We start from the raw sequence: 42,503 nt of genomic DNA on the forward strand, positions 1-42,503 counted from the left end.
GTGGATCAACCAGCGCCTCTCCCAAGCCGGGCTGTCCGCCCAGCGCGACGCCGTCGACCTGATTGCCGCCAGGGTGGAGGGCAACCTGCTGGCCGCCGCCCAGGAAATCGAAAAGCTCAAGCTGCTCGCCGACGGCAACCAGATCACCGTCGAGACGGTGCAGGCGGCAGTGGCCGACAGCGCCCGCTTCGACGTGTTCGGGCTGGTCGATGCCATCCTCAACGGCGAGGCCGGGCATGCCTTGCGCATGCTCGAAGGGCTGCGTGGCGAGGGTGTCGAACCCCCGGTAATCCTCTGGGCCCTGGCCCGTGAGCTGCGCTTGCTGGCGGGGCTTGCGCAGCAGTTCAGCCAGGGCGTGCCGCTGGACAAGGCGTTCAGCCAAGCCCGCCCACCGGTATGGGACAAGCGTCGCCCATTGGTCAGCAAAGCCCTGCAACGCCTGTCGGCGCAGCGCTGGGCCATGCTGCTGCAGGATGCCCAGCGTATCGACGCGCAGATCAAGGGCCAGGCCGAAGGCTCGCCCTGGACCAGCCTGGCGCGGCTGTCGCTGCTGATGGCCGGGCAGCGGCTGGCCTTGCCCGCAGAATGACCTCGCCTTTGTAGGAGCCGGCTTGCCGGCGATGAGGCCGCATCAGGAGGTCGATGCACCGGCTGCGCCGGTGATCGCCGGCAAGCCGGCTCCTACAGGTCGTGCGCACCCACCATAAATACAATCAATTGGCCGCTGTGAGCTCACAGGCTTACAGTGCCGCCCGAAATCCACCCCCACCGGGAACCTCCCATGAGCAAAAAAGCAAAGCCGAACGGCCCCAACAAAGCCAAGTCCATCGTCGCCCAACCCCTGTTCCGCTGCCGCCAGGAACGGGCCGAAAAAGGCAAAGGCAGCTACCGCCGCGAAGCCTTCCAATCGAGAGATTGGGAGGCTTCTTCCTTTATGGCGGCATGAAAGGCATGAAAAGCGCAGGCATGGTATGGTCGGCACCTGACCTGCAATTCTGGATCTGTGCATGCCCTCTCGTCTCACTCTGCGCTGGCAACCTCGCCAGCTGATCGCCGCCACCAGCTTCATCCTCCTCGTCGCCTGCGCGGAAAAACCCACCGCCGCCGACGCTCTGCCGCTGGCTCCCGCCCAGCCCGCCCCAGTGGTTACCCTGCCCGGCAGCACAGCCGACGTCAGCACCGAAATCCAACCGCTGCAAACCTTTGCCCAATGGCAGGCAGGCTTCCGTCAACAGGCCCTGCAAGCCGGTATCGACGCCAACCTGTTCGACCGCGCCTTCCTCGGCGTCACCCCGGACATGGACGTGATCAAGGCCGACCGCAGCCAACCCGAATTCGCCCGCCCGGTCTGGGAATACCTGGACGGCGCGCTGTCGCCGCTGCGGGTGCGCAACGGCAAGAAACTGCTCGAGCAAAACGCCGAACTGCTGACCCGCATCGAACAGCGCTACGGCGTCGATCGCCAGGTGCTGGTGGCGGTGTGGGGCATGGAGAGCAACTTCGGCCAGTTCCAGGGCAACAAGTCGGTGATCCGCTCGCTGGCCACCCTGGCCTACGAAGGCCGTCGCCCGCAGTTCGCCCAGGACCAGCTGATTGCCGCCCTGCAGATCCTGCAAAACGGCGATATCCAGCCCGATGCCATGCGCGGCTCCTGGGCCGGGGCCATGGGCCAGACCCAGTTCATCCCCACCACCTACCTCACTCACGCCGTGGACTTCGACGGCGACGGCCGCCGCGATATCTGGGGCAGCACTCCGGATGCCCTGGCCTCCACTGCCCACTACCTGCAAAGCTCGGGCTACAAGCGCGGCCAGCCCTGGGGCTTCGAGGTGCAAGTGCCGGCGGGCTTCGACTGGTGGCTGGCCGACGGCAGCCAGCGCAAGAGCGTCAGCGAATGGCTGCAACTGGGCGTGACGCTGCCCACCGGCACGCAACTGCCGGCCAACAGCAGCCAGCTGTCCGCTGCCCTGCTGCTGCCGGCTGGAGCCCGCGGCCCGGCGTTTTTGGTGCTGGACAACTTCCGCGCCATCCTCAAGTACAACAACTCGTCGTCCTACGCCCTGGCGGTCAACCTGCTGGGTGACCGGTTCTCCAACTGGGGCTTCATCGCTGGCAGCTGGCCGAAGGACGACCTGCCGCTCAGCCGCAGCGAGCGTATCGAGTTGCAGACCCTGCTCAATGCCAATGGGCATGAGGCGGGCAACCCTGACGGCATTATCGGTGCCAACACCCGCAAAGCCATCCGCAATGCGCAGCAGGCGCAGGGCTGGCCGGCCGATGGCTACCCGACGCACAAGCTGCTCGACAGCCTGCGCCGCTGAAAACGCATCAACTGTAGGAGCGGCCTTGTGTCGCGAACGGGGCGCGTAGCGGCCCCAAAATATCTGCATCATGCAAAATTGCCGGGGCTGCTTCGCAGCCCTTTCGCGACACAAGGCCGCTCCTACAGGGGATCGGCCCTCAGGCCTTGAACAAATCCTGCTGCAACACCAGCTCCTGCCGATCGGCATTCAACGTTACCTGCGCTCCCAACGGCAGGCACACATTAGGGTCGCAATGCCCGCTGCGCCACCCGGCCACTACCGGCACCCCTAGCGGGACGAAGATGTCCTGCAACAGCGGCGTCATGGCAGCCACCGTCACCCCGGCAAAATCCCCCACCAGCACACCCTTGACCCCTTCCAGCTTGCCGGCAAGACGCAGTTGCGTGAGCAATCGGTCGATGCGGTACAGCGGCTCGTTGACGTCCTCGATGAACAGGATGCAGCCCTGGGTATCGATCTCGGCCAGGGTACCCTGGGTCGCCCCGAGCATGGACAGGTTGCCGCCCATCAGCCGGCCACTGGCCACGCCAGGCAGCACGGTGGTCAGCGGATAGGCCGCCGGGTGAGCGATGCGCGCGCCCGCCCCGACCTGCCCGCCCAGCTGCTCCAGCAGCGAGCTGATGGTCGGCTCCAGCTTGCCACCAAGCAGGTCGGCGTTGAGCATACCGCCGTGGAAGGTCACCAGCCCGGTATGCCGGTTGATCGCCGTGTGCAGGGCGGTGATGTCGCTGTACCCCACCAACGGCTTGGGGTTGCGGCGGATCAGGTCGAAATCCAGGCCATCGAGCAGGCGCATGCTGCCGTAGCCACCGCGCATGCACAGGATGGCGTCGTTTGCGGGGTCGGCGAAAGCGTCGTGCAGGTCCTGCAGGCGCTGCTGGTCGCTACCGGCCAGGTAGCCCTGGGCCTGGGTCACTCCCGGGTAGAGCCGGCACTGGTAGCCGCGCCGCTCGAACCACCCTTGCGCCTTGCCGGTATCCAGCCGGGCCGGGCCTGCCGGGGCGACGATGGCAAAACGGGCGTTGTTCGGCAGCGCACTCAGCAGCGGCGTGTCGCGGGTTTCTGGGCAATTCATCGGGCAACTCCTTGCAAGTTCAGGCGCGACAGCCTGGCCTACGGCATCGCACCTGCCCACGGGGAAACACTCCCCCACAAACAAAAATGCCGATGCCGCCTCTCAGCGCGCATCGGCATGTTCATCTCAAGCCCCTGTCAGAGCTTGATCTTGGCCTCGTGCGCTTGCTGGTCAGCGTGGTACGACGAACGCACCAGCGGGCCCGAGGCGACGTTCTTGAAGCCCATCTTGTAGCCTTCCTCGGCGAACCAGGCGAAGGTGTCCGGGTGCACGAAGCGCTGCACCGGCAGGTGGCTGCGCGACGGCTGCAGATACTGGCCGAGGGTGAGCATGTCGATATCGTGCTCGCGCATGCGGTGCATGACCTCGATCACCTCTTCATCGGTTTCGCCCAGGCCCAGCATCAGGCCGGACTTGGTCGGTACATGCGGGACCATCTGCTTGAATTTCTGCAGCAGGTCCAGCGACCAGTCGTAGTCCGAACCCGGGCGCGCGGCCTTGTACAGGCGCGGTACGGTTTCGAGGTTGTGGTTGAACACGTCCGGCGGGGTCTGCGCGGTGATTTCTAGGGCCACGTCCATACGGCCGCGGTAGTCCGGCACCAGGGTTTCCAGCTGCACGCCCGGCGACAGCGCGCGGATTTCGCGGATGCAGTCGGCAAAGTGCTGGGCGCCGCCGTCACGCAGGTCGTCGCGGTCCACCGAGGTGATCACCACGTACTTAAGACGCAGGTCGGCGATGGCCACAGCGAGGTTTTTCGGCTCGTCCAGGTCCAGCGGCTTCGGCCGGCCGTGGCCGACGTCGCAGAACGGGCAGCGACGGGTGCAGATATCACCCATGATCATGAAGGTGGCGGTACCACCGGAGAAGCACTCGCCCAGGTTCGGGCAGGAGGCCTCTTCGCACACGCTGTGCAGCTTGTGCTTGCGCAGCAGTTGCTTGATGCGGTCGACTTCCGGCGAAACCGGAATGCGCACGCGGATCCAGTCGGGTTTTTTCGGCAGGTCTTCGGTGGGGATGATCTTCACCGGGATGCGCGCGACCTTTTCGGCGCCGCGCAGCTTCACGCCGGCTTCCACTTTCTTCGGGGCCGGACGCGGGGTGACGTCTTGCGTCGGGATCAGGTTCGGCACGGCTTCTTGCACAGTTGTCATATTCAGTCGATTCCGCCCGTGAGGGTCGTCTGCTCAGCATAGTCGAGGTGCTTGACCAGCTGTCCGCGCAGCCTTGTCCTGACCTCGTCGAGTTCGATCGGGCCTGCCAGGTCACGCAGCTGGGTCATGGCCAGCCCCGCATACCCACAGGGGTTGATTCGGCGGAATGGCGCAAGGTCCATGTCCACGTTCAGGGCAAGGCCGTGGAACGAACGGCCGTTGCGAATTCGAAGGCCAAGTGACGCGATCTTCGCGCCATCGACATAGACACCCGGCGCATCGGCCTTGGCTGCAGCCTGCACGTCGTAACTGGCCAGCAACTCGATCAGCGTACGCTCGATGCGGCTGACCAGTTCGCGCACGCCAAAGCCCAGGCGGCGCACATCCAGCAGCAGGTAGGCGACCAGTTGGCCGGGGCCGTGGTAGGTGACCTGGCCGCCGCGGTCGGTCTGCACCACCGGGATGTCGCCGGGCACCAGCAGGTGCTCGGCCTTGCCGGCCTGGCCCTGGGTGAACACCGCCGGGTGTTCCACCAGCCAGACCTCGTCTTGCGTGTCCGGGCCGCGTTGCTCGGTAAAGCGGCGCATGGCCTCCAGCACCGGTTCATAGGGCTGCAGGCCAAGTTCGCGAATACCGAGGCAAGCGCTCATCACAGCACCATTTTCACGATGCCGGTGGCACGCAGGGCGCTGTTGATGTCGTGCAACTGGTTCTCGCTTTCGGCGACGATATGCAGTTGAACGGTGGTGTACTTGCCTTCCTTGCTCTGGCGCTCGGCCAGCGTCGACAGGTCGACCTTGGCGTGCTTGCTGAGGATCTCGATCACGGTGTCGCGGAAACCGACAACGGTATCGCCGATCACCTTGATCGGGTAGTCCTCGCAGGGAAATTCGATCTTGTGCGACTTGACGTCTTCTTCGCTCATGGCGGTAACGGCCTCGTAAGCCGTGGCAGCAGCAATGCCCCCGCCTGGTTCACGGGGGCATGCAGGTCACGTATCAGTTGAACAAACCATAGAAGAACAGGCGGATGCTGTCCCACATACGGCGGAAGATTCCACCTTCCTCGACGCCGTCGAGGGCGATCAGGTCGGCGCTGTGGACCACTTTCTCGTCCAGTTTGACTTCCACTTTACCGATCACGTCACCTTTGGCGATGGGTGCGGTCAGTTGCGGGTTCATGGTCATCGAAGCCACCAGACGTTTAAGCTGGCCTTTAGGCAGGGTCATGGTCAGGTCGTTGGCCAGGCCCGCTTTAACCTGCGAGGTGGCGCCCTTCCAGACCGGAGCCTGGGTCAGCTCGGTGCCCTTCTGGTAGAAGGTCTGGGTTTCGAAGAAGCGGAAGCCGTAGGTCAGCAGTTTTTGCGTTTCGGCGGCACGGGCCTGTTCGCTGTTGGTGCCGAAGACCACCGCCACCAGGCGCTGGCCGTCACGGACGGCCGAGGCCACCATGCAGTAGCCGGCTTCTTCAGTGTGGCCGGTTTTCAGACCGTCGACGGTCTTGTCACGCCACAGCAGCAGGTTGCGGTTAGGCTGCTTGATGTTGTTCCAGAAGAACTCTTTCTGCGAGTAGATCGCGTAGTGAGCCGGGTCTTCGTTGATGATCGCGCGCGCCAGCAGGGCCATGTCGTGGGCCGAGGAGTAGTGCTCCGGGTTCGGCAGGCCGGTCGGGTTCATGAAGTGGCTGTTGCTCATGCCCAGGTCGGCGGCGGTCTTGTTCATCATGTCGGCGAAGGCGTCTTCGCTGCCGGCGATGTGCTCGGACAGGGCGACCGAGGCATCGTTGCCGGACTGGATGATGATGCCGTGCAGCAGGTCGCTGACGGTGACCTGGCTGCCGACCTTGATGAACATGCGCGAACCGCCGGTACGCCAGGCGTTTTCGCTGACGGTCACCGGGTCGTTCTCGCCGATCTGGCCACGACGGATGTCCAGGGTGGCGATGTAGGCAGTCATCAGCTTGGTCAGGCTGGCTGGCGGCAGGCGCTCGTCACCGTTGTTCTCGACCAGCACGTTGCCGCTGGACGCGTCCATCAGTACATAGGACTTGGCGGCCAGTTGAGGTGGTGCCGGCATCATCTGCTCTGCTGCGAAGGCAGCAGGCGTGATCATCAGCAGAACGGGCAGGCAAAGTCGTTTGGCAAGGTTGGTGATGTTCATCCGTCTCTCGTAAATCGCTAATGGTCTGATGTTCCGTGGGCCACTTCGTGTGCCCGACGCCCCGTCAGTCTGGTTATACGGCCAATGGCCTGGCCCATTTAAGGTGCGGCGTAATGCCGCTATGGGCAAAAGCGGGCATTGTACATGGCAAAGCCCGGTAATTCATGAACAAACCGACAGGTCGGCGTGCTCTGCTTCGCGGGTAAGCCCGCTCCCGCAGCGATCGAAAACCCTGTAGGAGCGGGCTTGCCCGCGAAGAATGCAACGCGGTCAGTCAGTGACAACCTTGGCCTGCCCCAGGTTCGCCAGGCGAATGCTGTCCTGGGCCTGCTGGATCTCGCCCTGGCTGTTGATCGGCCCCAGGCGCACGCGGTGCAGGGTCTGCTGGTTACGCACGATGGAGCTGATGAACACCGGCGCACTGACCATGGTGCTGAGCTTGGAGCGCAGCAGTTCGGCGGCGTCCGGGTTGGCGAAGGCGCCCACCTGCAGGAAGCTGCCACCGGCGCTGGCCGGCACGTTGTTGCCCGACACCTGCACCGGTACCACTGGCGCTGCGTGCTGCTGGGCCGGCGGGGTCCATTGCTCGACCCGGCCGGTGCTGGCGGCAACCGGCTGGGCCTGGGCCACTTGCGGCTCCTTGAGCATCAGCGGCTGCTGCTGGCCACGATCGGCCCACCACTGCTGCGGGTCGATGCCCTCGACGCGCACGTGGGCGGTGCCGATCTCGGCGTAACCGAGCTTTTTCGCCGCAGCGTACGACAGGTCGATGATGCGGTCGGAATAGAACGGGCCACGGTCGTTGACCCGCAGGATCACGCTGCGCCCGTTGGCCAGGTTGGTCACCCGCACGTAGGCCGGCAGCGGCAGGGTCTTGTGCGCCGCGCTCATGCCGTACAAGTCGTAGAGCTCGCCGTTGGCGGTGTTCTGGCCGTGGAACTTGGTGCCGTACCACGACGCGGTGCCCTCGGCGCGGTAGTTGCGCGAGTCCTGCATCGGGTAGTAGGTCTTGCCCAGCACCGTGTACGGGTTGGCCTTGTAGTTGCCGGTGTGCACGGTCGGGGTGGCGTCGGGGATCTTGTTGACGTCGACATCCCACCAGGGCGCGCCATCCTTGTGGGCGCGGTTGATGTCCAGGCCCGGCTGCGAACGCACCGCGTTGCCGGTGCTTTGCGAGGTCGGGCGGCTGGACGAGCAACTGGCCAGCACCAGGCCGACGGCCACGCAGGTCAGCAGTTTGAAGCTATTGGCTGTGAAGAACTCGCGCATTTATTTGACGCCCCGTGCCTGAACCAGCTGTTCCGATAGCTGATGCACCGCCATGGCATACATCACGCTGCGATTGTAGCGAGTGATCGCGTAGAAATTCTTCAAGCCCATCCAGTACTCGGGGCCGTTTTCGCCTTCCAGGCGGAAGGCGGTGACCGGCAGATCATCGCGCAGCGCATCATGACTCGACCAGCCCAGCGCCCGCAACTCTGCCACGGTCTTGACCGGCTCGATACCCGTGGTCAGGCCCTCGTCGGCACGCTCGCCACGCACCATGGCGCGGCTGACCACCGGCTCCCCGGCCACCCAGCCGTGGCGCTTGAAGTAGCTGGCGACACTGCCGATGGCATCGTCCGGGTTGTTCCAGATATTGATGTGGCCGTCGCCGTCGAAGTCCACCGCGTAATTACGGAAGCTGCTCGGCATGAACTGCGGCAGGCCCATGGCGCCGGCGTAGGAGCCCTTGAGCGTCAGCGGGTCGAGCTGCTCTTCACGGGCCAGCAAAAGGAACTCGCGCAGCTCCTTGCGGAAGAACTCGGCCCGTGGCGGGTAGTCGAAGCCCAGGGTCGACAGGGCATCGATCACCCGGTAGTTGCCGGTATTGCGCCCAAAGAAAGTCTCGACGCCGATGATCGCGACGATGTACTGCGCCGGTACGCCGTATTCCTGCTCGGCGCGGGCCAGAACGGCCTCGTGCTGGCGCCAGAAGTCCACGCCGCGGGCGATGCGCGCGTCGGTGATGAACATCGGGCGGTATTCTTTCCAGGGTTTGACCCGTTCGGCCGGCCGCGAAATGGCATCCAGTATCGCCTGCTTGCGCTGCACCTCGCGGAACACGCCCATCAGCTGCTCACCGGCAAAGCCGTAGTCACGGGTCATCTCGCCGACGAACTCGGCCACCTGGGGCGAGCCGTCGTAATCACCGGCCGTGGCCTGCTGGACAGCGCCGAACAGGCTTACCGCGCCGAGCCACGGCGCACAACGGGCAGCCCAGTTACGCACTGCTTGCATGAAATTCTTCACCTTTTTCAAACCTGTGCGATCCATTTGCGGTGCGTGTGGATCGACATCAAAACGCCAAACGCTGACAGCAGCGTCACCAACGAAGTTCCGCCATAGCTGATGAAGGGCAGCGGCACGCCCACCACGGGCAGAAGGCCGCTGACCATCCCGATATTGACGAACACATAAACAAAGAAAGTCATGGTCAGGCTGCCCGCCAGCAGTTTGCCGAACAGGGTCTGTGCCTGGGCGGTGATCATCAGGCCGCGGCCGATCAGCAGCAGGTAGATGATCAGAAGCAGGCAGATGCCCACCAGGCCGAACTCCTCACCCAGCACGGCGATGATGAAGTCGGTGTGGCTTTCGGGCAAAAAGTCCAGGTGCGACTGGGTGCCCAACAGCCAGCCCTTGCCGAACACCCCGCCCGAGCCGATCGCCGCCTTGGACTGGATGATGTTCCAGCCGGTGCCCAGCGGGTCGCTTTCCGGGTCGAGGAAGGTCAGTACCCGTTGCTTTTGGTAGTCGTGCATGACGAAGAACCACATCGCCACCGCCACCGGCACCGCGGCGGCGATTACGCTGATGATCCAGCGCCAGCGCAGGCCGCCCATGAACAGCACGAAGGCGCCGGAGGCGAGAATCAGCAGTGCGGTGCCCAGGTCAGGCTGGCGCACGATGAGAATGAACGGCACGCCGATCAGCACCAGGCTGATGGCCACGTGCTTGAGGTGCGGCGGCAAGGTGCGCTTGGACAGGTACCAGGCGATGGTCGCCGGCATGATGATCTTCATGAACTCCGAGGGCTGGAAGCGGATCACCCCGGGGATGTTGATCCAGCGCGTGGCGCCCATGGCGTTGTGGCCCATCACGTCCACCACCACCAGCAGCAACACCCCGGCCAGGTAGGCCAGCGGCACCCAGCGGGCCATGAAGCGCGGCTCCAGCTGGGCGATGATGAACATCGACACCAGGCCGATGCCGAACGAGCTGGCCTGCTTCATCAGCAGGTCCCAGTTCTTGCCGCTGGCCGAATACAGCACGAACAGGCTGCCGGCGGCGAGGGTCAGCAGAATGAGCAGCAAGGGGCCGTCGACATGGATGCGCTGCAGGAAGCTGGCGCGCCTGCGCATCACGTCCTCGCTGGAGAGCATGCGATCGAAATTGTTCTTCACGGGGCCGTTTCCTGAGCGACTGTGGCGGTGCCGGGCTCTGCCTTGAGCAGGCCGTTCTCGTCGAGCAGCCAGGCATCCATGACCTGACGCATCACGGGGGCAGCGACACGGCCACCCGCCTCGCCGTTTTCGATCATCACCGAGATCACGATCCTGGGGGCCTCGGCAGGCGCAAAGCCGACGAACAGGGCATGGTCGCGGTGACGCTCCTGGACCTTGTTGCGGTCGTACTTCTCGCCCTGCTTGATGGCGACCACCTGGGCGGTACCGCTCTTGCCGGCAATGCGGTACTGCGCGCCGGCGGCGGCGGCCCGCGCGGTACCGCGGGCGTTGTGCATCACCTGTTCCATGCCATGGGTGACCTTGTTCCAGTCGGACGGGTCACGCAGCACGATGTCATCGATGGGGTTTTCGTCCACCGGGGGCTGGCCCTCGATGGTCTTGGCCAGGTGCGGGCGCATCCATTTGCCTTTGCTGGCGATCAACGCGGTGGCCTGGGCCATTTGCAACGGGGTGGCCTGCATGTAGCCCTGGCCGATACCGAGAATCAGCGTTTCGCCCGGGAACCAGGCCTGGCGGCGCGTGGCGCGCTTCCATTCGCGGGTCGGCATCAGGCCTGCGGACTCCTCGAACATGTCCAGCGCCACTTTTTGCCCCAGGCCGAAGCGGTTCATGTAGCTCGACAGCCGGTCGATGCCCATCTTGTGCGCCAGGTCGTAGAAGTAGGTGTCGTTGGAGCGCATGATCGCCAGGTCCAGGTCGACCCAGCCGTCACCGCTGCGGTTCCAGTTACGGTACTTGTGGTCGTAGTTGGGCAACTGATAGTAGCCGGGGTCGAACACCCGGCTGCTGGCATTGACCACGCCGCTGTCCAGGCCGGCAATGGCCACCGCCGGCTTGATGGTCGAGCCTGGTGGATAGAGGCCGCGCAGCACGCGGTTGAACAGCGGGCGGTCGATCGAGTCGCGCAGCTCGGCATAGGCCTTGAAACCGATGCCGGTGACGAACAGGTTGGGGTCGAAGCTTGGCTGGCTGACCATCGCCAGCACCTCGCCGGTGCGCGGGTCCAGCGCCACGATGGCGCCACGCCGCCCGCCCAGGGCCTGTTCGGCAGCCTCCTGCAGCTTGATGTCGAGGCTCAGCACAATGTCTTTGCCAGGCTTGGGGTCGGTGCGCTTGAGCACCCGCAATACCCGCCCGCGGGCGTTGGTCTCGACCTCTTCGTAGCCCACCTGGCCGTGCAGGTCGTCCTCGTAGAAGCGCTCGATGCCGGTCTTGCCGATATGGTGGGTGCCGCTGTAGTTCACCGGGTCCAGTGTCTTCAGCTCTTTTTCGTTGATACGCCCCACGTAACCCACCGAGTGGGCGAAGTGCGCACCCTGCGGGTAGTGGCGCACCAACTGCGCCGCCACCTCGACACCCGGCAGGCGGAACTGGTTCACCGCAATGCGGGCGATCTGCTCTTCGTTGAGCTCGAACAGGATCGGCACCGGCTCGAACGGCCGGCGCCCCTGCTTCATGCGTTTTTCGAACAGCGCGCGGTCGTCGGGGGTCAGTTCCAGCACCTCGACGATCACATCCAGCACTTCCTGCCACTTGCCGGGGTTGCCGGCGCGCTCGCGGGTCATCACCAGGCTGAAGCTGGGCCGGTTGTCGGCGACGATCACCCCGTTGCGGTCAAAGATCAGCCCGCGGGTCGGCGGAATCGGCTGCACATGCACCCGGTTGTTCTCCGACAGCGTCGAGTGATAGTCGTACTGGATGACCTGGAGGAAATACAGCCGCGCAATCAGCACGCAGATCAGCAGCATGATCGCCACCGCGCCCACGACGACGCGGTTACGCACCAGGCGGGCGTCTTTCTCGTGGTCCTTGAGGGGGATCTGCTGCGGCATCGGCGGGCTTACAGGTTCATTTGTGGTAGGGGTGCCCGGACAACACGGTCCAGGCGCGGTAGATCTGCTCGCCGATCAGTATCCGTACCAACGGGTGCGGCAAGGTCAGCGGCGACAGCGACCAGCGCTGTTCGCTGCGCGCACAGACCTCCGGTGCCAGCCCTTCCGGGCCGCCCACCATCAGGTTGACCGTACGCGCGTCCAGGCGCCAACGGTCCAGCTCGCCCGCCAGTTGCTCGGTGCTCCAGGGCTTGCCATGGACCTCGAGGGTGACGATGCGTTCCCCGGGCTGCACCTTGCTCAGCATCGCCTCGCCCTCCTGACGGATCAGGCGGGCGACATCGGCATTCTTGCCACGGGTGTTCAGCGGGATTTCCACCAGCTCCAGCGCAAGCTCAGGGGGCAGGCGCTTGGCATATTCATGCCAGCCTTCCTCGACCCACTTGGGCATGCGCGAGCCGACCGCGATCAGGCGCAGGCGCACGGCGCTTCCTTATTCCCGGTCTTTGAGCTTGTCGGTGAAGTAGTCGCTGGCGTTTTCCGGGCTGTGGTGCTTGGCATCGGCGGCACGGCTCTGCTCGGCACCCAGCCACAGGCGCTCCAGGTCGTAGAACTGGCGGGCTGCGGCGGTCATCATGTGCACGATGACGTCGTTCAGGTCCAGCAGCACCCAGTCGCTGTCGCCCTTGCCTTCTTCGCCCAGGGGCTGTGCGCCCTTGGCCTTGACGGCTTCACGGACCTTTTCCAGCATCGCGTTGATCTGGCGGTTGGAGGTACCGGTGGCAATGATCATGTAGTCGGTCAGGCTGTGCTTGTCGCGCACGTCGATGACCTGGATGTCCTGGGCCTTGACGTCTTCCAGCGCGGCCTTGGCCAGCTCGACCAGTTCTTCGCCATTGATTTTCTGCTTGGTCATATAAAACTCGTTCAACTCATTGATTGAGGCGCCAGCCGGCGCCGTCAGTTGGACGCACGGTACAGGCCGTGCGCCTCGATGTAGGCCAGTACTGCGTCCGGCACCAGATACCGAACCGACTTGCCACTGGCCAGCAGCTGTCGGATCTGCGTGGCGGACACCGCAAGCGGGGTCTGCCAGACGAACGAAATGTGCCCCGCCGGGCCGGACATGGCGGTGGGATCGCTCTGTGAACGGGCTGCCAGCAAATTGCGCAGCTCGTCAGGGGGTTCTACGTCGGCATCCGGGCGTTGCAGCACCAGGATGTGACAGTGTTGCAGCAATTCTTCCCAGCGGTGCCAGCTGGGCAAACCGCAAAAGGCATCCCAACCCAGCACCAGGTACAGCTGGTCGTGGGGGTTCAGCTCGCCGCGCACCGACTCCAGCGTGTCGATGGTGTACGACGGTTTGTCGCGGGCAAGCTCGCGGGCGTCGACGCTCAGGCAAGCCACCCCTTCGACCGCGCTGCGCACCATGGCCAGCCGGTCCTCGGGCGCCACCTGCGGGGTGTCGCGGTGCGGCGGGCGGGCGTTGGGCAGCAGGCGCAGTTCGTCCAGGCGCATGAACTCGGCCACTTCCAGCGCGCTGCGCAGGTGGCCGATATGCACCGGGTCGAAGGTTCCGCCAAGAATGCCGATGCGCCGGACTGCCGCAGCCTTGCTCAACTCAGCAGGACTCCTGGCCGCGCAGCTGGCCGTCGCCGATCACCACGTACTTCTCGCAGGTCAGGCCTTCGAGGCCCACCGGGCCGCGGGCGTGCAGCTTGTCGGTGGAGATGCCGATCTCTGCGCCCAGGCCGTACTCGAAGCCGTCGGCGAAGCAGGTCGGGGTGTTGAGCATGACCGACGCCGAGTCGACCTCGGCCATGAAGCGCCGGGCCTGGCCCTGGTGCTCGGTGATGATCGAGTCGGTGTGGTGCGAGCCGTAGTGGTTGATGTGCTCGATGGCCTGGTCCAGGCCGTCGACCACGCGAACCGACAGGATGGCGTCGAGGTATTCGGTGTGCCAGTCGTCTTCGCTGGCAGGCTTGGCGTCGACGATCGCCCGGGTGCGCTCGCAACCGCGCAGCTCGACGCCCTTCTCGACGAAGCGGCGGGCCATCTCGGGCAAGAAGCCCTCGGCCACGCACGCATCCACCAGCAGGGTTTCCATGGCGCCGCAGATGCCGTAGCGGTAGGTTTTGGCGTTGAATGCCACGCGCCAGGCCTTGTCGAGGTCGGCGTGCTGATCGACGAACACATGGCAGATACCGTCCAGGTGCTTGATCACCGGCACCCGCGCGTCGCGGCTGATGCGCTCGATCAAGCCACGGCCGCCACGGGGGACGATCACGTCGACGAACTCGGGCATGCTGATCAGCGCGCCCACCGCTTCACGGTCGGTGGTCTCGACCACCTGCACCACCGCCGGCGGCAGGCCGGCCTCGGCCAGGCCACGCTGGATGCAGGTGGCGATGGCGCGGTTGGAGTGGATGGCTTCGGAGCCGCCACGCAGGATGGTGGCGTTGCCCGACTTGAGGCACAGGCTGGCAGCGTCGATGGTCACGTTCGGGCGCGACTCGTAAATGATGCCGATAACCCCCAGCGGCACGCGCATCTTGCCGACCTGGATGCCCGACGGGCGGTAGCTCATGTCACGGATGGCGCCGACCGGGTCCGGCAGGCTGGCCACCTGGCGCAAGCCGGTGATCATGCCGTCGATGCGCGCCGGGGTGAGTGCCAGGCGGTCGAGCAGCGCCGGCTCCAGGCCGTTCTTGCGGCCGTTGGCCAGGTCCTGTTCGTTGGCTGCGGTGAGCGCGTCGCGGGCGGCGTCCAGCGCGTCGGCGGCGGCCTGCAGGGCGCGGTTCTTCTGCGCGGTGCTGGCACGCCCGATCACGCGCGAGGCCTCGCGGGCGGCGCGACCCAGGCGGGTCATGTAGTCAAGAACGGACTCGGTCATGGGCTCGGTGTCTTGGCAAAGGGGAAATCGGCTGATTATAACTGGCGCGCCCCGGTACGCCCAGCGGCGGGTGGCGGATGGTAGAAAATGGCTGGAAGTAATGTGTAGGAAAGATGTAACTACCAGTATCGGAATTGTCCGAGCCGGATCCAGCCCTTCGCGGGTAAACCCGCTCCCACAGGGGTTGCGCAGGCCCTGTGGGAGCGGGTTTACCCGCGAAGAGGCCACCGCGATTCAGCCTCGATTAAGCCATTCATTGCTATCATCCCCGCCTTCATCACCACGAAGCGCCCGCATGCCAGCCCCCTGCCCCGCCCGCGCCCTGCCCGACAGCTTCTTCGACCGCGATGCGCAGACCCTCGCCCGCGACCTGCTGGGCAAGGTCATCCGCCACCGCCACGGCAACCTGTGGCTGGCAGCACGCATCATCGAAACCGAGGCCTACTACCTGACCGACAAGGGCAGCCACGCCTCGCTCGGCTACACCGAAAAGCGCAAGGCGCTGTTCCTCGACGGCGGGCATATCTACATGTACTACGCCCGTGGCGGCGATTCGCTGAACTTCAGCGCCCAGGGCCCGGGTAACGCGGTGCTGATCAAGTCGGCCTACCCCTTCACCGATGCCCTCAGCGACGAAAACAGCCTGGCGCAGATGCAACTGAACAACCCCGACGCCAGCGGCGCGCTGCGCCCGCCCGAGCGCCTGTGCAACGGCCAGACCCTGCTGTGCCGGGCCATGGGCCTGAAGGTGCCGCACTGGGACGCGCAGCGCTTCGACCCCGAGCGCCTGTACGTCGAGGACTGCGCCATTCAAGTGCCGCGGGTGATCCAGGCAGCGCGGCTGGGCATCCCCCATGGCCGCGACGAGCACCTGCCGTACCGCTTCGTCGATGCCGACTACGCGCGCTTCTGCACCCGCAACCCTTTGCGCCGCGGGCAGGTCGAAGGCCGCGACTTCTTCATTCTGGAACAAGGAAACTGACCCATGGGCCAATGGCTCGACAGCCTGACCGCCTGGCTAGGCGCCAACCCCCAGTGGCTGGGCCTGGCGATCTTTCTGGTCGCCTGCGTGGAATGCCTGGCCATTGCCGGCATCATCGTGCCCGGCACCGTGTTGCTGTTCGCCGTGGCCGTGCTGGCCGGCAGCGGCGCCTTCAGCCTGGGTGAAACCCTGCTGCTGGGGTTTCTCGGCGGCCTTTTGGGTGACGCCATCTCCTACACCATCGGCAAGTATTTCCACCAGAACATCCGCCGCCTGCCACTGCTGCGCAGCCACCCCGAGTGGATCGGCAGCGCCGAGGCGTACTTCCAGCGCTACGGCATCGCCAGCCTGCTGGTAGGGCGTTTCATCGGCCCGCTGCGGCCGATGCTGCCGATGGTCGCCGGCATGTTCGACATGCCCCTGCCGCGCTTCATCGCGGTCAGCCTGGTGGCCGGCGCCGGCTGGTCGGTGGCCTACCTGCTGCCCGGCTGGGCCACCGGCGCGGCCATGCGCCTGCCGCTGCCCGAAGGCTTCTGGCCGCAGGCCGGCGCGGTAGTCGGCACCCTGGCGGTACTGATCGGCCTGAGCCTGAGCTACAGCATTCGCGACCAGCGCAATGGCACCCGGCTGATCGCCGCTCTGAGCGGCCTGGCGGTGGCTGCCTTGTTCATCGGCTGGCCGTATCTGAACGCGTTCGACCAAGGCGTGATGACCCTGGTGCAGGAGCACCGCAGCCAGGCCCTGGACGGCATACTGGTGATGGTCACCCGCCTGGGCGACTTCCGTACCCAGTTCTTCCTCGGCGGCCTGCTCACCGGCCTGCTGTTGCTGGCCCGGCAGTGGCGCCACGCGGTGTTTGCCGCTGCCGCACTGATGGGCACGGCGATCGCCAACGGCACCTTGAAGTGGCTGTTCGCCCGCGCCCGCCCAGAGGTGCTGAGCGACCCGCTGACCAGCTACAGCATGCCCAGCGGCCACAGTTCGGCGTCGTTCGCGTTCTTTCTGGTGCTGGCGGTGCTGGCCGGGCGCAGCCAGCCGCCGCGCATGCGCCTGACCTGGGTGATGCTGGGTTGCATACCGGCACTGGCCATCGCCTTGTCGCGGGTGTACCTGGGGGCGCACTGGCCGACCGACATTCTGGCCGGGGCGCTGCTGGCCTGCTGCGTGTGCGCGCTGAGCCTGACCGTTGTGCAGCACCGCCAGCCGCTGACGGCGCTGTCGCAGCGGGTGTGGTGGCTGGTGCTGCCGGCGTGCATGGCGCTGCTGGCGTTCTTCATGCTGCATGCGTTGCCGAAGGCGTTGTTGCGCTATCAATACTGAGGTCGCCTGCAGCGGCCTCTTCGCGGGTAAACCCGCTCCCACAGGAAGCGCGAAACCCTGTGGGAGCGGGTTTACCCGCGAATCAGCCATGGCATACCGTCAGGCAAACAGCTCGCCCTGAATGCGTTCCAGCAAGGTCTGAATGGCTTCCAGACGCACCTGCGGCGAGCCCATCTCCAGCAGGCGAAGCTTGTCCTCTTCCATGAACGGCAACAGGTACGCCAGCTGGTTGGCCAAGGACTGCCGGCCATCCACATCGCGCGGCATGTCCAGCGCCTCGACCATCGGGTGCTCACCCAGCGCCAGCAGCAGCGCCAGCAGGTCGTCGTCCTGCTCCACCAGCGGGCTATCGGCGGTTTCCGGCAGCCATTGCACCTCGCCCACCAGCAACTGGTCCTTGCGCACCTCGGTCTGCGCCACGCGAAAACGCCGCACGCCCTCGACGCGAATACCCAGCAGGCCGTTGTCCTGCTGCACGAAATCGCGGATCAGCGCCTCGCAACCGACCGAGGCCACCGCCGGCGGCGCCTTGCCCACCTGCTCGCCTTCGAGGATGCACACCACGCCAAAACCTTCGCCCTGCTTCATGCAGCGGCCGATCATGTCCAGATAGCGCGCCTCGAAAATCTGCAAATCGAGCAGGCAGCCGGGAAACAGCACGGTATTCAGGGGAAACAGCGGTAGCGTCATGTGCAGTCCTCAGGCCACCAGGCTGACCGCCAGCGGCAGAAACACCGCCGTGGCCACGCCCATCAAACTCATTGCCAGCGCGGCGAAGGCGCCGCATTCGTCACTTTCCTGCAAGGCCACCGAGGTGCCCACCGCGTGGGCACTCACCCCAAGCGCCATGCCCCGGGCCTCGGGGCTTAGTACCCCCAGGCGGCTCAGCAGCGCCGGGCCGAAGATCGCCCCGATCACCCCGGTGATCAACACGAACACCGCCGCCAGGGCCGCCACACCGCCGATCTGCTCGGCCACCAGCATGGCAATCGGCGAGGTAACCGATTTCGGCGCCATGGTCATCAGGATCATGTGTTCGGCACCGAACCACCAGGCCAGCCCTACACCGGCCACGGTGGCGAACAGGCCTCCGACTACCAGCGTAGTAAAGGTCGGCCAGAACAGCTGGCGAATGCGCCGCAGGTTCAGGTACAGCGGCACCGCCAGGGCCACGGTGGCTGGGCCCAGCAGGATGTTCATGATTTCGGTGCTCTTGCGGTATTCGGCGTAGTCGATGCCGCACAGCAGCAGCACGCCGATCACCAGCAGCATCGACACCAGCACCGGCTGCAGGAAGATCCAGCGGGTTTTCTCGTAAGCCGCCAGCACCAGCTGGTAGGCCGCCAGGGTGATGCCGATGCCGAACAGCGGGTGGTGGATGAGCGCCTCGAGGGCGCCGTGCCAGTCGAGGTTCATGGCTGCTCCTCACGCTTGCCCTGGCGCTGGATGAGCTTTTGCATCAGCACGCCGACCAGCACCAGGGTGGCCAGGCAGGAAATCACCAGGGCCCCGACGATGGCCCAGAAGTCCGCGGCGATATCCTTGGCATACACCATCACCCCCACCGCCGGCGGCACCAGCAGCAACGGCAGGTAGCGCAGCAGGCTGCCGGCCGCCTCGTTGAGCGGCTTGCCCACCTCGCCGCGGAGCATCAGGTAGGCCAACAGCAACAGCAGGCCGATGATCGGCCCGGGCAGGATGTGCAGGAACAGGTGATTGATCGCCGTCCCCAGCAGCTGGAACAGCACCAGCCAGGTCAAACCACGCAACAGCATACGGACCTCCTGAAAGCAGGCGGCCATTATAAGCACGCTAAGCAAGTGGCTATAAGGCGATATTCGCCGAAAAGCGGTCAACTTGACTGAAACGGTTCGCCGTGCTGATCTTGCACCCTCGTACCAAATGACAACCTGGAGAGTCGCGATGCCCTATGTACCGGTTACAGAGCTTGCGCAGTACGTTGGCAAGGAGTTGGGACGTTCCGACTGGCTGAAGATCGATCAACAGCGCATCAACCTGTTCGCCGAAGCCACCGGCGATTTTCAGTTCATCCACGTCGACCCGGTGAAAGCCGCCAAAACCCCGTTCGGCACCACCATCGCCCATGGTTTTCTCACCCTGTCGCTGCTGCCCAAGCTGATGGAAGACATCATCGTGCTGCCCGAGGGGCTGAAGATGGTGGTCAACTACGGACTGGACAGCGTGCGCTTCATCCAGCCGGTGAAGGTCGACAGCAAGGTGCGCCTGAAGCTTGAGCTGGCCGAGGTGACCGAGAAGAAGCCCGGGCAATGGCTGCTCAAGGCCACCGCCACGCTGGAGATCGAAGGCGAGGAAAAGCCGGCTTATATTGCCGAACCCCTGTCGCTCTGCTTCGTCTGACCGGGTCTCATCGCCGGCAAGCCGGCTCCTGCAGGGGCTGGCTTGCCGGCAATACTGCAGCGCAATTCACCAGCGCCATCATTGTGCGGCATACTCGGCGCATCGTTTCGCCCGGACCCCGCCATGCGCCCACTGCTCCCATTGACCCTCGCACTGCTGCTCGCCGCCTGTGGCGAGGGCGAACCCTTGTCGCCGCCCGACGCGCGCCTGCCCGATGGCGGCCGCTACCGTGGCCAGGTGGTCAATGGCCTGCTGCAGGGTGAAGGGCGCATCGACTACCCCAACGGCAGCTGGTACGCCGGCGCGTTCAAGGATGGCCAGTGGCACGGCCAGGGTGAATGGCACGGCAGCAACGGCGAGGTCTACCGCGGCCAGTTCAACCAGGGCCTGTTCGAGGGCCTGGGCGACCTGAGCACCCCGGGCAGCCACTACGCCGGCACCTTCAAGCACGGCCGGCGCGACGGCGAAGGCACCCTCAAGCAACACGACCAGACCTACCGCGGCCAGTTCAAGGACGACCAGTACGACGGCGCCGGCCTGCTGGAAATGGCCGACGGCAGCCGCTACCAGGGCCTGTTCGCCAAGGGCAAGCCCAACGGCGCCGGGGTGCGCAGCGACGCCGCCGGCAACCAGTTCGGCGGGCATTTCATCGACGGCCACCTGCAGGGTGCCGGCACCTACGACAGCGCCGATGGCGAGCAGTACATCGGTGAATTCAAGGATAACCGCCTCGAAGGCCGTGGCCGCTACGAGAACGTCGACGGCGATGTATGGATCGGCGACTTCAAGGACGGCTCGCTGAGCGGCGAAGGCGAGCTGCTGGGCAGCGACGGCAGCCACTACAAGGGCGGCTTTCGCGACTGGCGCTTCAACGGCAAGGGCACCCTGCAACTGGCCGACGGCAGCGAGTACAGCGGCAGCTTCGCCGACGACGCCTACCAGGGCAGCGGCCGCCTGACCCTGGCCAATGGCCGGGTCGAAAGCGGTTACTGGGTCAATGGCGTGCGGGTGCGCAACGACCAGGGCCAGGCCCTGCCCGACCCGCTGGACCTGGCCCTGCTCAAGCAGGGCAAGCTGCTCGACGATGCCCTGGCCAAGGTGCCGCGCTCGGTGCCGCCGGTGCAGTTGTACAGCCTGGTGGTGGCCGGTGACGGCCAGCAGAGCGTGTTCATGCGCGAAGCCGACTACGTCAGCAACATGCTCAAGGTACGTTTTGGCGCCCACGGCCAGGTCACCCTGGTCAACCACCGCGACCACATGGCCACCCGCCCCATGGCCACCCGCGAGAGCCTGACCCGCGCCGCCCGGGTGATCGCCGAGCGCAGCGGCCCGGAAGACCTGGTGTTCATCTACCTGACCAGCCACGGCAGCCAGGACCACCAGCTGGTGCTCGACCAGCCGCGCCTGCAACTGGCCGACCTGTCCGCCGACGAGCTGGCCAGCGCCTTGGCCCCGCTCAAAGAGCGCGACAAGGTCATCGTCATCTCGGCCTGTTATTCCGGTGGCTATATCGCCCCGCTGAAGGATGACCGCACCCTGATCATGACCGCCGCACGCCCCGACCGGGTGTCGTTCGGCTGTTCCGAAGAAGCCGACTTCACCTACTTCGGCGATGCCCTGTTCGCCCAGGCACTGAACCAGACCGATGACCTCAAGCAGGCGTTTGAACTGGCGCGCGACAGCGTTGCCGAAAGGGAACGCAGGGAAGGTTTCGAGGCTTCCGAACCGCAAATCTGGGCGCCGACGCCGGTGCTTGCACACTGGCAGCGGCTGCGCCAGCAACAGGCCGAAACAGCCTTGCGCAACGACGCGCAACCCGCAGCGGGGGCCAGGCAAAAACCCCAGGCGCCCACTAAGCTGTGATGTAACAAGGGAGAGACATCATGTATTTGACGCCTCAGCATGTCCTGCTTGCCGGTGCCACGGGTCTGACGGGTGAACACCTGCTCGACCGCTTGCTCAACGAGCCCACCATCAGCCGCGTGCTGGCGCCGACCCGTCGGCCGCTGGCCGAGCACCCGCACCTGGAAAACCCGGTGGGTGACCCGGCCGTGTTTCTCCCGCAACTGGCTGGCCGGGTGGATATCGCCTTCTGCTGCCTGGGCACCACGCTCAAGCAGGCAGGCTCGGAATCGGCGTTTCGTGCTGTCGACCTGGACATGGTGGTGGCCTTCAGCAAGCGCGCCCGCGAGATGGGCGCGCGCCACCTGCTGGTGGTCAGCGCCCTGGGCGCCGACCCGAAGTCGTCGATCTTCTACAACCGGGTCAAGGGCGAGATGGAGCAGGCGCTGAAGGATCAGGACTGGCCGCAACTGACCATCGTGCGACCGTCGCTGCTGCTGGGCGAGCGCATGGAGCCGCGCCTGGGTGAAATGGTCGCGGCGCCGTTCGCCAAGCTGATCCCCGGCAAGTACCGCGGCATCGAGGCCTGCACCCTGGCCCGGGCACTGTGGCGCCTGGCGCTGGAAGAGGAAGACGGGGTGCGCGTGGTCGAGTCGGATGAGTTGCGCAGGCTGGGCAAGAAGTAACCCTTCCCTACAGCACGATCCCTGTAGGAGCGGCCTTGTGCCGCGAAAGGGCTGCGTAGCAGCCCCGAGATTTATGCATCATGCAAGACTGCCGGGGCTGCTGCGCAGCCCTTTCGCGGCACAAGGCCGCTCCTACAGGGTACTGAGCAAGCGGCTTATCTCACCTACAACCCACCGGTCGCGTTGAACCCCACCCCCGCCGCCGTCAGCAAAGACAACGGCAGCAGCAGCGTATCGAGTAACGCGCTCCCCGGCAGGTCCAACCGCGGGTACGCCGGCGCCTCGGCACCAAAGCGATCCAGCGGGCAGCACCCACCGTTCATCACGTACAAATCCAGGCGCGTACCGGCATACACCACCGGCGCCCCGGGCTTGTTCGCATCCAGCGTGCGCACCGTGGCGCAACCGCCGAGCGCACCCAGCACCAGCAGCCCCACCAGCAGCCGTTTCAATCATCGACCCCGTAGTGATGCTCACCCCAGCGCGGCAGCATGTCCTGGGGGATGTTCAGCAGGTTGAGAATGCGCGCCACCACGAAGTCCACCAGGTCATCGATGGTCTGCGGCTGGTGATAGAACCCCGGCGCCGCCGGCAGCATCACCGCGCCCATCTGCGACAGCTTGAGCATGTTCTCCAGGTGAATGGTCGACAACGGCGCCTCGCGCGGTACCAGGATCAACTGGCGACGCTCTTTCAAGGTGACGTCGGCGGCACGTTCGATCAGGTTGTTGCAGGCACCGGTGGCAATGGCCGACAGCGTGCCGGTGGAACACGGTACCACCACCATTGCCGCCGGCGCGCCGGAGCCCGAGGCCACCGGCGACATCCAGTCTTCCTTGCCATACACGCGGATCTGCCCGTCGGCAGCGCCGGTGTACTCGGTCAGAAACGCCTGCATCGCCTGGGGCTTGGCCGGCAGCACCACGTCGGTCTCGGTGGCCATCACCAGTTGCGCGGCCTTGGAGATCAGAAAGTGCACCTCGCGGTCCTCGCGCACCAGGCAGTCGAGCAAACGCAGGCCATACTGCGCCCCCGAGGCGCCGGTCATGGCCAGGGTGATGCGTTCCGGGCCGCTCACTTCAGCGCCTCGGCCAGCTTGCCGTGCAGGCCGCCGAAGCCACCGTTGCTCATGATCACCACATGGGTGCCCGGGCGCGCCTGGCCCTTGATGCGCTCGATGATCGCCTCGAGGCTGTCGGCAACCACGCTCGGCACCTTGCATTCGGCCGCCGTGCCGGCCAGGTCCCAGCCCAGGTTGGGCGGTGCGTACCAGATCACCTGGTCGGCGTCGTTGACGCTTTCTGGCAGGCCGTCGCGGTGCGCGCCGAGCTTCATGGAGTTGGAGCGCGGCTCGATGACGGCGATCACCGGCGCCTCGCCGACGCGCTTGCGCAGGCCGTCGAGGGTGGTGGCAATGGCGGTCGGGTGGTGGGCGAAATCGTCATAGATGGTCACGCCCTGCACTTCGGCGACCTTCTCCATGCGCCGCTTGACGCTCTTGAACGCGCTCAGGCCATCGATCGCCATGGCCGGCACCACGCCGACGTGGCGCGCGGCGGCCAAGGTGGCCAGGGCGTTGGCAACGTTGTGCTGACCGGTCAGGGCCCAGTCCACCACGCCTTGGGCAACACCTTCGAACAAGACCTCGAAGCGCGAGCCGTCGGGGCTGAGCAGGCGCGCCTGCCACTGGCCGCCGGCACCTGTGGTTTGCACCGGGGTCCAGCAGCCCATGCCGATGACCCGCTCCAGCGCAGCTTCGGTGGTCGGGTGGATGACCAGGCCTTCGCTGGGGATGGTACGCACCAGGTGGTGGAACTGACGCTCGATGGACGCAAGGTCGGGGAAGATGTCGGCGTGGTCGAACTCAAGGTTGTTGAGGATCGCGGTGCGCGGGTGGTAGTGAACGAACTTGGAGCGCTTGTCGAAGAACGCGCTGTCGTACTCGTCGGCCTCGACCACGAAGAACGGCGTATCGCCAAGGCGGGCAGATACCGAGAAGTTCTGCGGCACGCCGCCGATCAAAAAGCCCGGGCTCATGCCGGCGTGTTCCAGCACCCAGGCCAGCATGCTGCTGGTGGTGGTCTTGCCGTGGGTACCGGCCACTGCCAGCACCCAACGGCCCTGCAGCACATGGTCGGCCAGCCACTGCGGGCCGGACACATAAGGCAGGCCCTTGTTCAGCACGTACTCCACCGCCGGGTTGCCCCGCGACATGGCGTTGCCGATCACCACCAGATCCGGAGCCGGCTCCAGTTGCGCCGGGTCATAGCCTTGGGTCAGCTCGATGCCCTGGGCTTCGAGCTGGGTGCTCATGGGGGGATAGACGTTGGCGTCGGAGCCCGTGACGCGGTGGCCAAGTTCCTTGGCCAGCACCGCCAGCGAGCCCATGAAAGTGCCGCAGATACCGAGAATGTGAATGTGCATGGTCGACCTCGCAAAACTTCGAGGCAGGGTAGCCCAGGGCGAGGGAAATCGCACCCGCTGTTTCGCTCAGCCAGCCCTGGCGATGCCGTGTTTGCGCAGTTTCCGATACAGGGTGTTGCGGCTGATGCCCAGGTGCTCGGCGACCTGGGTCAGGTGCCAGCGTTTTGCTTCCAGCACAGCGAGCAGAGCATCACGCTCGGCATGTAGGAGCGGCCTTGTGTCGCGAAAGGGCTGCGCAGCAGCCCCGGCGATATCTGCGCTGTCGTCATGATCCTGGGGCCGCTGCGCGCCCCTTTCGCGACACAAGGCCGCTCCTACAGGGATTGCGCCGCTGCGAACAATCGCGGGCAGGTCCTGATACTCGACCCGGCCTTCATCACACAACGCCACCAAGGTGCGCAGCACGTTGCGCATCTGCCGCACGTTGCCCGGCCAGGCAAAATCCAGCAGTGCCTGGCGGGCACCAGGCTCCAGAGCCACCGGCTGGCCCTGCGCCTCCTGGCGCAGCAAAAAGTCCAGCAACGGACCCTTGTCGCTGCGCTCGCGCACCGCCGGCAGCGCCACTTCCAGGCCATTGAGCCGGTAATAAAGGTCTTCGCGGAAAGTGCCCTGCGCCACCCGCTCCAAAAGGTCCCGGTGGGTGGCACTGACGATGCGCACATCCACCGCCTGCGGCTCGCCGCCAATGGGCACCACCTGGCGCTCTTCCAGCACCCGCAGCAGGCGGGTCTGCAGCGTCAGCGGCATGTCGCCGATCTCGTCCAGCAGCAAGGTACCGCCATCGGCCTGCAGCAGCTTGCCGCGCATGCCCTCCTTGCGCGCGCCGGTAAAGCTGCCACCGCGGTAACCGAACAGCTCGCTCTCGATCAGGCTTTCGGGGATCGACGCGCAGTTGATAGCCACGAACGGCTTGTGCCGGCGCGCGCTGGCCTGGTGCACGGCCTGGGCGAAGGCCTCCTTGCCGCAACCGGTCTCGCCGCGCAGCAGCAACGGCACATCACGCTCGAACACCCGCACCGCCCGGCGAAACTCCTGCTGCAAGGCCGGGTCGAGCAGGCAGATGCCGGGCTCGGCCTCGCGCGGCGATTGCGCCAGGGCCACCGACCATACCGGCGTACGCGCCTGGCCGCGCAGGCTGGCGAACACCTGGCGCCCGTCGCGGGTATGCAGCGGCCAGGCCGCGCTGCCTTGTGGTGTGGCGCGGCTGAACAATTCGTCATGCTTGCAGGCGAAGAACATCTCCACCGGTTTGCCCAACACCCCGCCGCGAATAGCCCCCAGCAGGTTCAGCGCGCCCTGGTTGGCGGCGCAGATGCGCCCGTCGCCATCGAAGGCCAGCAGCCCCTCGCTGAACAGCCCGACCGACTCGGCCTGCAGGTGAAAACGCAGCAGCCACTGCTGCTCGAAGTGGCGCAGGAAGTAGCAGCTTTCGATCATTTTCGCCGACAGGTTGACCAGCGCCATGGTGTGGAACTGGCTCTGGCGTGACACGTCCGGGCGCGCCGACGACACGTCGAGCACCGCCAGCAGCTCACCATGGGGGTCGAACACCGGGCTGGCCGAGCAGGTCAGGCCGGTATGGCGCCCGCGAAAATGCTCGTCCTGGTGAATGGTCAGGGCCTGGCGCTCCACCAGGCAGGTGCCGATGCCGTTGGTGCCCTCGCGGGCCTCGCTCCAGTCGGCGCCCAGCCACAGGCCGGCGCGCTCGAAGATGCGCCGCTCGCTGGGAGCGGTGACGCAATTGAGGATCACCCCGCGGGCATCGGTGAGCAGCACCGCATGCCCGGCACCGGACAACTGCTGGTGCAGGCTGTTCATCTCGTGGTCGGCGATCTGCAGCACCTGGCGCAGGCCTTCGCGACTCTCCAGCAGGCGGCCGTGCTCCAGCACCACCGGGGCCTGGGCGCGGGCCGGGTCGAGGTGGTAGTCCTCCAGGCAACGCAACCAGGAGCGGGCAATCGAAGGGTCGCTGCCCGGCCCGCTGGCCTGGCCGTGGGCAACGGTCAGCACTTGCTGGGCATGGCGGCTGAACGGGTTGCTCTGCATTTTTGTTGTTCTCCGCAGATGACACGTGCCGCCAGCATCCTCCAGGCGCCCATGCTTTGCAATGCTGCTCTGACCGCCGAGTCACCGGTTGTGCCAGAAGCGGTACAAAGTGTCACCCAGGCTGTGCCGCCTGCGGTACAGCACCCCGCGCCGGCCCCTGAACAAATGACCCAAGTCATTGATTGGCAAGGGCCTCCAGGCGCTGGCCCGACCTTTGCTCTACGCTTTGAAACTCCGCAACAATCACAACGACCAGGAGACACATCATGCGTTATGCACATCCCGGCACCGAAGGCGCGAAGGTCAACTTCAAGAGCCGCTACGGCAACTACATCGGTGGTGAGTTCGTGGCGCCGGTGAAGGGGCAGTATTTCGAGAACACCTCCCCGGTCAACGGCAAGCTGATCGCCGAGTTCCCCCGCTCCACCGCCGAAGACATCGACAAGGCCCTGGATGCCGCCCACGCCGCCGCCGACGCCTGGGGCCGCACCTCGGTGCAGGACCGCTCCAACGTGCTGCTGCGCATCGCCGACCGCATCGAGCAGAACCTTGAACTGCTGGCCATCACCGAAACCTGGGACAACGGCAAGCCGATCCGCGAAACCCTCAACGCCGACATTCCGCTGGCGGTAGACCACTTCCGCTACTTCGCCGGCTGCATTCGCGCCCAGGAAGGCGGCGCCGCCGAAATCAACGACACCACCGTGGCCTACCACATTCACGAGCCGCTGGGCGTGGTCGGGCAGATCATCCCGTGGAACTTCCCGCTGCTGATGGCCGCCTGGAAGCTCGCCCCGGCCCTGGCTGCCGGCAACTGCGTGGTGCTCAAGCCGGCCGAGCAAACCCCGCTGGGCATTACCGTACTGCTGGAGCTGATCGGCGACCTGCTGCCCAAGGGCGTGCTCAACGTGGTCCAGGGCTATGGCCGCGAGGCCGGTGAAGCGCTGGCCACCAGCAAGCGCATCGCCAAGATCGCCTTCACCGGCTCCACCCCGGTGGGCTCACACATCATGAAGTGCGCCGCCGAGAACATCATCCCGTCCACCGTCGAGCTGGGCGGCAAGTCGCCGAACGTGTACTTCGAAGACATCATGCAGGCCGAGCCCAGCTTCATCGACAAGGCCGCCGAAGGCATGGTGCTGGCGTTCTTCAACCAGGGCGAGGTGTGCACCTGCCCGTCGCGGGCGCTGGTACAGGAGTCGATCTACCCGCAGTTCATGGAAGTGGTGATGAAGAAGGTGCTGCAGATCAAGCGCGGCGACCCGCTGGACACCGACACCATGGTCGGCGCCCAGGCCTCGCAGCAGCAGTTCGAGAAGATCCAGTCGTACTTGAAAATTGCCCAGGAAGAAGGTGCAGAGCTGCTGACTGGTGGCAAGGTGGAGCAGCTCGAAGGCTCGCTGGCCACGGGTTATTACATCCAGCCGACCCTGCTCAAGGGCAACAACAAGATGCGCGTGTTCCAGGAAGAGATCTTCGGCCCGGTGGTCAGCGTCACCACATTCAAGGATGAAGCCGAAGCCCTGGCGATTGCCAACGACACCGAGTTCGGCCTGGGCGCCGGTGTGTGGACCCGCGACATCAACCGCGCCTACCGCATGGGCCGCGGTATCAAGGCCGGCCGCGTGTGGACCAACTGCTACCACCTGTACCCGGCACATGCCGCGTTCGGTGGCTACAAGAAGTCCGGCGTCGGCCGTGAAACCCACAAGATGATGCTCGACCACTACCAGCAGACCAAGAACCTGCTGGTGAGCTACGACATCAACCCGTTGGGCTTCTTCTAAACCGCTATCGCCGGCAAGCCGGCTCCTACATGAACCTTGCGCACAATCTGTAGGAGCCGGCTTGCCGGCGATGAGGCCGCCACAGCCACACATAAACCACAGCGGTTCACGTGCCCCAACCGCTCTGGCTCGCTTCCTGCAAAACAATCACCACGGCCCGGACGGGCCACCAAGAAAAAAAACAGGTGAATCCATGCCAAGCGATCATTCCGCCGGCGCGCCGGCAAGCTCCTCCGTCGATTTCGAAAAAGTCGGTTCCGACTACTTCCAGCAACGTGAACTGAAAAAAGGCGCCGCAGGCTGGGTGCTGCTGGTGGGCCTGGGTGTGGCCTACGTGATCTCCGGCGACTACGCCGGCTGGAACTTCGGCCTGGCCCAGGGAGGCTGGGGCGGCATGTTCCTCGCCACCCTGCTGATGGCCACCATGTACCTGTGCATGTGCTTCTCGCTGGCCGAGCTGTCTTCGATGATCCCCACCGCCGGCGGCGGCTACGGCTTTGCCCGCAGCGCCTTCGGGCCCTGGGGCGGGTTTCTTACCGGCACTGCGATCCTGATCGAGTACGCCATCGCCCCGGCGGCCATCGCCGTGTTCATCGGCGCCTACTGCCAGTCGCTGTTCGGCATCGGCGGCTGGATGATTTACCTGGTGTTCTACATCGTGTTCATCGGCATCCACATCTTCGGGGTGGGTGAGGCGCTGAAGCTGATGTTCATCATCACCGCCGTTGCCGCCATCGCCCTGGCGGTATTCCTGATCGGCATGGTGCCCCATTTCGATGCAGCCAACCTGTTCGACATCGCCAAGACCGACGCCGTTGGTGCAAGCAGCTTCCTGCCGTTCGGCTACGTCGGCGTGTGGGCTGCGATCCCCTACGCCATCTGGTTCTTCCTCGCCGTCGAGGGCGTGCCACTGGCCGCCGAAGAAACCAAGAACCCCAAGCGTGACCTGCCGCGCGGCCTGATCGGCGCGATGCTGGTACTGCTGGCCTTCGCCCTGCTGATTCTGGTGGTCGGCCCCGGTGGCGCTGGCGCCGAAGCGCTGAAGGCCTCGGGCAACCCGCTGGTCGAGGCGCTGTCCAAAGCCTACGGCGGCTCCACCTGGATGGGCGGCTTCGTCAACCTGGTGGGCCTGGCCGGCCTGATCGCCAGCTTCTTCTCGATCATCTACGCCTATTCGCGGCAGATCTTCGCCCTGTCGCGCGCCGGCTACCTGCCACGCAAGCTGTCTGAAACCAACAAGAGCAAGGCCCCGGTGCTGGCCCTGGTGATCCCCGGCATCATCGGTTTTGCCCTGTCGCTGACCGGCCAGGGCGACCTGCTCATCCTGGTGGCGGTATTCGGCGCTACGCTGTCCTATGTGCTGATGATGGCCGCGCACATCACCCTGCGCATCCGCCGGCCGAAGATGGAGCGCCCGTATCGCACTCCCGGTGGCGTGTTCACCTCGGGCGTGGCCCTGGTGCTGGCCTGCATCGCCGTGGTGGCGGGCTTTTTGGTAGACCCGCGGGTAGTGATTGGCGCGGCAGTGATTTACGGCGTGCTGATTGCCTACTTCGCCTTCTACAGCCGTCATCACCTGGTGGCCGGCACCCCGGAAGAGGAATTCGCCGCGATCCAGAAGGCCGAAGAGGCCCTGCACTGATCGCAGACTTACGCCGCAGGCCAGCCCTGCGGCGCCCTGGAGATTCTGTATGGCAGTTTTCGTACACACCGTGGGCAACCAGCTCTACCGCTTCGACAGCCTCAAAGAGGTGATGGCCAAGGCCAGCCCGGCGCGCTCCGGCGACTACCTGGCCGGCGTTGCCGCCAGCAACGATGGCGAGCGGGTGGCGGCGCAGATGGCCCTGGCCGACATACCCCTCAAGCATTTTTTGAACGAAGCGCTGATCCCTTATGAACAAGACGAAGTCACCCGGCTGATCGTCGACACCCATGACCTGGCAGCCTTCGCTCCGGTCAGCCACCTGACCGTCGGCGGCCTGCGCGACTGGCTGCTCAGCGAACAGGCCGACGAACTCAGCCTGCGCGCCCTGGCCCCCGGCCTGACCCCGGAAATGGCCGCAGCGGTGTCAAAGATCATGCGCGTGCAGGACCTGGTGCTGGTGGCGCAGAAGATCCGCGTGGTCACGGCGTTTCGCGGCACCATGGGCCTGCGCGGGCGGCTTTCGACCCGCCTGCAACCCAACCACCCCACCGACGAGCCGGCCGGCATCGCCGCCAGCATTCTCGACGGCCTGCTGTACGGCAACGGCGACGCGATGATCGGCATCAACCCGGCCACCGACAGCATTTCGTCGATCTGCGCCCTGCTGGAGATGCTCGATGCCATCATCCAGCGCTACGACATCCCCACCCAGGCCTGCGTGCTGACCCACGTCACCACCTCGATCGAGGCGATCAACCGTGGCGTGCCGCTGGACCTGGTGTTCCAATCCATAGCCGGCACCGAGGCGGCCAATGCAGGCTTTGGCATCAACCTCAACGTGCTGCAAGAGGGCTACGAGGCCGGCCTTTCGCTCAAGCGCGGCACGGCCGGGCACAACCTGATGTATTTCGAGACCGGCCAGGGCAGCGCGCTGTCGGCCAACGCCCACCACGGCGTCGACCAGCAAACCTGCGAAACCCGCGCCTACGCCGTGGCCCGGCACTTCAAGCCGTTTCTGGTCAATACCGTGGTCGGCTTCATCGGCCCGGAATACCTGTACAACGGCAAGCAGATCATCCGCGCAGGCCTCGAGGACCACTTCTGCGGCAAGCTGCTGGGCGTGCCCATGGGCTGCGACATCTGCTACACCAACCACGCCGAAGCCGACCAGGACGACATGGACACCCTGCTGACCCTGCTGGGGGTGGCCGGGATCAACTTCATCATGGGTATCCCCGGCTCCGACGACATCATGCTCAACTACCAGACCACCTCGTTCCACGACGCGCTGTACGCCCGCCAGACCCTGGGCCTGCGCCCGGGGCCGGAATTCGAGGCCTGGCTTGCGCGCACCGGCATCTTCACCCAGGCCGACGGGCGCATCCGCTTCGGCGACAACCTGCCGCCGGCCTTCCGCCAGGCCCTGGCACAGCTGGCATAGGGACGACCATGGACCGACACACACCGAGCACCGACAACCCCTGGCTGGCCTTGCGCAACCTGACCCCTGCGCGCATCGCCCTGGGCCGCACCGGCATCAGCCTGCCCACCGGCGCGCAGCTGGACTTCCAGTACGCCCACGCCCAGGCCCGCGATGCCGTGCACCTGCCGTTCGACCACGTGAGTATTCGCCAGCAACTGCACGAGCGTGGCCGCGACAGCCTGCTGCTGCACAGCGCCGCCAGCGACCGCCACCAGTACCTGCAACGCCCCGACCTGGGCCGGCGTCTGCATGACGATTCGGCGCAGCAATTGCGCGAGCATGTGCAGGCCAACCCCGGCGGCGTCGATTTGGCCATCGTCGTCGCCGACGGCCTGTCGGCGCTGGCCGTGCACCGCCACACCCTGCCGTTTCTGGCGCGCTTCGAGGAACAGGCTGCAGCCGACGGCTGGAGCAGCGCCCCGGTGGTGCTGGTGGAGCAAGGCCGGGTGGCGGTGGCCGACGAGGTTGGCGAGTTGCTGGGCGCACGCATGACCGTGATGCTGATCGGCGAACGCCCCGGGCTCAGCTCGCCTGACAGCCTGGGGCTGTACTTCACCTACGCGCCCAAGGTCGGCCTGACCGACGCCTACCGCAACTGCATCTCCAACGTGCGCCTGGAGGGCCTGAGCTACGGCATGGCCGCCCATCGCCTGTTGTACCTGATGCGCGAGGCCTGCAGGCGCCAGTTGTCGGGGGTGAATCTGAAGGACGAAGCCGAGGTGCATAGCCTTGAAAGCGAAGGGTCGGTCAGCAAAAACGGCAACTTCCTGCTCGGTAAAGGGTAAGAAACCTGTAACGGAGGGTGGATTGCGCTTGTAGCCAGCTTTAGGCAGCATGCGGATTGAACGCTGCTGGCAATCCGCCGTATCCCCTCAATGGACTCAGAGGCCCGCCCATGCGCATCATCAAGGCAACCCTGGAACACCTCGACCTGCTCACTCCGCTGTTCGTGAAGTACCGCGAGTTCTACGGCGAACTGCCTTACCCGGACACCTCGCGCACCTTTCTGGAAAAACGCCTGAAGCGCGGCGAGTCGGTGATCTACCTGGCCATACCGCTGGACGACGACAACAAGCTGCTGGGTTTCTGCCAGCTGTACCCGAGTTTTTCGTCGCTGTCGCTCAAGCGCGTGTGGATTCTCAACGACATCTACGTGGCCGAAGATTCGCGGCGCATGCTGGTGGCCGACCACCTGATGCGCGAGGCCAAGAAGATGGCCCGCGAAACCAACGCCGTGCGCATGCGCGTGTCCACCAGCAGTGGTAACGAGGTGGCGCGCAAGACCTACGAGTCGATCGGTTTTCGCAAGGACACCGAGTTCGAGAACTACGTGTTGCCAATCAGCCTGGAATAACTGATGCATCGACCTTGTGGGAGCGGGCTTGCCCCGCGATGAGGCCATTCGGGCCATCGCGGGGCAAGCCCGCTCCCACAGGGTCGCTTTCGACCGAGGCAGCCTGGTAACCCCCCGCTACAAACTCCCCGGGCACTTTCCCCGCTTCGCCGTATAATCCCCCTCCAGTCATGTGTGAAAAGTTACCTCTTTAGCAGGTGAACCTGCCCACGCCCAAGACGCCGTCCGTCATCGCGCGCCCGTAGAAGCGGGTCAAGAACACAGGTGCTGTACATGGATTTCAACCCGCTGGACCTCATCCTGCATCTCGATGCCTACCTCGATCTGCTGGTCACCAACTACGGCCCCTGGATCTACGCCATCCTGTTCACCGTGATCTTCTGCGAAACCGGCCTGGTGGTGATGCCGTTCCTGCCCGGCGACTCGCTGCTGTTCATCGCCGGCGCCGTAGCGGCCGGCGGCGGCATGGACCCGGTACTGCTGGCAGGCCTGCTGATGGCCGCGGCCATTCTGGGCGACAGCACCAACTACGTGATCGGGCGCACTGCCGGCGAGCGGCTGTTCAGCAACCCCAAGTCGAAGATCTTCCGCCAGGACTACCTGCAGCGTACCCACGAGTTCTATGCCCGCCATGGCGGCAAGACCGTCACCCTGGCGCGCTTCCTGCCGATTTTGCGTACCTTCGCACCGTTCGTCGCCGGCATTGCCCACATGCACTACCCGCGCTTTCTCACCTTCAGCGTGGTCGGCTCGCTGCTGTGGGTCGGCGGCCTGGTAACCCTCGGCTACTTCTTCGGCAACGTGCCGTTCATCAAGCAGCACCTGTCGCTGATGGTGGTCGCCATCATCGTCCTGTCGCTGGTGCCGATGATCCTCGGCCTGCTGCGGGGCCGCCTGGGCCGCGCAGCCAAGGCCCACTAAGCCAACCATGTGGTCGTTCAGCGCCTGGCGGCGCCGGCGCACCCTGGCCCGTTACCCGGTCGCCGAACCGCTGTGGCAGGCCGTGCGCCAGCAGCTGCCGCTGCTGGACGGCATCAGTGACGACGAAGACCGCTGGCTGCGCGAAGCCTGCGTGATGTTCTTGCACGACAAGCACCTGACCACCCTGCCCGGGGTCACCCTGGACGACGGCCAGCGCCTGCTGCTGGCGGCCCAGGCGCAACTGCCGCTGCTGCACCTGGGCGAGCTGAACTGGTACCAGGGCTTCCACGAGATCATCCTCTACCCCGACGACTTCAAGAGCCCACAGCGCCACCGCGACGCCAGCGGCGTGGAGCATGTGTGGGACGCCGAACACAGCGGCGAGGCCTGGCAACAGGGCCCGGTGATCATGGCCTGGGACGGGGTGCTGGCCGGCGGCGGCTGGGAGGCCTACAACCTGGTGATCCACGAGCTGGCGCACAAGCTCGACATGCTCAACGGCGACGCCAACGGCCTGCCGCCGCTGCACGCCGGCATGCGCATGCAGGACTGGGCCGAGGCCATGCAACAGGCCTATGACGACCTTAACCGCCAGCTCGACGCCGACCCCGACCTTGAAACCGCCATCGACCCCTACGCTGCGGAAAACCCGGCGGAGTTCTTCGCCGTCACCAGCGAGTACTTCTTCAGCGCCCCTGACCTTTTGCACGAGGCTTATCCAAAGGTCTACCAGCAACTGGCGCTGTTCTACCGCCAGGACCCGCTGGCCCGTCTGGCACGCCTGCAACGCGAGCACCCCGACTACCGCCAGCAGCACGCCTGAGAGCCCCGCACATCAGGCCGGGCGTGGCATGCACAGGTGGAATGTGCCTATAATCGCCGCCACTTTTTTGATCAAACACGGGGGCACTGCCCAATGAGCTACAGCAAGATCCCGGCTGGCAAAGACCTGCCGAACGACATCTACGTCGCTATCGAGATCCCGGCCAACCACGCGCCGATCAAGTACGAGATCGACAAGGACAGCGACACCCTGTTCGTTGACCGTTTCATGGCCACCCCGATGTTCTACCCGGCCAACTACGGCTTCATCCCCAACACCCTGGCCGACGACGGTGACCCGCTGGACGTGCTGGTAGTGACCCCGTACCCGGTAGCCCCAGGCTCGGTGATCCGCGCCCGCCCGGTCGGCGTGCTGAACATGACCGACGACGGCGGCGGCGACGCCAAGGTCATCGCCGTACCGCACGACAAGCTGAGCCAGCTGTACGTTGACGTGAAGGAATACACCGACCTGCCCGCGCTGCTGATCCAGCAGATCGAGCACTTCTTCGCCAACTACAAGGATCTGGAGAAGGGCAAGTGGGTCAAGATCGAAGGCTGGGAAGGCGCCGACGCCGCCCGCGCCGCGATCACCAAGTCGGTTGCTGCCTACAAGGGCTGAGCCTGACCATGTAAAGCCCCGCCTCGGCGGGGCTTTTTTCTGCCCGAAAGAAAGCTCCTACAAAGCCTTAAGAAACAACCTACAAATGGCGACTTTTCCCACAATTCGCCTCTACATCAGGTTCATTTCCCTACAGATTACGGGGCGATAGACTCACCGGCATGAATACATCCGGTGACCGCTTCAAAGCGCTCCTGCAGGAGTGCAACCTGACCCCTTCCGATTTTGCCGCCCAGCGCAAGATCACGCCCCAGCACGTCAACAACTGGTTCAAGCGTGGCGTGCCCCAGGCCCGGCTCGACGAATTCGCCGACCTGTTCTGCGTGCACCGGCGCTGGCTGCGTACCGGCGAAGGCCCCAAGCACCCCGACCCACTGATTTCGGCACGCCCCCCGGCACCCCGCCAGCTGCCGCCGCCCGCGCCCCTGCTCGACCTGGCGCCGGCCGGGGTGCCCATCCCGCTGCACCAGGTCAGCCAGGGCAAGCTTGTGCCGGTTCCCGGGCTGCACCAGGCGATACCTGCGCAGGCGCTGGACAGCCTCGGCGTGGCCGCCGGGCGCTGTATCTGCATCGGCATGCCGGCCGACAACATGGCCCCGCTGCTGCCCCAGGGCACGCTGCTGGCCATCGACCGCAACTTCACCCAGGTGATCAAGGGCGAGTACTACGCCCTGCTGCACAACGGCCGCCTGCGGGTGCACCAGCTCAGCCACGGCCACAACGGCACCCTGTGCCTGCACAGCCACGACCGCCTCAACTACCCGATGGAGCGCTACACCGCCCAGCGCCGCAAGGCGCAGCGGCTGGAAATCATCGGCTGGGTGTTCTGGTGGTCGTGCCTGCGTCCTGCGCGCCCGGGCTGAAACACCTGGCACCACTTTTTGCTGGGCATCCCCGGCAAGCCCTAGTATGCTACGCCGCACATCACGCCCTCTGATGGTGCAAGCCGCATTCCAGAGGGCCTGGCGACGCCTCACACAGTCGTCCGCCATCTTTTTCAGGCCATGTTGCCAACCGTTTAAGGCGATTGCGGCTTATCAAAAATGAGCCAAGATCGTCCCCGAAAGCCGGCCACAAGCCGGCTTTTTAATGCCTGTTGTTTGCCCTTGGCGGTCAGGCTCCCCGATCATTTCTGCCCGCCCACCACCTTCATGCGCAATGCCTCAAAATAGGCATTATCCACGTGGGCAGTCGGTGCCGATGCTCCTCCTGCCAGCAAAAGATCGCGCAAGCCCTGCCTTGCCTTGTTTTCACCGCCTGGTGCCGTGGGGCGGCATTCCGGCTTGTCATCTGAAGCCTTCATTGTGCTGTCCTCAATCACGGAAGTTCCGGAGCATAGCCGCCATCCCTCGCTGACGCCCCGATGGCTAATGCAACAAAATATTGATAGTTCCTCTCGTGGAACCAAGCGCACCTGGTCATCTGACGAGACCTTTGTAGGAGCGGCCTCGTGTCGCGATGGGCTGCGCAGCAGCCCCGGCGGTTTTCGCATGAGGCTGAGACCCTGGGGCCGCTGCGCAGCCCATCGCGACACAAGGCCGCTTCCCACATGGATTGAATAAGCCTCAGGCCTGCGCTGCACCTGTAGGAGCCGGCTTGCCGGCGATGAGGCAAGTGCAGGCAGCACAAGACAATTGCTCCCACAACCGCACGCAATGCGCTTGCGAAGGCAAGTGAGCTCCCATCAGCCGTATGCCCCGCGACGAAATGCCAGCCCTTGGCCATTGCCCCCCGCCACCCTCAAGTGAGATTATTCGCATTTGCAATGCATTCCCATTCAAGGCCTCCCCTCCGTGCCCTTCAAGCTCCTCCTCGCCGAAGACGACCCCAGCCTGCGCCAAGACCTCTTGCACCACTTCCAGCGCCGCGGCTTCAGCGTGCAAGCCTGCGAGAACGGCACCCAAGCCTTGGCCGCCCTGCCCCAGGGTCAATTCGACCTGATCCTGCTCGACATCATGCTGCCGGGCATCGACGGCCTGACCTTGCTCGACGAGTTGCGCCGCCACCAGGCGGTGCCGGTGATGCTGATGTCGGCCCTCGGCGCCGAACAGGACCGCATCAGCGGCTTCACCCGTGGCGCCGACGACTACCTGCCCAAGCCATTCAGCCTGGCCGAACTGGATGCTCGGGTTGACGCGCTGCTGCGCCGGGTAGCGCTGGACCGGCGCCCCAACCCGCCACAGGCCAGCCGCACACTGGACTTCGATGAGACCAACCAGGACGTCGTCCACCAGGGCCGCAACGCCGGGCTGACCGGCTCGGAGTTCCGCCTGCTGGCCACCCTGCAGGCGCACCCGGGCGAGGCGCTGAGCAAGGCGTTTCTCTACCAGAGCGTGCTGCACCGGGCCTATACCCGCCTGGACCGCGGCCTGGACGTGCATGTGTGCAACCTGCGCCGCAAGCTCGCCGCCATCGGCGCCGGGCACCTGCAAATCCAGGCGGTGCGCGGCCAGGGCTACATCCTGGTCGACAGCGGTAACGCCTGATGCGCCGCCACCCTCTGCTGTGGAAGCTGGCGCTGCTGCAGGTGTGCTTCTGCCTGCTGCTGACCTGGATCATCTGGACCTGGGGCCTGTCGGTGGAGCGCAGTACGTACTTTCTTGCCCCCGCCGAACGGCTCTACCTGGCACGCTTCGCCGGCCAGGCCGAACAGGCCTGGCGCAGCGGCGGCGCCGAGGCGGTGGAAACCTTCCGCCACCAGCTGCAACGTGAAGAAGACACCTGGGTGGCCGTGGTCGGCCCGCGCCTGGAAAGCCTCGGCACCACTCCCTTGAGCGCCGACGAAGCCGGCCGCCTGACCTTCATGCGCAAGCTCGACTGGCCGATGAGCCGGCGCCTGCAGGACGAGCTGCCCTACGTCAGCATCGCGTTCCCCGAGCGCCCGCAAGACGGCCGCCTGGTGATCCAGTTGCCCGAACACCTGCTGCCCACCGGCCTCACGCCCTGGACCCACGTGGTCACCCACGGCGTGGCGCCAGCGCTGCTGGCACTGTTGCTGGGCCTGGCGCTGTACCGCCACCTGGTCGCCCCGCTGAACCGCCTGCGCGACCGCGCCGATGCCCTGCGCGCCGACGACCTCGAAAGCCCCGGCCTGGCCCTGCAAACCCGCCACGACGAACTGGGCGAGCTGGCCCAGGCCTTCGAGCACATGGCCGTGCGCCTGCGCCGCAGCCTCGAGCAGCAGCGCCTGCTGCTGCGCACCCTGTCCCACGAGCTGCGCACGCCGCTGGCACGCCTGCGCATCGCCCACGACAGCCAGCTGCCGCCGGAGCAACTGCGCCAACGCCTGGAGCGCGAGGTGGACGATATGCAAAAGCTGCTGGAGGACACCCTGGACCTTGCCTGGATGGACACCGAGCGCCCGCACCTGCCCACGGAACCTGTGCAGGTGCTGTCGGTGTGGGAGGCGCTGGTACAGGACTGCTGCTTCGAAAGCGGCTGGGCCGCCGAGCGCCTGCCCTGCACCCTGGGCATCGACTGCGTGGTGCAAGCGCACCTGGACAGCCTGGCCCAGGCCCTGGAGAACCTGCTGCGCAACGCTATCCGCCATTCGCCGCCCGCAGGCCAGGTGATGCTGGACGGCTGGCGCGAAGGCGAACACTGGCACCTGTGCCTGCGCGACCAGGGCCCCGGCGTGCCCGAAGATGAACTGGAGCAGATCTTCCAGCCCTACCGGCGCCTGCCAAACAGCGGCGCGGGTTTTGGCCTGGGCCTGGCCATCGCCCGGCGCGGCGTCGAGCTGCAAGGCGGCAGGCTGTGGGCGAGCAACGCCAACCCCGGGCTGGTGCAGCACCTGCTGCTGCCGGCAAGCGAGAAGTGTTTAGAAAGTTAATGCGCTTTACTCTCAAATAAGAGTAATTACCATCTGTGATCTCTTGAATTCAGCCCGCCATGCCGGAGATCCCACATGTCGCCCCGCCCGCTCCCCTTCGCCCCCTTCCTGCTGCTGTCCAGCTGCCTGCTGGCCAGCGCCGTGCAGGCCGCCAACCAGCCCGAACCGATCGAACTGGAAAGCCAGAACGTGGTGGCCACCGCACTGGAAGAGACCAAGCAGGCGCCGGGCGTGTCGGTGATCACCGCCGAAGACATCAAGAAGCGCCCGCCGGCCAACGACCTGTCGCAGATCATCCGCAGCATGCCGGGGGTCAACCTCACCGGCAACTCCACCAGCGGCCAGCGTGGCAACAACCGGCAAATCGACATCCGTGGCATGGGCCCGGAAAACACCCTGATTCTGGTCGACGGCAAACCGGTGGCCAGCCGCAACGCCGTGCGCTACGGCTGGCGCGGCGAGCGCGACAGCCGTGGCGACACCAACTGGGTGCCGGCCGACCAGGTCGAGCGCATCGAGGTGATCCGCGGCCCGGCCGCTGCGCGCTATGGCTCGGGGGCCATGGGTGGGGTGATCAACATCATCACCAAGCAGGCCGGCAGCCAGACCCACGGCAACATGACGGTGTACCAGAACTTCCCGCAGCATGGTGACGAAGGCGCCAGCAAGCGTGTGAGCTTCGGCCTCAACGGCCCGCTCACCGATAGCCTCAGCTACCGGGTGTACGGCAACCTCGCCAAGACCGACGCGGACGATGCCGACATCAACCAGGGCCATGAATCGGCGCGTACCGGCAACCAGGTCGGCACCCTGCCGGCCGGCCGCGAGGGCGTGCGCAACAAGGACGTCAACGGCCTGCTCAGCTGGCACCTGACCCCGCAGCAGACCCTGGACTTCGAGGCCGGCTTCAGCCGCCAGGGCAACATCTACAGCGGCGATACGCAAAACACCAACTCCAACAGCACCGTGAAGAACATGCTGGGCCGCGAAACCAACATCATGTACCGCGAGAACTACGCCATCACCCACCGTGGCGACTGGGACTTCGGCAGCTCGATGGCCTACCTGCAATACGCCAAGACCCGCAACAGCCGCATCAACGAAGGCCTGGCCGGCGGCACCGAGGGCATTTTCAGCAGCAGCGACTTCTACACCTCGACCCTGCGCGACCTCACCGCCCACGGCGAACTCAACCTGCCGCTGCACGCCTGGCGCGACCAGACCCTGACCCTGGGCAGCGAATGGAGCCAGCAAAAACTCGACGACCCCAGCGCCAACACCCAGACCACCAGCGAGGGCGGTAGCGTTGCCGGCCTGACCAGCTCCAACCGCAGTACCACCTCCCAGGCGCAGATCTTCTCGCTGTTCGCCGAGGACAACATCGAGCTGCTGCCCGGCACCATGCTCACCCCGGCGCTGCGCTTCGACCACCACAGCATCGTCGGCGACAACTGGAGCCCGTCGCTCAACCTGTCCCACGCGCTGACCGACAGCCTCACCCTCAAGGCCGGTATCGCCCGGGCCTACAAGGCGCCGAACCTGTATCAACTGAACCCCGACTACCTGCTCTACAGCCGCGGCCAGGGCTGCTATGGGCAGAGCACCAGCTGCTACCTGCAAGGCAACGAAAACCTCAAGGCCGAGACCAGCATCAACAAGGAACTGGGCATCGAATTCCAGCGTGACGGCTGGGTGGCGGGGCTTACGTACTTCCGCAACGACTACAAGAACAAGATCGACTCGGGCCTGAGCAAAATCGGCAACGCCACCGGCGGTACCGGCAGCTATGCCAACGCTGCGATCTACCAGTGGGAGAACATCCCCAAGGCGCTGGTCGAGGGCCTGGAAGGCACCCTGACCATCCCGCTGAACGAGCAGCTGAAGTGGAGCAACAACCTCACCTACATGCTGCAGTCGAAAAACAAGGAGACCGGCGACACCCTGTCGGTGACCCCGGCCTACACCCTCAACTCGATGCTCGACTGGCAAGCCACCGACGACCTGTCGCTGCAACTGAGCGTGGCCTGGTACGGCAAGCAAAAGCCGAAAAAGTACGATTACCACGGCGACCGTGTGACCGGCTCGGCCAACGACCAGTTGGCGCCCTACGCACTGGTCGGTGCCAGCGGCACCTACGCCATCAGCAAGAACCTGAGCGTCACCGCCGGGGTCGACAACCTGTTCGACAAACGCCTGTACCGGGCCGGCAACGCCCAAGGTGTGAACAATATCGAAGGTGCCGGCGCGGCCACCTACAACGAACCCGGCCGCACCCTCTACACCAGCCTCACCGCCTCGTTCTGAGGCCCCGCCGCCGCGCCGCGAACCACGGCGCGGCGGCGTTGTAACGGACGGCACGACGAGAACCCCTGATGAACAAGATCGCCCTCGGCCTGGCCTTGGCGCTGGCGTTGGCCGCCAGCGCCCATGCCCAGCCGCAGCCTGAACAGCAGATGGACACAACGCTGCTGCAACGCCAGGACCTGCCCTACCACTTCAGCCACATCGACCTGGACTCGGCCGATGGCCAGCGCCATTACCGCCTGTGGGTCGGCAAACCCGAGCGCCCGGCGCCAGCCGCTGGTTACCCGGTGCTGTGGATGCTCGACGGCAACGCCGCCATCGGCGCCTTGCAGGCCCGGCAACTGCGCCAGCTCGCCGCCGGCCAGGCACCGCTGCTGGTTGCCATCGGTTACCAGAGCGAGCAGCGTATCGAACGCGGCGCCCGCACCTTTGACTACACCCCGTCAGTGCCTGGCCTTGCCGAACAGCGCGACCCGCTGACCGGCCAACCGAGCGGTGGCGTGGATGCCTTCCTTGACCTGCTGCAACAGCGCATGCGCCCGCTGGTGGCTGGCGTCGCACCAGTGGACCCACAACGCCAGACCTTGTGGGGGCACTCCTACGGTGGCCTGGCAGTACTTCACACCTTGTTCACCCGCCCGGGCATGTTCAGCAACTATGCAGCGGCCAGCCCATCGCTGTGGTGGCATGACGGCGCCATCGACCGCGAGCTGCCCGGCCTTGGCCAGCGGCTCGGCGCCAGCCGCCCGCGCCTGCTGTTGATGCGCGGTGATGACGAACCGTCCAACCCGCGCGTCGCCCCCGGCCCGGACAGCGACAAGCCAATACGCGAGCTGGTGGCCAGGCTGGCCAAGGTCGACGGCCTGGACGTGCGCTACCAGCATTTTGCCGGGCTGGGCCACGGCCCGATGCTGCCGGCCTCGCTGGCGCATGTGCTCGACACCCTGTCGCAGTAGTCGCATAGGGAATACAGCGTAGGAGCAACTGTCTTGCTCAATTTCTAAAATCTAGCGCGTCCCCTGTAGGAGCCGGCTTGCCGGCGATAGGGCCGGCACAGGCGAATGCTGGCACCGGCTGTGCCGGTGATCGCCGGCAAGCCGGCTCCTACAGG

General features: G+C 65.5%; 41 protein-coding genes and 1 pseudogene (1 of these 42 only partly in view). 21 read left to right on the forward strand and 21 right to left on the reverse strand.

The annotated features are described in order from the left end of the window. The 3 genes from holA to ACI2KK_RS06580 all read left to right on the forward strand — a co-directional run. Positions 1-589 carry the 3' portion of a DNA polymerase III subunit delta gene (gene holA / locus ACI2KK_RS06570; RefSeq protein ID WP_404668324.1) on the forward strand. Its footprint begins 449 nt before the window's first position, so only the last 589 of its 1,038 coding nucleotides appear in the window; its start codon lies off the left edge, out of view; the stop codon is at positions 587-589. Positions 590-781: 192 nt separating this feature from the next. Further along, the gene (gene arfA, locus ACI2KK_RS06575) at positions 782-946 is read left to right on the forward strand and encodes an alternative ribosome rescue factor ArfA (protein ID WP_404668325.1); all 165 of its coding nucleotides are present in this window, start codon (positions 782-784) and stop codon (positions 944-946) included. A 61-nt stretch (positions 947-1,007) separates the two neighbouring features. Beyond that, positions 1,008-2,321, forward strand: a complete 1,314-nt coding sequence (locus tag ACI2KK_RS06580) for a lytic murein transglycosylase (RefSeq protein ID WP_404668326.1) — start codon at positions 1,008-1,010, stop codon at positions 2,319-2,321. A gap of 139 nt (positions 2,322-2,460) precedes the next feature. Here ACI2KK_RS06580 and ACI2KK_RS06585 read toward each other — a convergent pair whose 3' ends face one another. From ACI2KK_RS06585 to ACI2KK_RS06645, 13 genes are all read right to left on the reverse strand, one after another. Continuing rightward, positions 2,461-3,399 (reverse strand): LD-carboxypeptidase, encoded by a 939-nt coding sequence (locus ACI2KK_RS06585; protein ID WP_404668327.1) that lies wholly within the window; start codon positions 3,397-3,399, stop codon positions 2,461-2,463. Positions 3,400-3,536: 137 nt separating this feature from the next. After that, the gene (gene lipA, locus ACI2KK_RS06590) at positions 3,537-4,553 is read right to left on the reverse strand and encodes a lipoyl synthase (protein ID WP_404668328.1); all 1,017 of its coding nucleotides are present in this window, start codon (positions 4,551-4,553) and stop codon (positions 3,537-3,539) included. 2 nt (positions 4,554-4,555) lie between these two features. Then, complete coding sequence (gene lipB, locus ACI2KK_RS06595) at positions 4,556-5,203, reverse strand: lipoyl(octanoyl) transferase LipB (RefSeq protein WP_404668329.1); 648 nt, start codon at positions 5,201-5,203, stop codon at positions 4,556-4,558. Continuing rightward, positions 5,203-5,478, reverse strand: coding sequence for a DUF493 domain-containing protein (locus ACI2KK_RS06600; RefSeq protein WP_011535839.1), 276 nt, complete (start codon positions 5,476-5,478; stop codon positions 5,203-5,205). Before ACI2KK_RS06600 ends, lipB begins: the two co-directional genes overlap by 1 nt. Before the next feature lie 73 nt (positions 5,479-5,551). After that, on the reverse strand, positions 5,552-6,712 hold the full coding sequence (locus ACI2KK_RS06605) for a D-alanyl-D-alanine carboxypeptidase family protein (protein WP_217841621.1): 1,161 nt from the start codon (positions 6,710-6,712) through the stop codon (positions 5,552-5,554). A gap of 270 nt (positions 6,713-6,982) precedes the next feature. After that, positions 6,983-7,981, reverse strand: coding sequence for a septal ring lytic transglycosylase RlpA family protein (locus ACI2KK_RS06610; protein WP_404668330.1), 999 nt, complete (start codon positions 7,979-7,981; stop codon positions 6,983-6,985). Further along, positions 7,982-8,992, reverse strand: a complete 1,011-nt coding sequence (gene mltB / locus ACI2KK_RS06615; protein ID WP_404668331.1) for a lytic murein transglycosylase B — start codon at positions 8,990-8,992, stop codon at positions 7,982-7,984. A 17-nt stretch (positions 8,993-9,009) separates the two neighbouring features. Continuing rightward, entirely contained in the window at positions 9,010-10,113 is a 1,104-nt protein-coding gene (rodA, locus tag ACI2KK_RS06620; protein WP_217843511.1) for a rod shape-determining protein RodA, read from the reverse strand. Between the two features lie 38 nt (positions 10,114-10,151). Continuing rightward, positions 10,152-12,050 carry a penicillin-binding protein 2 gene (mrdA, locus tag ACI2KK_RS06625; RefSeq protein WP_217841618.1) on the reverse strand — a complete coding sequence of 633 codons (1,899 nt, stop codon included), beginning with the start codon at positions 12,048-12,050 and terminating at the stop codon, positions 10,152-10,154. 16 nt (positions 12,051-12,066) lie between these two features. Then, on the reverse strand, positions 12,067-12,534 hold the full coding sequence (rlmH, locus tag ACI2KK_RS06630) for a 23S rRNA (pseudouridine(1915)-N(3))-methyltransferase RlmH (RefSeq protein WP_023631106.1): 468 nt from the start codon (positions 12,532-12,534) through the stop codon (positions 12,067-12,069). A gap of 9 nt (positions 12,535-12,543) precedes the next feature. Further along, positions 12,544-12,966: a ribosome silencing factor gene (gene rsfS / locus ACI2KK_RS06635; protein ID WP_404668332.1), complete on the reverse strand. Its 423-nt coding sequence runs from the start codon at positions 12,964-12,966 to the stop codon at positions 12,544-12,546. A gap of 44 nt (positions 12,967-13,010) precedes the next feature. Continuing rightward, a complete protein-coding gene (gene nadD / locus ACI2KK_RS06640) occupies positions 13,011-13,670 on the reverse strand; it encodes a nicotinate-nucleotide adenylyltransferase (protein WP_404668333.1) in 660 nt (219 codons plus the stop codon). 1 nt (position 13,671) lies between these two features. Then, on the reverse strand, positions 13,672-14,943 hold the full coding sequence (locus ACI2KK_RS06645; RefSeq protein ID WP_404668334.1) for a glutamate-5-semialdehyde dehydrogenase: 1,272 nt from the start codon (positions 14,941-14,943) through the stop codon (positions 13,672-13,674). A 295-nt stretch (positions 14,944-15,238) separates the two neighbouring features. Here ACI2KK_RS06645 and ACI2KK_RS06650 point away from each other — a divergent pair, with 295 nt between their 5' ends. Both ACI2KK_RS06650 and ACI2KK_RS06655 read left to right on the forward strand, forming a co-directional pair. Further along, the gene (locus ACI2KK_RS06650) at positions 15,239-15,925 is read left to right on the forward strand and encodes a DNA-3-methyladenine glycosylase (RefSeq protein WP_217887574.1); all 687 of its coding nucleotides are present in this window, start codon (positions 15,239-15,241) and stop codon (positions 15,923-15,925) included. Between the two features lie 3 nt (positions 15,926-15,928). Continuing rightward, on the forward strand, positions 15,929-17,245 hold the full coding sequence (locus ACI2KK_RS06655) for a bifunctional DedA family/phosphatase PAP2 family protein (RefSeq protein WP_404668335.1): 1,317 nt from the start codon (positions 15,929-15,931) through the stop codon (positions 17,243-17,245). 99 nt (positions 17,246-17,344) lie between these two features. On the opposite strand, the gene ACI2KK_RS06660 is transcribed toward ACI2KK_RS06655, so the two are convergent. From ACI2KK_RS06660 to ACI2KK_RS06670, 3 genes are read right to left on the reverse strand one after another with little or no spacing between them, the layout of a single operon-like run. Next, complete coding sequence (locus tag ACI2KK_RS06660) at positions 17,345-17,935, reverse strand: LON peptidase substrate-binding domain-containing protein (protein ID WP_404668336.1); 591 nt, start codon at positions 17,933-17,935, stop codon at positions 17,345-17,347. 9 nt (positions 17,936-17,944) lie between these two features. After that, positions 17,945-18,661, reverse strand: coding sequence for an LrgB family protein (locus ACI2KK_RS06665; RefSeq protein WP_369989475.1), 717 nt, complete (start codon positions 18,659-18,661; stop codon positions 17,945-17,947). Further along, complete coding sequence (locus ACI2KK_RS06670) at positions 18,658-19,020, reverse strand: CidA/LrgA family protein (RefSeq protein ID WP_404668337.1); 363 nt, start codon at positions 19,018-19,020, stop codon at positions 18,658-18,660. The genes ACI2KK_RS06665 and ACI2KK_RS06670 overlap by 4 nt, the downstream gene beginning before the upstream one ends. 148 nt (positions 19,021-19,168) lie before the next feature. Here ACI2KK_RS06670 and ACI2KK_RS06675 point away from each other — a divergent pair, with 148 nt between their 5' ends. The 3 genes and pseudogenes from ACI2KK_RS06675 (at position 19,169) to ACI2KK_RS06685 (ending at position 22,152) form a co-directional block, all read left to right on the forward strand. Continuing rightward, positions 19,169-19,624 carry a MaoC family dehydratase gene (locus ACI2KK_RS06675; protein ID WP_404668338.1) on the forward strand — a complete coding sequence of 152 codons (456 nt, stop codon included), beginning with the start codon at positions 19,169-19,171 and terminating at the stop codon, positions 19,622-19,624. 123 nt (positions 19,625-19,747) lie between these two features. Then, positions 19,748-21,480 (forward strand): annotated as a pseudogene (locus ACI2KK_RS06680) (C13 family peptidase). Positions 21,481-21,507: 27 nt separating this feature from the next. Continuing rightward, on the forward strand, positions 21,508-22,152 hold the full coding sequence (locus ACI2KK_RS06685) for an oxidoreductase (protein ID WP_369989471.1): 645 nt from the start codon (positions 21,508-21,510) through the stop codon (positions 22,150-22,152). Positions 22,153-22,316: 164 nt separating this feature from the next. Here the strand turns inward: ACI2KK_RS06685 and ACI2KK_RS06690 are convergent, their stop codons facing one another. The 4 genes from ACI2KK_RS06690 to ACI2KK_RS06705 all read right to left on the reverse strand — a co-directional run bounded on the left by ACI2KK_RS06690 (position 22,317) and on the right by ACI2KK_RS06705 (position 26,622). Next, on the reverse strand, positions 22,317-22,604 hold the full coding sequence (locus tag ACI2KK_RS06690; RefSeq protein WP_217841606.1) for a YceK/YidQ family lipoprotein: 288 nt from the start codon (positions 22,602-22,604) through the stop codon (positions 22,317-22,319). After that, a complete protein-coding gene (gene ubiX / locus ACI2KK_RS06695; protein ID WP_217887567.1) occupies positions 22,601-23,230 on the reverse strand; it encodes a flavin prenyltransferase UbiX in 630 nt (209 codons plus the stop codon). The genes ACI2KK_RS06690 and ubiX overlap by 4 nt, the downstream gene beginning before the upstream one ends. Continuing rightward, on the reverse strand, positions 23,227-24,576 hold the full coding sequence (mpl, locus tag ACI2KK_RS06700; RefSeq protein WP_217887566.1) for a UDP-N-acetylmuramate:L-alanyl-gamma-D-glutamyl-meso-diaminopimelate ligase: 1,350 nt from the start codon (positions 24,574-24,576) through the stop codon (positions 23,227-23,229). The genes ubiX and mpl overlap by 4 nt, the downstream gene beginning before the upstream one ends. A 66-nt stretch (positions 24,577-24,642) precedes the next feature. Next, positions 24,643-26,622 (reverse strand): sigma-54-dependent Fis family transcriptional regulator, encoded by a 1,980-nt coding sequence (locus tag ACI2KK_RS06705; RefSeq protein WP_404668339.1) that lies wholly within the window; start codon positions 26,620-26,622, stop codon positions 24,643-24,645. Positions 26,623-26,888: 266 nt separating this feature from the next. Here ACI2KK_RS06705 and ACI2KK_RS06710 point away from each other — a divergent pair, with 266 nt between their 5' ends. The 9 genes from ACI2KK_RS06710 (at position 26,889) to ACI2KK_RS06750 (ending at position 36,119) form a co-directional block, all read left to right on the forward strand. Next, on the forward strand, positions 26,889-28,409 hold the full coding sequence (locus ACI2KK_RS06710; protein WP_404668340.1) for an aldehyde dehydrogenase family protein: 1,521 nt from the start codon (positions 26,889-26,891) through the stop codon (positions 28,407-28,409). Positions 28,410-28,602: 193 nt separating this feature from the next. Then, positions 28,603-30,051: an ethanolamine permease gene (gene eat / locus ACI2KK_RS06715; RefSeq protein ID WP_404668341.1), complete on the forward strand. Its 1,449-nt coding sequence runs from the start codon at positions 28,603-28,605 to the stop codon at positions 30,049-30,051. A gap of 49 nt (positions 30,052-30,100) precedes the next feature. Continuing rightward, entirely contained in the window at positions 30,101-31,495 is a 1,395-nt protein-coding gene (locus tag ACI2KK_RS06720) for an ethanolamine ammonia-lyase subunit EutB (RefSeq protein ID WP_404668342.1), read from the forward strand. Between the two features lie 8 nt (positions 31,496-31,503). Beyond that, positions 31,504-32,322 (forward strand): ethanolamine ammonia-lyase subunit EutC, encoded by an 819-nt coding sequence (gene eutC / locus ACI2KK_RS06725; RefSeq protein ID WP_404668343.1) that lies wholly within the window; start codon positions 31,504-31,506, stop codon positions 32,320-32,322. Positions 32,323-32,432: 110 nt separating this feature from the next. Continuing rightward, positions 32,433-32,891, forward strand: a complete 459-nt coding sequence (locus ACI2KK_RS06730; protein ID WP_404668344.1) for a GNAT family N-acetyltransferase — start codon at positions 32,433-32,435, stop codon at positions 32,889-32,891. Between the two features lie 273 nt (positions 32,892-33,164). Then, a complete protein-coding gene (locus ACI2KK_RS06735) occupies positions 33,165-33,812 on the forward strand; it encodes a DedA family protein (RefSeq protein ID WP_217841597.1) in 648 nt (215 codons plus the stop codon). Positions 33,813-33,819: 7 nt separating this feature from the next. Then, positions 33,820-34,635 carry a zinc-dependent peptidase gene (locus ACI2KK_RS06740; protein ID WP_404668345.1) on the forward strand — a complete coding sequence of 272 codons (816 nt, stop codon included), beginning with the start codon at positions 33,820-33,822 and terminating at the stop codon, positions 34,633-34,635. Between the two features lie 93 nt (positions 34,636-34,728). Continuing rightward, entirely contained in the window at positions 34,729-35,256 is a 528-nt protein-coding gene (gene ppa / locus ACI2KK_RS06745; RefSeq protein WP_003255365.1) for an inorganic diphosphatase, read from the forward strand. A 161-nt stretch (positions 35,257-35,417) separates the two neighbouring features. Then, the gene (locus tag ACI2KK_RS06750; RefSeq protein WP_404668346.1) at positions 35,418-36,119 is read left to right on the forward strand and encodes a helix-turn-helix transcriptional regulator; all 702 of its coding nucleotides are present in this window, start codon (positions 35,418-35,420) and stop codon (positions 36,117-36,119) included. A 263-nt stretch (positions 36,120-36,382) separates the two neighbouring features. Here ACI2KK_RS06750 and ACI2KK_RS06755 read toward each other — a convergent pair whose 3' ends face one another. Further along, positions 36,383-36,577, reverse strand: a complete 195-nt coding sequence (locus tag ACI2KK_RS06755; protein WP_404668347.1) for a hypothetical protein — start codon at positions 36,575-36,577, stop codon at positions 36,383-36,385. A 472-nt stretch (positions 36,578-37,049) separates the two neighbouring features. On the opposite strand from ACI2KK_RS06755, the gene ACI2KK_RS06760 reads away from it, so the two are divergent. From ACI2KK_RS06760 to ACI2KK_RS06775, 4 genes are all read left to right on the forward strand, one after another. Beyond that, positions 37,050-37,742, forward strand: a complete 693-nt coding sequence (locus ACI2KK_RS06760; RefSeq protein WP_404668348.1) for a response regulator transcription factor — start codon at positions 37,050-37,052, stop codon at positions 37,740-37,742. Next, positions 37,742-39,088: a histidine kinase sensor domain-containing protein gene (locus tag ACI2KK_RS06765; protein ID WP_404668349.1), complete on the forward strand. Its 1,347-nt coding sequence runs from the start codon at positions 37,742-37,744 to the stop codon at positions 39,086-39,088. Before ACI2KK_RS06760 ends, ACI2KK_RS06765 begins: the two co-directional genes overlap by 1 nt. Positions 39,089-39,163: 75 nt before the next feature. After that, positions 39,164-41,392: a TonB-dependent siderophore receptor gene (locus tag ACI2KK_RS06770; RefSeq protein WP_404668350.1), complete on the forward strand. Its 2,229-nt coding sequence runs from the start codon at positions 39,164-39,166 to the stop codon at positions 41,390-41,392. 68 nt (positions 41,393-41,460) lie between these two features. Continuing rightward, on the forward strand, positions 41,461-42,348 hold the full coding sequence (locus tag ACI2KK_RS06775; RefSeq protein WP_404668351.1) for an alpha/beta hydrolase: 888 nt from the start codon (positions 41,461-41,463) through the stop codon (positions 42,346-42,348). Positions 42,349-42,503: the final 155 nt, after the last annotated feature.

The organism is Pseudomonas sp. NPDC089406 (genome assembly GCF_044900265.1).
Taxonomy (GTDB): Bacteria; Pseudomonadota; Gammaproteobacteria; order Pseudomonadales; family Pseudomonadaceae; genus Aquipseudomonas; species Aquipseudomonas fakonensis.

What these genes read in the sequence shown, in the direction of transcription:
- ACI2KK_RS06770 (WP_404668350.1), top strand. Translation starts at nt 39,164, where the DNA reads ATGTCGCCCCGCCCGCTCCCCTTCGCCCCCTTCCTGCTGCTGTCCAGC.
- ACI2KK_RS06650 (WP_217887574.1), top strand. Translation starts at nt 15,239, where the DNA reads ATGCCAGCCCCCTGCCCCGCCCGCGCCCTGCCCGACAGCTTCTTCGAC.
- rsfS (WP_404668332.1), bottom strand. Translation starts at nt 12,966, where the DNA reads ATGACCAAGCAGAAAATCAATGGCGAAGAACTGGTCGAGCTGGCCAAG.
- ACI2KK_RS06750 (WP_404668346.1), top strand. Translation starts at nt 35,418, where the DNA reads ATGAATACATCCGGTGACCGCTTCAAAGCGCTCCTGCAGGAGTGCAAC.
- ACI2KK_RS06610 (WP_404668330.1), bottom strand. Translation starts at nt 7,981, where the DNA reads ATGCGCGAGTTCTTCACAGCCAATAGCTTCAAACTGCTGACCTGCGTG.
- ACI2KK_RS06655 (WP_404668335.1), top strand. Translation starts at nt 15,929, where the DNA reads ATGGGCCAATGGCTCGACAGCCTGACCGCCTGGCTAGGCGCCAACCCC.
- ACI2KK_RS06735 (WP_217841597.1), top strand. Translation starts at nt 33,165, where the DNA reads ATGGATTTCAACCCGCTGGACCTCATCCTGCATCTCGATGCCTACCTC.
- mrdA (WP_217841618.1), bottom strand. Translation starts at nt 12,050, where the DNA reads ATGCCGCAGCAGATCCCCCTCAAGGACCACGAGAAAGACGCCCGCCTG.
- ACI2KK_RS06720 (WP_404668342.1), top strand. Translation starts at nt 30,101, where the DNA reads ATGGCAGTTTTCGTACACACCGTGGGCAACCAGCTCTACCGCTTCGAC.
- ACI2KK_RS06675 (WP_404668338.1), top strand. Translation starts at nt 19,169, where the DNA reads ATGCCCTATGTACCGGTTACAGAGCTTGCGCAGTACGTTGGCAAGGAG.
- ACI2KK_RS06740 (WP_404668345.1), top strand. Translation starts at nt 33,820, where the DNA reads ATGTGGTCGTTCAGCGCCTGGCGGCGCCGGCGCACCCTGGCCCGTTAC.
- eutC (WP_404668343.1), top strand. Translation starts at nt 31,504, where the DNA reads ATGGACCGACACACACCGAGCACCGACAACCCCTGGCTGGCCTTGCGC.
- eat (WP_404668341.1), top strand. Translation starts at nt 28,603, where the DNA reads ATGCCAAGCGATCATTCCGCCGGCGCGCCGGCAAGCTCCTCCGTCGAT.
- ACI2KK_RS06775 (WP_404668351.1), top strand. Translation starts at nt 41,461, where the DNA reads ATGAACAAGATCGCCCTCGGCCTGGCCTTGGCGCTGGCGTTGGCCGCC.
- rodA (WP_217843511.1), bottom strand. Translation starts at nt 10,113, where the DNA reads ATGCGCAGGCGCGCCAGCTTCCTGCAGCGCATCCATGTCGACGGCCCC.
- mpl (WP_217887566.1), bottom strand. Translation starts at nt 24,576, where the DNA reads ATGCACATTCACATTCTCGGTATCTGCGGCACTTTCATGGGCTCGCTG.
- ACI2KK_RS06580 (WP_404668326.1), top strand. Translation starts at nt 1,008, where the DNA reads ATGCCCTCTCGTCTCACTCTGCGCTGGCAACCTCGCCAGCTGATCGCC.
- ACI2KK_RS06645 (WP_404668334.1), bottom strand. Translation starts at nt 14,943, where the DNA reads ATGACCGAGTCCGTTCTTGACTACATGACCCGCCTGGGTCGCGCCGCC.
- ACI2KK_RS06585 (WP_404668327.1), bottom strand. Translation starts at nt 3,399, where the DNA reads ATGAATTGCCCAGAAACCCGCGACACGCCGCTGCTGAGTGCGCTGCCG.
- ACI2KK_RS06665 (WP_369989475.1), bottom strand. Translation starts at nt 18,661, where the DNA reads ATGAACCTCGACTGGCACGGCGCCCTCGAGGCGCTCATCCACCACCCG.
- ACI2KK_RS06600 (WP_011535839.1), bottom strand. Translation starts at nt 5,478, where the DNA reads ATGAGCGAAGAAGACGTCAAGTCGCACAAGATCGAATTTCCCTGCGAG.
- ACI2KK_RS06670 (WP_404668337.1), bottom strand. Translation starts at nt 19,020, where the DNA reads ATGCTGTTGCGTGGTTTGACCTGGCTGGTGCTGTTCCAGCTGCTGGGG.
- ACI2KK_RS06730 (WP_404668344.1), top strand. Translation starts at nt 32,433, where the DNA reads ATGCGCATCATCAAGGCAACCCTGGAACACCTCGACCTGCTCACTCCG.
- arfA (WP_404668325.1), top strand. Translation starts at nt 782, where the DNA reads ATGAGCAAAAAAGCAAAGCCGAACGGCCCCAACAAAGCCAAGTCCATC.
- ACI2KK_RS06660 (WP_404668336.1), bottom strand. Translation starts at nt 17,935, where the DNA reads ATGACGCTACCGCTGTTTCCCCTGAATACCGTGCTGTTTCCCGGCTGC.
- mltB (WP_404668331.1), bottom strand. Translation starts at nt 8,992, where the DNA reads ATGCAAGCAGTGCGTAACTGGGCTGCCCGTTGTGCGCCGTGGCTCGGC.
- ACI2KK_RS06705 (WP_404668339.1), bottom strand. Translation starts at nt 26,622, where the DNA reads ATGCAGAGCAACCCGTTCAGCCGCCATGCCCAGCAAGTGCTGACCGTT.
- ppa (WP_003255365.1), top strand. Translation starts at nt 34,729, where the DNA reads ATGAGCTACAGCAAGATCCCGGCTGGCAAAGACCTGCCGAACGACATC.
- ACI2KK_RS06605 (WP_217841621.1), bottom strand. Translation starts at nt 6,712, where the DNA reads ATGAACATCACCAACCTTGCCAAACGACTTTGCCTGCCCGTTCTGCTG.
- ACI2KK_RS06765 (WP_404668349.1), top strand. Translation starts at nt 37,742, where the DNA reads ATGCGCCGCCACCCTCTGCTGTGGAAGCTGGCGCTGCTGCAGGTGTGC.
- lipB (WP_404668329.1), bottom strand. Translation starts at nt 5,203, where the DNA reads ATGAGCGCTTGCCTCGGTATTCGCGAACTTGGCCTGCAGCCCTATGAA.
- ACI2KK_RS06710 (WP_404668340.1), top strand. Translation starts at nt 26,889, where the DNA reads ATGCGTTATGCACATCCCGGCACCGAAGGCGCGAAGGTCAACTTCAAG.
- lipA (WP_404668328.1), bottom strand. Translation starts at nt 4,553, where the DNA reads ATGACAACTGTGCAAGAAGCCGTGCCGAACCTGATCCCGACGCAAGAC.
- ACI2KK_RS06685 (WP_369989471.1), top strand. Translation starts at nt 21,508, where the DNA reads ATGTATTTGACGCCTCAGCATGTCCTGCTTGCCGGTGCCACGGGTCTG.